Origin of the sequence: Brevundimonas sp. 374 (assembly GCF_900102995.1) — a bacterium.
In the GTDB taxonomy this organism is placed as follows: domain Bacteria; phylum Pseudomonadota; class Alphaproteobacteria; order Caulobacterales; family Caulobacteraceae; genus Brevundimonas; species Brevundimonas vesicularis_C.
The window spans coordinates 672,913-728,333 of record NZ_FNKT01000001.1 but is presented as its reverse complement, the minus strand read 5'-3'; the positions used below and the strand labels follow the sequence as shown (position 1 = coordinate 728,333).

Here is a 55,421-nt window from a genome sequence, read left to right as displayed (position 1 = left end):
ACGCTGAACCGGATGCTGGTCGAGGAGGGGCTGCCGCCCGTGCCGATGGAGTCCGCCTCGAGCCTGATCGGATCGGGCGCGCGGGCGCTGCTGGTGCACGGCTTCGAAGCCGCCGGCGCGCCGGTCGAGCGGGCCAAGTCCGACGAACTGTTCGAGCGGTTCCTGGTCGATTACGCCGCCCATATCGCCGACGGTTCGCAGCCTTTCGAGGGCGTGGTCGAGACGCTGGAGCGGCTCAGCGAGCGGGGCGCAATCCTGGTTGTGGCCACCAACAAGCGTTCGGACCTGTCGGAGCTGTTGTTGGGCAAGCTGGACCTGACCCGACATTTCGCCGCTATCGTCGGGCCGGATCGGGTCAGCGCGCGCAAGCCCTCGGGCGCCCATCTGAAGGAGGCCGTCGTGATCGCAGGCGGTGATCCCGAACGGGCCATCATGGTGGGAGACGCCGCGCCGGACGCGGACGCAGCCAAGGACGCCGGCATGCCCTGCATTCTGACGACCTTCGGCTTTACGCCGACGCCCGTTGAAGACCTGGGCGTGGACGTGCTGATCGACGCCTTCGAAGACGTCGAAGAGGCGATCGACGGCATCCTCTCCGACTTCTACGTGAGGCGGGCGCTAAAATTCTGATACCGGCCGAGAGGAAATCTGTCGGCTGAATGATCGCTGCTGCGGTTGCGGATCGGCATGGCGATGAACAGATTGGCGCACCCCTGTTGAAAGTGCCGTCATGCTCGCTCGCTTTTTCAAGATCCCGCTGTGGCAGCGGACCGCCGCCGGCTTCATCCTCGGCATCATCGCCGGGCTGATCCTGCGCGAGCGGGCGGAGACCTGGCTTCAGCCGATCGGCGACGTTTATCTTAACCTGATCCGCATGGTGGTGGCGCCGCTGGTGCTGTTCACCATCGCCAGTTCCATCGCCAAGCTGGGGGAAGGGGCGGGGGCCGTGCGGCTGGGGGTGCGAACCATCCTCTGGTTCGCCATCACGTCGCTGCTGGCGGTGCTGGTCGGTTTCGCCTTCGGTCACATCATCAATCCGGGCGTCGGCCTATCCAACTTGCCGCTGGGCGAGGTCAAGGAACGGGTGATCCCGACTCCGTTGGAAGTCTTGATCGGCGTCGTGCCGACCAATCCGTTCGCCGCCCTGGCCGAAGGCAAGGTGCTGCAGATCATCTTCTTCTCGGCCTTGGTCGGCATGGCGCTGGTGGCGCTGGGCGACCGGGCGCAGGGCGTTCGGCGTCTGGTGGATGAGGGCGCGGCCATCATCTTCCGCATCACGCGCTGGGTGATCCAGCTGACGCCCATCGGCGTGTTCGGCCTGATCGGATCGGTCGTCGGCGGCTACGGCTGGGAGGCGCTGCTGCCCTTGGTGAAGTTCATCCTGGCCATCTATGCCGCCTGCCTGTTCCACATCCTGATCGTCTATTCGGGCCTGCTGAAGGTTCACGGGCTGAAGGTGACCAGCTTTTTCCGCGGCGCCTTCGCGGCCCAGCAGACCGCATTTGCGACCTCATCCTCGCTGGGGACGTTGCCGATCACCCTTCGACAGACGGTGGAGCGTCTGGGCGTGCCCCAGGCCTATGCCGCCTTCGCCGTGCCGCTGGGCGCCAATGTGAAGATGGACGGGTGCGGGGCCATCTATCCGGCCATCGCCTCGATCTTCATCGCGCAGTATTTCAAGATTGATCTGACGCTGACCCAGTACGTCCTGATCGGCCTGACGGCGGTGCTTGGGTCGCTGGGAACGGCCGGCGTGCCGGGCACCAGCATCGTCATGCTGACCCTGACCCTGTCGACCGCCGGCCTGCCGCTGGAAGGGATTGGCTATATCGTCGCCATCGACCGGATCATCGACATGATGCGCACCGCGACCAATGTGACCGGCCAGATGCTGGTGCCGGTGCTGGTCGCCAAGGAAGAGGGCATCCTGAACCAGGACATCTACAACGGTCACGTCGCCTGGCTGCCGGGCGACCCGGAAGCCGATACGCCCGAAGGCGTCCGCGCTGCCGGAATCTGAAACAGGCGCTTGCGCGGGGCCGGCGACCGGGCTATGTCGCCGCCTCCGCAAGGCAAGGACGCGTAGCTCAGCGGGAGAGCACCTCGTTCACACCGAGGGGGTCACAGGTTCAATCCCTGTCGCGTCCACCATCTCCACTTCGATCTCATCCTGGCCTTTCGCGCCCCAGTCCTTGGGCCACGCGCCCGCGACGGAACGGTAGGCGAGGGCCAATGCGCCGATCAGGCCGGCGGACACGCCCGCAGTCGGTGCCGCGATGTAGGTCTTCGTATCCAGACCTTTCAGGCTGGCGTCATAGCCACCGAGCTGTCTCACCAGAGCCTGTCTGACCAGATCGTACATGTGCGGCTGCATCACGCCGCCGCCGATGATGATTCGCTCCGGCCGCAGCGTGTAGGTCAGGTTGGTGCACAGACCGGCGATATACTCCGCCGCCATCGGCCAGGCCGGATGATCGTGAGAAAACGTCTCGGCCGGCGCGCCCCAGCGCGCTTGCAGCGCCGGCCCGCTCGCCAGGCCTTCCAGGCAGTCGCCATGGAAGGGACAGACGCCCGAGAACGTCTCGTCGCCCTTGGCGCGGGGCAGCCGGATATGACCGGCTTCGGGATGGTTCGCTCCGCCATGCGGCGCCCCGTCGATCATCACCCCGACCCCCACGCCCGTGCCGACCGTGACGTAGCAGAAGCTCTCCAGTCCTTGCCCGCTGCCGAACAGGCGTTCGCCCACGGCCGCGCCGTTCACATCGGTGTCCAGCGTCATGGGAACATCGAGGAAACGGCCTAGACGGGCCAACAGGTTGACGCCGCTCCAGCCGCGCTTGGGCGTGCTGGTGATGGCGCCGAAATCCGGCGCTCCGGGCTTCAACGACAGAGGTCCGAAACTGACGATCGACAGAGCAGAAAGCTGGCCGTGCCTCGACTGAGTGTCGACGAAGAAGGCCGCGACCGCATCGAGCGTCTCGTCGGGCGACGTCGTCGGGATACGGATCTGGTCGATGATCACGCCGTCGGCGGCGGCGACGCCGCAGATGAACTTGGTGCCGCCGGCTTCGACACCGCCAAGGAGGATGGGTTGGGTCGACATGGGCGCCTGCCTTTCGGGTGCGGCGAAGGTTCGCGGGACTGAACATCGAATAGGGCCAAGCGTTCAGACCCTATGACCCTTCTAGCCCGCCTGTTCATCGCCTTCGACGCCGCCGCCAAGATTTTGACGCGCAAGGAGAGACTGTTGTGAGCCGCTTTTGCATGGTTGCGGGATTTGGCGATTGCGTCCGGCCCAATGCATCGCCACCTTCACCGCAAGATCAAGATATGAGACGAGGACGCCGATGGCTCGCAAACCCAACTACAGCTTTGAGCGTCAGGAACGCGAGCGCGCCGCAGCGCTGAAGGCGGCCGAGAAGGCGGCGGCGAAGGCTGAGCGCAAGGCTGAAGCTGCGGCGGAAAAGTCGCCTTCTTCGGAAGACTGACATTTCGCGGCAAAATCCTCCCGGCTTTTCGTTGTTTGAATAGGCGCGAAGCCCTATTCTTGCGCGATGACACGCTGGACCCCCGAAAGCTGGAGAACCAAGACCGCCCTGCACATGCCGGCGGACTATCCGGATCCCGTCGCCCTTGCGCGAGTGGAAGACGAGTTGCGCGCCTTGCCGCCGCTGGTCTTCGCCGGCGAAGCGCGGCGCCTGACGTCGAAGCTGGCGCAGGTTGAGCGGGGTGACGCCTTCCTGCTTCAGGGCGGCGACTGCGCTGAGAGCTTCAAGGAGTTCTCGACAGACAATATCCGCGACACCTTCCGCCTGATTCTGCAGATGGCGGTCGTCCTGACCTTCGCCGGACGCAAGCCGGTGGTGAAGGTGGGGCGGATCGCGGGCCAGTTCGCCAAGCCTCGCTCGTCGCCACTCGAAGAGATCGACGGCGTCGAACTGCCCAGCTATCGCGGCGACATCATCAACGGCATGGGCTTCACGCCAGAGGAGCGCGCGCCCGATCCGCAGCGTCTGATCCGCGCCTATAACCAGTCGGCCTCGACGCTGAACCTGCTGCGCGCCTTCGCCGGCGGCGGCTATGCCGACCTGTACAACATCCATCGCTGGACCCTGGGCTTCGCCGGAGACAACGCCGCCGGCGCCCAGTACCGCGAGCTGGCCGACAAGATCACCGAGGCCCTGGCCTTCATGGAGGCGGTCGGCGTTACGCCTGAGACTCATCCGGACCTCAGCCGGGTCGAGGTTTTCACCAGCCACGAGGCTCTGCTGCTGAACGTCGAAAGCGCCCTGACGCGTCTGGACGGCGGTTCGGGCGAATGGTTCGACACCTCGGCCCACATGCTGTGGATCGGCGAGCGCACGCGTCAGCTGGACGGCGCCCACGTCGAGTTCATGAAGGGGATTAAGAACCCCATCGGCGTGAAGTGCGGGCCGACCATGACCGCCGACGACCTGCTGCCGCTGATCGACGCCTTGAACCCGGACAATGTCTCGGGTCGTCTGACGCTGATCGGACGCTTCGGTCACGACAAGGTGGGCGAGCGCCTGCCCAAGCTGATGCGCGAAGTGAAGGCCTCGGGCCGCAAGGTCATCTGGTCCATCGACCCGATGCACGGCAACACGCTGAAGGCCGGCAACGGCTACAAGACCCGGCCGTTCGACCGCATCCTGGGCGAGGTGCGGACCTTCATCGATGTGGCCGAGGCGGAAGGCGTCCACCCCGGCGGCGTCCATCTGGAAATGACCGGCCAGAATGTCACCGAATGCATCGGCGGCGCCCAGGCGGTGACGGAGGACGATCTGTCCAACCGCTATCACACCCACTGCGACCCGCGCCTGAACGCCGATCAGGCGCTGGAGCTGGCCTTCTTGGTCGCGGAGCGGCTGAAGGCCGGGCGGGTGGCGCAGTCAGCGGCGGCCTAACCGTCGTCAGTGCCCCAAATGCGGGCCGATCCGGTCATGGCGACGCCACCGAGGCAGCGCCAGATCGATCCGAGACCGAGGGAGTGATCGATGCAAGTAGCGGCTCCAACTGAGGAGAAGCCTGGGCGGGTCGCCTATCAGGGCGCGCCCGGATCGTTCAGCCATGAGGCTTGTCTGGCCTTGCGTCCGTGGGACGAGGCTGTGGCGTTCGAAACTTTCGCCCAGGCCCTGGATGCGCTGCGCGCCGGCGACTGCGGTTGCGCCCTGATACCGGTCGAGAACTCGACCATCGGCGTGGTCGAACCGGCGGCGACGCTGGTCGGTGCGCTTGGCGTGGAGCCCGTCGCCCAGGTCTGGCGGCCGATCCGTCATGCGCTGATGGCGATCGACGGCGCGCGTCTGTCCGATATCCGCACGGTCGAAAGCCACCCCATCGCCCTGGCCCAGTGCAAGGACACGCTGGCCGGTTTGAATGTCGAGGTGGTCGAGCATTTCGATACCGCAGGCGCGGCGCGCGATGTCGCCGAAGCGGGTGATCCCACACGGGCGGCCATCGCCCCGGTCGGCGCAGCCGAGGTTTACGGTCTGTCGATTCTGCGCAACGACTTGCAGGATTCCGGCGATAATCAGACGCGTTTTGTCCTGTTGAGCTTCCCTGAGGGTTGACGGCGCACGGTCTTTGCGTCCTTAAGACACCCACGGGTCGCAACACGATCCGCATAAACCGGAACCGGACCATGTCCCGCCTGCGCGCTCTTTCTGTTTCTTTCGACCGTTCGCGCGCGGTTTCCGGCCTCTATTTCGGCTACGGCTTTTACGGCTTTCGATACGCCGGCTGAGGCGTCGGGCGCACTCCGTCCCTGACTGCTTCACCGGCGACCGCTCTGGATCAGAGCGGCTGTTCGCTCCTGCACATATCGAATCTCAGAATGCCGAAAGCCCTTTTCCATGCCCCATTCCAATCTTCAGCAAGTCTGGCCTGACATGGCCGACCTGACCCCCGAACAGCAGGCGCTGGCCGCCCTGCGCGCCGAGATCGACGGCATCGACGACCAGATCCTGGCGCTGTTCGAGCAACGCCTGGCCATCGCCGCCACCGTCGGCCGGGCCAAGGACGCGCCCACCGGCCCGCACACCAAGCTGCGTCCCGATCGCGAGCAGACCGTCCTCTCGCGCATGCTCAAGCAGGCCAAGCCCGAGAACGCCGAGGCGGTCGAACATCTGTGGCGCGAGATCGTCGGCTGGGGCCTGGCGCGCCAGGGCCGCCTTCAGGTGCAGGTCTGGGCCCCGATCGAACCGACCCGCGCCTATGACGGCGCGCGCCTGCGCTTCGGCGCCGCCGCCGACATCAAGATGGTGCGCGATCCGCAAAAGGCTCTGGCCTTCGCCGCCGAGGGCCACGGGATTGCCGTGCTGGCGATCAATACCGAGGACGCCTGGTGGATGGGCCTGCGGCGCGAGTGGTCGATGCTGAGCGTCTTCGACGGCTACGGCGGCGAGACCCCGACATCGCTGGCGGTCGGCAAGATCGATCCGCCGGCTCTGCCCAAGGGCCGACGCGTGGTGGTCACCGCGGGCGGCGATGCGGGCGACGGCGGCGGCGCGCGGCGCTGGGGCCTGAACACCCATCACGGCTGGACCATCGCCCTGACCGACGCCGACTTGGCGCCGGGCGACGCCGAGGGTTGTGTCGGCGCGATCGGATGATCTGACAGGGCCGCATCCGGCGAACGGATGCGGCCCTTTTCGTTTCAGACCGCCATATTGTCGATCAGTCGCGTCTTGCCCAGCCAGGCGGCGGCCAGGATGCGGGCGGGGGCGTCGACGATGTCGTTGCGGAACGGCGTCAGGTCCTCGGCGTGGCGAATGGCGACGTAATCGACCCGATCAAACCCGGCTTTCAAAAGGGCGGCATAGGCTTCACGCTCGACGCCGGGCAGGGGGCGGCCGCTCGAGGCATGGACGCCGGCCTCCGCCAGAATGCCGTTCAGCCGGCGGGCGGTCTCAAGCTCAGCCTCCGACAGATAGGCGTTGCGTGACGAAAGGGCCAGGCCCCAGCCGTCCCGCTCCGTCGGCGCCGCGACGATCTCGACCGGCAGGTCCAGATCGCGCACGAACCGACGTACGACCATCAGCTGTTGATAGTCCTTCTCGCCAAAGACCGCGACATCGGGCTGGACCTGGTTGAACAGCTTGGTGACGACCAGGGCGACCCCGCCGAACATCTGTGGCCGGAAATCGCCTTCCAGACCCAGCGCCGGGCCGGTGACGGCGACGGCTGTCGCAAAGCCTTCCGGATACATTTCATCGGCTGAGGGCGCGAACATCAGGTGGCAGCCGGCGCCGGACAGCAAGAGGGCGTCTTCCTCCTGCTGGCGGGGATATTTGCCCAGATCCTCATGCGCCGCGAATTGGGTCGGATTGACGAAGTTGGAGGCGACGACGCGGTCGGCGCGGCGTGCGGCCTCGCGCACCAGGGTCAGATGGCCTTCGTGCAGGGCGCCCATGGTCGGAACCATGCCGACGCTCAGGCCTTGACGTTTCCAGTCCCGGACGATCGCCCGCAGGTCGGCGACGGTGCGGACGACGGGGAGGAGGGCGGCGTCTATCATGATGAAGCGATTAACCTTTCCGCTTAAGCCTGTTGATGCACCAGACCGCAAATTCTGGGCTCTAGGGTCGTGCTTATGACGCCCGCAGAAGCGACCCGTCCAGTTCTGATCGCCCTGGCCTTCGCCAGCAGCCTCGCCGCCGCCGGCTGCGGCGCGGTGGACAGCGATCCCCATCGATTCAGCATGATGGCCGAGAACGTCGCGGCGATCGACATTCCGCTATCGGCCCGCGATCGCCAAACCCCGCATGCCGTGGCTGAAAAGGCCGGACTGCGGCCTGTGCGCTTCACGCCGGTCAAGGTGGCGGTCATGGATCCTCACGCCATGTGGGACGCCCGAGACGTCCAGGCAGGCCTTCGCCCCGTCGGTGAAGATGCAGGCCTGCGGAACGCGGTTGTCCGGGCTGCCTCGCCCGCCGTTGTCAAAGCCGTGGCGGATGAGGCGATCTCGCGGGTGCAGGCCCCCGTCTTGCGTCCCGCCAGTCTCACGGCGGCGCCGGAAACCGGGCGAACGATCCAACTGGGCGCCTATTCCAGTGCGGCCAGCGCGCGCCAGGCCTGGGATCGGATGAAGGCCACGTCAGACCTGTCGGGATTATCGCCGATCTACCAAGAGGTCGAGGTGGGCGGCCGTCGGCTGACGCGGCTGAAGGTCGGGCCGGTATCCACCGAAACCGCCGCTGCGGTCTGCCGCTCCGCCGCTGTCGGCGACGCCTGGTGCGCGCGTAACAGCTGACCGACCCCGGTTCGCCGTCCACAGGTCTGCGTTAAGGTTCCGTTGACGTTTGGCGCTTTGAGGCCGAGTCTCTGTGGACCTAGGACCGCGCAGTCTGAGTCGCGCGGTCGGCACAGAGGATTCCCTCGAATGACGCAGCCGCATGTGATCGTCCTCGGCAACGAAAAGGGCGGGGCGGGCAAGTCCACCCTGGCCATCCACATCGTGACCGGCCTGCTGCATGCCGGGCGCTCGGTGGCGATCATCGATCTGGACCTGCGCCAGCGTTCGATGCAGCGCTTCTTCCACAATCGTCTGGCCTGGCTGGCCGCGAACGGGCACGATCTGCCCCAGCCGTTCATTCCCGACATGGGCGACGGCAAGGGCCTGGCCAAGGCGGACGTCGCCGACCAGATCGCCACCTTCGAGCGCGCCTTCGACGAAGCGGCGGCGCGGGGCGTCGATTGCATCCTGATCGATACGCCCGGCGGCGACACGGCCGTTTCGAACGCCGCCCACGCCCGCGCCGATCAGATCGTGACGCCGATGAACGACAGCTTCGTCGATTTCGACCTGCTGGGCGACGTTGATCCGGTCACCCTGGAACTGCTGAAACCCTCGATCTATTCCGAGAGCGTCTGGGAGGCGCGCAAGCAGCGCGCCATCGCCCAGGGCCGTCACGCGACGATCGACTGGCTGGTGGTCACCAATCGTCTCGCCGTCGCGGAGGCCCGCAACCGCAAGCGTCTGGAAGAACGGATGACCAAGCTGGCCAAGCGCGTCGGCTTCCGCGTCGGTCCCGGCCTGCGTGACCGGGTCATCTATCGCGAACTGTTCCCGTTCGGCCTGACGGTGGCCGACCTGTCGAACGACATCCGGCCGGTCGCGGTGTCCCTGGCCCACGTCGCTGCGCGCCAAGAGATGCGCAATCTGATGATGGCCATGGGCCTGGAGCAGGTTCTCAGCCCTTTGGACGTGGCGGCCTGATCGCCTGATGGGTTTGATCTGGCTGGCCTTGGCGGCGATCGCCGTCTGGGCGCTGGTGCGGATGGGCCGGCAGACCGAGCGACGCGGACGCGCCCGCTGGCGCGTGACCGCGACCCTACTGGGCGCGGTGCTGCTGGCGGGCGGCGCGCTGGCGGCGTTTCGTGGATCGTGGCTGACGGCGGCGGCGCTGGCAGGGGCAGGACTCTATCTGGCCTGGTCCTCCCGCACGCGGCCGGTCATCCGATCCGAACCCATCAGCGAGGCTGACGCCCGCGCCGTGCTGGGCGTCGGGCCAGCCGCGACCGAGACGGAAATCCGCGCGGCCTGGAAACGCGCCATGGCCCGCGCACATCCCGATCAGGGCGGCACGGCGGGGCTGGCGATGCGCGTCAACGCCGCGCGTGATCGGCTGCTGGGAAAATCCGGGCGAAGCTAGGCGCGCTCTCGAAGCCACGTCCCTGCGGTCGTGGAAACTGTCGGACGCAAAAGCACGCATCGCCTCCGCTTGCCCTCGGGTAAGTCTGGGCTTACGGGTCCGCGCTCTTGATCAATGATTCAGGGAGCGGTCGATGACCCTCGCACTTCTGTTTCCGGGACAGGGCAGCCAGGCCGTCGGCATGGGCGCGCCGTTGGCGGACGCTTTCCAATCCGCTCGCGACGTCTTCGCCGAGGTGGACGAGGCGCTGGGCCAGAAGCTGTCGGTGCTGATGCGCGAAGGCCCCGAGGATCAACTGACCCTGACCGAGAACGCCCAGCCCGCCCTGATGGCGGTGTCCGTGGCGGCGATCCGGGCGTTGAAGGCCGAGTTCGGGTTTGACGTGGCGAGCGCGGCCTATGTGGCCGGTCACTCGCTGGGCGAATATTCGGCGCTGGCGGCGGCGGGTGCGATCTCGTTGTCGGATACGGCGCGGCTGCTGAAACTGCGCGGTCAGGCCATGCAGCGCGCGGTTCCGGTGGGGCAGGGTGCGATGGCCTCGCTGATCGGACCCAAGACGGATCTGGCGCTGGCGGAAGCAGCGGCGGCGGCCGGTTCGGAAATCGGCGTCTGCGTGGTCGCCAATGACAACAACAACGGCAATATCGTCATCTCGGGCGAGAAGGCCGCCGTGGATCGGGCCATCGAGAAGGCCAAGGAACTGGGCGCGCGAGCGATCCCGCTGAACGTCTCGGCACCGTTCCACTGCCCGCTGATGCAGCCGGCGGCGGACGAAATGGCTGCGGCCCTGGCCGAGGCGAAGATTGTCGCGCCGGTGATTCCGGTGGTCGCCAACGTCCTGGCGCGGCCCGAGAGCGATCCGGCAATCATTCGTCGGCTGCTGGTCGAACAGGTCACCGGCCGGGTGCGCTGGCGCGAGAGCATGGAATGGATGGCGACCGAAGGCGGCGTGACGCGCTTTGTCGAGATCGGCTCGGGCAAGGTGCTGACCGGCATGGCCAAGCGGATCGCGCCGGACGCCGAGGCCTTGCCGCTGAATACGCCCGAAGAGTTGGAAGCGTTCGCGAAATCGGTGTGAAGCCCTAGGTCGTCATCCTCGGGCTTGACCCGAGGATCGGACGGTCCGCACTTCGGCGTCTGAGCGCCATTATCGACATCGGCGCCGCACAGCGCCTGATCCTCGGGGCAAGCCCGAGGATGACGGAAAGAGTAGAGGGAACAGATGTTCAATCTTGCAGGCAAGACTGCGCTGGTGACCGGCGCGACGGGCGGGATCGGCGGGGCGGTGGCGCGGGCGTTGCATGCCCAGGGCGCGACCGTGGTGCTGTCGGGCACGCGCGAGGCGGTGCTGGCGGATCTGGCCAAGGAGCTGGGGGAGCGGGCGCATTTCGCCACGGCGAACCTGTCGGACCCGGAATCGGTCGACAATCTGGTCGCTGCGGCCGAAACGGCGGCGGGCTCAGCCCTGGACATCCTGGTGGCCAATGCGGGCATCACCAAGGACGGCCTGCTGATGCGGATGAAGGACGAGGATTTCCAGTCAGTTCTGACCGTCAACCTGGAAAGCTATTTCCGCCTGACCCGCGCGGCGGTGAAGGGGATGATGAAGCGCCGTTCGGGGCGAATCATCGGCGTCACCTCGGTCGTCGGCGTGACCGGCAATCCGGGCCAGACCAACTATTCGGCGTCCAAGGCCGGGATGATCGGCTTTTCCAAGTCGCTGGCGCAGGAGGTCGGCTCGCGCGGCATCACCGTCAACTGCATCGCGCCGGGCTTCATCGCCTCGCCAATGACCGACGTGCTGAACGACCAGCAGCGCGAAACCATTCTGAGCCGGATTCCGGCGGGCCGGCTGGGTTCGGGCGACGAGATCGCCGCCGCCGCCGTCTATCTGTCGTCCGACGAAGCCGCCTATGTGACGGGCCAGACCCTGCACGTGAACGGCGGAATGGCGATGATTTAAGGGCTGCGGCCCTTATCACGTCGCGCAACAGACTATTTCCAGCCCGAAAGCCTGTGCTAAAGGGTTGAATGCGTCGGCGGTTCGGGCTTTCGGGCTTGCGTCGCCTTCGCTGCCGTGAGACGGCGATTTCTGAGCTACCCCCGCCTCTACGGCGATTTCAAACAGGCAGAGAGACACTCATGTCCGACACCCTCGAGCGCGTTCGCAAGATCGTCATCGACCATCTGGACGCCGATCCGGACAAGGTCACCGAAAAGGCCAGCTTCATCGACGACTTGGGCGCCGACTCGCTCGACAACGTCGAGCTGGTGATGGCCTTCGAAGAAGAATTCGACATCGAGATCCCGGATGACGCCGCTGAGCACATCCAGACGGTCGGCGATGCGGTCAAGTTCATCGACGAAAAGTCGGCCGGCTGATCTCAGTCGCCGATATCGGCCGAACAGGCTGACGGTTCACAGGGCCGCCCGGCGCTCCTAGCGGAGACGCCCGGCGGCCTTTACTGTTTCTGACCCGCGCGAATCCGCAATGATTCCGAAGGGTCGGGCTGGAGATAAGGGAGCACGCACCATGCGCCGCGTCGTCGTTACGGGCATCGGTCTGCTGACCCCCCTGGGTTGGGGCGTCGAGAAGAGCTGGAAAGGCATCGTCGAGGGACGCTCGGGCATCGGCCCGATCACGTCGTTCGACACTACGGGCTATGGCTGCACCATCGCCGGCGAAGTGCCGAGCGTGGATGGACGCGGCGGCGGCGGCGAAGGCGACTTCGATCCCGAGAAGATCATGTCCGCCAAGGACAGGAAGCGCGTCGACGACTTTATCCTGTACGCCATCGCGGCGGCGGATGAGGCCCTGGCCGACGCCAACTGGAAGCCCGAAACAGACGAGGACAAGGAGCGCACCGGCGTGATGGTCGGCTCCGGCATCGGCGGCCTGGGCCCCATCGCCGATACGGCCATCGTGCTGAAGGAACAGGGCGTGCGTCGCGTCAGCCCCTTCTTCATTCCCAGCGCCCTGATCAACCTCGCCGGCGGCCAGATTTCGATCCGTCACGGTCTTAAGGGGCCGAACCATGCGGCGGTGACCGCCTGCGCTACGGGCGCCCACGCCATCGGCGATGCGGCGCGGATGATCGCGCTGGACGACGCGGACGTGATGGTGGCGGGCGGGGCCGAGAGCTCGGTCGTGCCGATCGGAATCGCGGGCTTCCTGGCGTGCAAGGCGCTGTGCACTGCGTACAACGACACGCCCGAGAAGGCGTCGCGTCCCTATGACCGTGGCCATGCGGGCTTCGTTATGGGCGAAGGCGCCGGCATTCTGGTGCTGGAAGAATACGACCACGCCAAGGCGCGCGGGGCCAAGATCTACGCCGAGGTCGTGGGCTATGGCATGAGCGGCGACGCCTATCACATCACCGCCCCGTCCGAGGACGGCGAAGGCGGGGTGCGGGCCATGAAGGCGGCGCTGAAACGGGCTGGTCTGCAGCCATCGGACCTAGACTACGTCAACGCCCACGGCACCTCAACCATGGCTGACTGGATCGAGCTGAAGGGGATAGAGGGGCTGGTCGGGGGTCATGCGCAGAACCTGACCGTCTCTTCGACCAAGTCGATGACCGGACACCTGCTGGGCGCGGCGGGCGCCATCGAGGCTGCCTTCTGCGTGCTGGCGATCCGCGATCAGATCGCGCCGCCGACGATCAATCTGGACGACCCCGAGATGGAAACGCCCATCGACCTGGTCCCCAACACCGCCAAGCCGATGAAGATCGATGTGGCCATGTCCAACAGCTTCGGCTTCGGGGGCACCAACGCCTCGGTGATCTTCAAGAAGGTCGACTGAGATGTTCGGGCGCGGGCGGGTCGAGAAATCCAGCGGGCGGTCGGGCTTTACGGTCTCGCTACTGACCGCGTCCGCGACCTTCGGCCTGTTCCTGCTGGTGGCGCTGATCGCCGTCTGGGCGGTCTATTATGCGCCGGGGCCGTCCGCGCGGCAGGGCCAGACGACGGTCGTCACCCTGCCCAGCGGATCGGGCGTCTCGGCCATCGCCGCGCGGATGAAGGCGGCGGGGGTGATCCGTTCGACGGACCTATTCCGTGCGGCCGCGACCCTGACGGGCGCGGATCGGCGGCTGAGAGCCGGCGAATACGAGGTGCCGTCCGGCACGTCGCTGGCCGGGGTGCTGAACCTGCTGGTCGAGGGGCGGGTGGTGCGCCATTTCGTGACCCTGCCAGAGGGCTGGTCGTCGTTGCAGGCGGTGGACATCCTGAACAAGGAGGCCGTTCTGACCGGGACGGTCACCGAAACGCCTGAGGAAGGCAGCCTGTGGCCTGATACCTATGAGGTTTCGCGCGGCGACACGCGCCAGTCGGTGATCGACCGGATGCAGCGCGCGGCGACCGAGAACCTGCGTCTGCTGTGGAGCCAGAGGTCGCCCGCGACCGTGGCGCGCACGCCGGAAGAGGCTGTGATTCTGGCCTCCATCGTGGAGAAGGAAACCGCGCTGGCGGCGGAACGACCGCGTGTCGCGGCGGTGTTCACGAACCGTCTGCGGGCGGGGATGCGGCTGGAGAGCGATCCGACCATCGTCTACGGCGTGACGAAGGGTCGGCCGCTGGGACGGGGCATCCGGCGCTCGGAGTTGCTGGCCCCGACGCCGTGGAACACTTACCAGATCAACGGGCTGCCGCCGACGCCGATCGCCAATCCGGGCAAGGAGGCGGTCAAGGCGGTGTTGAACCCGCCGGGAGACCCGGCCCTGTTCTTCGTGGCCGATGGGTCCGGCGGACACGCCTTCGCCCTGACTTATGACGAGCATCTGCAAAACGTCGCGCGGTGGCGTCAGATCGAGCGCCAGAAGGCGGGCTTGCCGCCGGAAGCGACGCCGCCCGCCACGCCGGGAACCAGTGCTGCGCCGATGACGAGCGAGCCGACCGCCACTTCGGTCGAGAACGGTCAGGCGACGATCACCCTTCCAGCCGGCGCGACGCAGGGGCTTCGATGAGCACGCTATCTGGCATGACCGGCTTTGGCCGTGCCGACGGGGCCGGCGAAGGCTGGACCTGGTCGGTCGAGGCGCGCTCGGTCAACGGACGCAATCTGGAGGTCCGCTTCCGGGGACCGAACGGTTTCGACGGGCTGGAGCGCGCAGCAAAGGCGGCCGGCCAGGCGCGGTTCGCGCGGGGCCAGGTCACCATCGGCGTTCAGGCCAAGCGAACCGAAGCGGGCGAGGCGGCGGTCACAATCAACGCCGCCGTGCTGGCGCGCTATTTGACGCTGGCGAACGAACTGGCTGAAGACGGCGCAACGCCGCCGTCGGCTGACGGCCTGCTGGCCCTGCGCGGTGTGATCGAGGCGCCCGAGGAGGCGGACGATCCCGAGGCGCGGGCGGCGGTCGAGGCGGCCATGACCCGCACGGTCGAAGAGGCGCTGGATGCGCTGAAGGCGTCACGCCAGAACGAGGGCGCGCAACTGACGCCGGTGCTGGACGAATTCATCGCTCGGATCGAGGGGCTGGTCGCCCAGGCGGAAGGCGAGGCGGCGGCGCAGGTCGAGGCTATCCGCGATCGCTTCACCCGTCGAATCTCCGAACTGGCGCCCGATGCGCCGGGGCTTGAGGACCGAATCTTCCTGGAAGCGGCCGCCCTTGCGACCAAGGCCGACGTGCGCGAGGAGCTGGATCGGCTGACCGCCCATGTCGCCTCGGCGCGTCAGCTTGTGGCCTCGGCGCCCGCCGGCAGGAAACTCGACTTCCTGATGCAAGAATTCATGCGTGAGGCCAACACGCTGTGCTCGAAATCCGCTACGACCGCGCTCACCGGAATCGGCCTGGAGCTCAAGGCCGTCATCGAACAGTTGCGTGAGCAGGTCCAGAATGTCGAATGAACGCAGCCCCCGCCGGGGCGTCCTCCTGATCGTCGCCAGTCCGTCGGGCGCCGGCAAGACCTCGCTGTGCCGCCGGTTGATGGCCGATCATGGCGGGCTGGAGCTGTCGGTCTCAATGACCACGCGCGGCATCCGGCCGGGCGAGGTGGATGGCCGCGACTACAACTTCGTCGGCCATGACGAGTTTCAGCGCCTGATCGACGAGGACGCCTTCCTGGAATGGGCGGACGTCCACGGCAATCGCTACGGCAGCCCGCGCGGGCCGGTGGACAAGGCGCTGGCCGAGGGGCGCGACGTGCTGTTCGACATCGACTGGCAGGGCGCGCGCGACGTGGCCGAGAAATGCCCCGAGGACGCCGTGCGCGTCTTCATCCTGCCGCCCAGCCTGGAAGAGCTGCGTCGCCGTCTCGTCACTCGCTCACAGGATGCCGACGATGTGATCGAGCGCCGCGTGGCCAACGCCAAGGGCGAGATCGAACACTGCGACGCCTTCGACTATGTGCTGGTGAACGAAGATTTCGACCGGTCCTACGCCGAACTGGCCCACATCTATCACGCCGAGCGTTCGCGTCGGTTCAGGAACCTGTGGGTCGGCGACTACAAGGCCGCCCTGCTGAACGAAGCCGTCTGAAAAAACAGCGCCACAGGCCGTGGGGACCTGCGGCGCTGTGGGGTACTCAACGCTACACTACTGACGCTGTTTTGCCGCCCAGAAGATTTCGGACGGTAAACGCGGTCATAGGGAATGTCCCTTAGCTGCCCAACGGCTCAGGTTTACGTCCTGTTCGCCCTCTTGACCTAACGTCAGGCGGTGAACGGGGGTATCATGGGCTTTCTTCATTCGATCGCGCCTCTTCTGGCCATCAGCGCCAAGGAGAGGGTCAGGCAGGTCCCGGTCAGGCTTTTGCTGGCCGCCTTGGTCGGTTGGGCCATGAACGAAGCTGGAATGCTGCGATGGGTCCCGCTGTGGCTGGCGGTCGCGGTTCTGGTTCAGGCGTTCGAACTGTGGGCCATGGCGCCGTTCAGACGCGCCGAAGCGTCGCAGAGCCCGCTGTCCGTGTTTGTCGCTCTGGCGTCCACCACCGTGATGGCGACGACCTATGCCGCGATGGCCCTGATGGTCTGGTCCACCAACCATCCAGCGCTGGTGACGCTCGCCGCCCTGACGATGGCGGGCGGGCTATTGACCAATGTCGCGTCCGGCATCGCCTCGCGTCGGATCTTCTTCATCGGCGGCAGCCCTTATCTGGCGGCGCTGGCCTTGATGCCGGCGATCAAGGTGATCCAGGGTGATACCCGCGGGGTCGTGGTCATGACCCTGTCCGCCATCCTGTTCGTCGGCATGGTGCTGAACATCTATTGGCGCGTGCACGGATCACGCGAAGCCGAGGTGAAATCCCGGGCGGAAGCGGAAACGCGGCTGGAGCAGGCGCAGGCGGCCATGGCCGATCGTGCGGCGATGGCGGCGATCGTCAGCCACGAACTGCGCACGCCCGTCAGCGCCATCCTGGCCGGCGCCCATGTCATTCGTGATGGCAAGTCGCCGGAGCACCGCCAGGAGACGGCCGACCTGATCATCGACGCCGGACGATTGATGACCGGCATGCTGAACGATCTGCTGGACCACTCCAAGATGGAGGCCGGGGCGATGGCGATGGAAAGCCGCGACTTCGAGCTCGGCGATTTGATGCGCGATACGGTGCGGTTCTGGGCGGCGCCGGCGGCGGACAAGGGACTGACGCTGGACATGTCGGGCGTGGACAGCGAGGCGGTGTGGCTGCGCGGAGACCCCTATCGCCTGCGCCAGATCATCAACAACCTTGTGTCCAACGCGATCAAGTTCACACCGTCGGGCGCGATCCGTCTTGAAGCGTCAGCGCCGCGTGGTGACGGGAAGCACTGTCTGACCCTGACCGTCATCGACCAGGGCGCCGGCATTGCGCCAGACGCGATGAACCGGCTGTTCACCCCCTTCGCACAGGGGTCGGCCGAGGTGGCGCGCACCTATGGCGGCACGGGCCTAGGCCTGACCGTCAGTCGGGAGCTGGCGCGGTTGATGGGCGGCGACCTGACGGTCGAGAGCAAGGCGGGGCAGGGGGCGGCCTTTACCCTATGTGTCGATCTGCCGGCGGGTCAGCCGACGCAGGCTTTGGACGGGCACGAGACGGCGGCGCCCGTTCTGGCCCGGCGGCTTCGCGTGCTGGCCGTGGACGATCACGAGATCAATCGCCGAACCATCGCGCTCGTGCTTCAGCCCTTGAACGTCGATCTGACCACGGCCTCGGACGGCCATCTGGCGCTGGCGCTGCTGTCCGAGAAGGCGTTCGATGTGGTGCTGATGGATGTGAATATGCCGGGCATCGACGGCAACGAGACGACACGGCGCTTGCGTGCGTCGGACGGGCCCAATGCGGACGCCCCTGTGATCGGGTTCAGCGCGGGCACGGAAGCCGAACAGGTGCAGGCCTGCTATGCGGCCGGTATGACGGACTGGTTGGCCAAGCCGCTGGAGCCGAAGAAGCTCTACGACGCCTTGCACCGGGCGACATCGACGGCGGCGCCGGCGAAGGCGGCTTAAGCCAGGGCCGCGAACCAGGGACGCAGGCGGCTCAAGGCGTCTTCGATCTCGGGGGTCGAGACGGCGAAGCTGAAACGGATGAAATGGTGGCCTTCGACAGGGTCGAAGTCGACGCCGGGCGCGGTGGCGACGCCGGTGTCGCGCAGCAATTGCTCGCAGAAGGCCACGCTGTCGTTCGTCAGATGGCCGATGTCAGCCCAGATGTAGAAGGCGCCGTCGGGGGGCGCGATCTTGCGCAGACCCAGCGCGGGCAGAGCGTCTAGCATCAGCTGGCGGTTGCGGGCGTAGGTCTGGATATGGCCTTCCAGCTCATCGATCGCGTCCATGGCGACCAGACCGGCATGCTGGCTGAGGCTGGGAGGCGTCAGGAACATGTTGCCGATATAGGCGCGGGCGGCGTCGATCCGCGTTTCCGGAACCAGCAGCCAGCCGAGGCGCCAGCCCGCCATGCTCCAATATTTGGAGAAGCTGTTGATGACCACGGCGTCAGGCGCAAACTGCAGCATCGAAGGCGTCGGGCCGACATAGCTGAGGCCGTGGTAGATCTCGTCCGAGATGATGGCGATGTTTCGCGCGCGGCAGACCTCGGCGATGGCGGCCAGCTCGGCGTCCGGGATGATGGTGCCGGTCGGATTGGCGGGGCTGGCGATGATGACGCCGGCAGGGGCGGGATCCAGCGCCTGAAGCTGGGCGGCGGTGAGCTGGAATCGGGTGTCGGGACCGCAGGCGATTTCGACCGGCTCAAGATGCAGGGCCCGCAGGGTGTTGCGATAGGCGACGTAACCGGGCCGGGCCAGGGCGATCCGATCGCCGGGCTTGAACAGGGTGCTGAGCGCCAGCACCAGGGCCGGGGAGGCGCCGCAGGTCAGCAGGATGCGGTTGGGATCGACGGCGACGCCGTACCGCTCGTCGTACAGGCGCGCGATGCGGGCGCGCAGATCGGGACTTTCCCAATAGCCCATCGCGTCGGCGTCCAGCACCTGATGCGCTTTCGCGATGGCGGCTGCGGGCGCGCCTGTGGAGGGCTGGCCGAACTCCATATGGATGATCGACCGGCCTTCGCTCTTGAGCTGGTGCGCCAGCCGGCTGACGGAGATGGCGCGGAAGGGTTCGACGGTCATTGAAGGGCGTCCGCCAGTCGCAGGAAGCCCGCGACGTCGATGGTTTCGGCGCGGGCGTCGGGCTCAATGCCAGCGGCCTCGCACAGGGCGGCGGCGCCCAGTTGTTTCAGGCTGGAGCGCAGCATCTTGCGGCGTTGGCCGAAGGCGGCGGCGGTGACGCATTCCAGCTTTTTCAGGCGTTCCGGCGACGGCCGCTCATCCAGCGGAACCAGATGGACGACGGCCGAAGCCACCTTGGGCGGAGGGGTAAAGGCGGCGGCGGGCAGATGCATGACGATGCGGGCGGTGCAGACGGCCTGGGCAATCACGGCCAGACGGCCGTAGGCGTCCTCGCCTGGCCCTGCGGCGACGCGTTCGGCGACTTCCTTCTGGAACATCAGGGTCAGGCTGTGGGGCAGCCACGGGCCGGTCAGCCATTTAATCAGCAGAGGAGTGCCGACATTGTAGGGCAGGTTGGACACCAGATGGGTCGGGCCTGAGACCAGATCGGCCTCCTTCACCTTCAGCGCATCGGCTTCGACGATGGTCAGACGGCCGGAGCCGTCGTCCAGTTCGGTCAGCAAGGGAATGAAGCGCGGATCCTTTTCCACCAAGATCACGGGGCCGGCGTCGGATTCCAGCAGGGCGCGGGTCAGGCCGCCGGGACCGGGGCCGACCTCGATCACGGCGCGGCCCTCGAACGGACCGGCCAGACGCACGATCTTGCGAGTGACGTTCAGGTCCAGCAGGAAATGCTGGCCGAAGCTCTTCTTGGCCGAAAGGCCGTGGGCGTCGAGGGTTTCGCGGAGGGAGGGAAGGTCGGTCACACGCCCTGTTAGCGCGCGGCGCGGGCCGCCGCCATCTCAGATGCCAGGCGAATGGCGGCGATCAGGCTGTCTGCACGCGCGACGCCCTTGCCGGCGATGTCGAAGCCGGTCCCGTGATCGGGCGAGGTGCGGATGATCGGCAGGCCGAGGGAGACATTGACCCCGCCCCAGAAGTCCAGCGTCTTGACCGGGATCAGGGCCTGGTCGTGGTACATGCAGATGGCCGCGTCATAGGTCGCGCGCGCCTCGTCATGGAACATCGTGTCGGCCGGTCTGGGGTCGGTGATGTCGATCCCCTCGGCGCGAAGCTGTTCGGCGACGGGGATCAGGATGTCGCGTTCCTGCAGGCCCAAGGCGCCGCCTTCGCCCGCGTGGGGATTCAGCGCCGCCATGGCCAGGCGCGGGTGGGCGATGGCGAAGTCGCGTTTCAGGCTTTCGTGGACAACGCGGGCGGTGCGGGCGACACGCTCAGCCGTGACTAGTTCCGGCACCTGATCCAGGGCGACGTGAATAGTGACGAGGCAGGCGCGCAGATTCTGGGCCGTCAGCATCATCACCGGGCCGCGCGTACCGGCGTATGGCGCATCGGCCGTCAGTTCGGCGATGAACTCGGTATGGCCGGGAAAGCGAAAGCCCGAGGCGTACATCGGCGCCTTGGCGATCGGGGCGGTGACGACGCCGGACGCCTCGCCGGACAAGGCGAAGCTGACCGCCTCCTCGATGCCGTCCGCGACGGCTGAGGCATTGGCCGGATCGGGCAACCCGACCAGGACCGGCGCGGGGAGGGGGCGATGGATGACGGGAAGGGCGGACCCAAACAGATCACGAGCATCGCCGGGAGCCCCGACTTCGGCCACAGCAACGCCTTGCAAGCGCAACAGCGCGGCGTCGCCGATGACGGCGAAGGCCGTCTGGTCGGCGCGCAACGCTTTCCAGGCGGCGGCCACGATCTCCGGCCCGACGCCGGCGGGTTCGCCCAGCGTCAGAACCAGAGGCGCGACCGCTGGGCTCATTTGAACTCGATCAGGGCGTCGCTGCGCAGGTCGCGCAGATAGCGGCGCTCCAGCACGGCTAGGTTCTGGGCGCGCAGACGGTTTTCGACCTGCTGACGGTTCGGCGCTTCCGGCCCGCCGACGCGACGACCGCAGACGGCGACCAGGTGCAGGCCCAGCGGGGTGCGGATCGGCGTCGAGACCGAGCCGATTTCGCCGGTGCGCGCGAACTGCTGGAACTGGGGCGCCAGGTTGGCGACATCGGATTCGCCGAGGTCAGCGCCAAGGACGCCCTGGGTCGCGCGGGCCTGGGAGATGATGTTGTCGCACGTCAGGCCGTTGCGCAGACCTTCCAGCTTGGCGGTCGCGGCCGCGACATCGGCCTCCGATGCGGTTTCAGGCAGTTCGACCATGACCTGTTTCAGCGAAACCAGGCTGGTCGAGGCGCCGTCACGCTTGTCGCGGAGGTAGAGGATGTAGACGCCGCCATCGACGACGATGGGGTTGGACAGCTGGCCCGGCTGGAGCTGTTCCAGCACTGACTGCACAGCCGGCTGGAGCGAGTCCTTTACGACCCAGCCCGCATCGCCTGGGACGCGGGCGCTGGCCGAGGGGGCGGCGGAGAATTGCTGAGCGACGGCCTGGAACGGCGCGCCCTGGATGATCTGCTGCACCAGCTGGCGGGCGCCGTTCAAGGCTGCCTGCGCGCCGCCGACGCGGGCGGCGTCGATGTAGATTTCCCCGAGCAGGAACTGGGGCTTGGAGGCCGCCTCGTTCAGCCGACGGACTTCCTGATCGACCTGAAGGGTGCTGGCGCGGGCGCGGCTGTTGAAGCGGCCCGGGATCAGCTGGCTCCAGCCGATCTGGGTGCGCAGATTGTCGCGGAAGGCGGCGGGCTGGATGCCGCCCTGTTGCAGGAACTGCAGATAGGCCTGCGGCGTCGTGCCTGCGGCGCGGGCCATTTCGGCGATCTCGCCGTCGACTTCCTCGTCCGTGACCTTCAGGCTCTCGAACTTGGCCATCTCCTGATCCTTGAGGCGATCCTCGATCAGGGCGTTCAGGGCGGCCTGCTGAATGGCGGGCAGGTTCTGCTCGGTCGGCTGGACCTGCGACGAGGCGATCAGCATCAGCATGCGCTGACGCAGGTCATAGCCGGTGATGATCTTGTCGTTGACCGTGGCGACGATGCCGTCGGCCATTTCGAACTGAGGCTCGGCGCGCGCCGTCGTCGGCGCCTCTTCAGCCGCAGGATTCGGCGCGCCGGCCGCGGGGCCCTGCGCGGGCGTGGGGGTCTGTGCCGGAGCGGGCGCCGTCTGGGCATAGGCCGAACCGGCGAGGAGGACTGCCGCGAGCGCAGCCCCCGTCGAATAACGCATCAAACCCATTGGTCGTCCTGATTCCTCACAGCGGTCCGCCAGCCAGGCCGGCAGGCGGTCGCGCCCCGTAAAGCGTCATGCTCAACGCATATCGCCCTGTCCATAACCTGAACCTCCGAAAGTGGCGAGGTTTAGGCGCACATAGATGCCTTCCGACGGGCCGCCGGGCCGGGCGCGGGTGTTGTCGCGCCGATAACCCAGTTCGAACCGCAGGCAGTCGTCGTCGAACAGCACGCCGACTTCGGATCGCGTGATCTCGTTCTGGTCCAGATCGGCGATGCCGGCGACGGTGAAGCCCCAGTTCTGGAAGACGAACTGCTGGCCGGCCAACTGGACGAACTCGTAGTTGCGGTTCAGCGGCCCGTCGACGGGGTTCGACTGATCCAGAATGTAGCTGACGGTCGCCAGGTTGCGGCGGCCCCAACGACCGTCCAGCGCCGCCTCGGCGCGGCGCACCTCACCCGAACCGTCGACCGTGGCGTGGAACCAGCTGCGGATGCGATCCGACGGCGAGAAGTCGCCCTGGACCACCCAATCCGAGGTCTCGGAGGCCAGACCTGTCGGGTCATAGAGACGCGCGGGATCGTCGGGAATCGACGTACGGAAGTCGTCTTGCTGGTCGAAACGATAGCTGCGTCCCACGAACAGGCTGGCCTTACGACCTTCGGCCCAGCGGATAGTGGCGCGACCGCCCGCCGTCACGCGCGCGCCGCCTTCCAGCAGATCGTAGCCGGAGAAGCGATCCATGCGGAACAAGGACGACTCGTCCAGTTCCAGGACCTGGGAGTCCTCGATCGGAATACGGCGGTCCAAGCTGACCTTGTTGGAGACCGAGAACTGACCCACCGGCTCCAGGATGATGTCGGCGTCGGCGATGCGTTTGATCAGGGGATAGGTGACGTCCAAGCCCGCGCTGAACCGGGACCGGCTGACCGTCTCGTCGCTGTCAACGCCCATCATCGGCGGCAGATCGGACATGGAATAGAGATCGACGCGCGTATCGACGAACGGCTCCACCCGTATGCCGACAGGAAGGATGATCGCCCGTCGCCATTCCACCTGGCCTGTGATGCGGCGGCTGTCCACGCCGGCCAGACCTGTCGTGACGGGCGGGACGATCTCCGGGTTCAGGATCGGCGCGCCGACGAAAGCGTCGCGGTAGAGAGAAACGGCCGAACCCTTCAAGCGCAGCCGGCCGCCGAAGACCAGTTCGCGCGGCTCCCAGCGGGCATCGATCAGCGGAGCGACGAAGGGCAGGGTGTCGTCGTCCTCGAACACCTTGAAGCCGTTGGCGTCGCGGAAGTCCGTCGCGGCGAAGGCCGGGTTCAGGCGCAGGCTCTGGATCGAGAAGGCCGCGACCGAAACATAGGACCGATCGGTCTGATGTTCCGCGTAGATCTGGCTGATCAGACGACGGCGGTCGCCGTAATACAGGCCGTTGTCCTGATACGGAGAGCGCACGTCATAGCGGTCGAACAGCGTCTTGTCCGAGGTGCGCTCGGCCGTGAAGCCGAACCGCCACGGGCCGTCGGGATCAAACTCGCCGTGCGACAGCAGATAGCTGCGATGCTCGCGGTCGCCGAACTTGACGTTGCTTTCGAAATCGCCGTCGCCGTCCCGATCGAAGTCGCCGAACTCGCGCTCGTAGGTATAGCCACCTCGCGCCACGATCATTCCGTTGGCGAACCGTCGCCGCCATTGCAGGTTCAGCAGCGGCGCGACCCTGGTGTTGATCTGCGGGCTGATCAGCCAGTCCTCGGACGGCGACACGACATGCAGATAGGGAAACTCGACGGAGACGCCGCGACCCTCGTCATAGTTGACGATGGGCACCAGGAAGCCCGAGGCCCGTTCCACCGAGGGATCGGGGTGGGCGAAGAAGGGCGTGTAGAAGACGGGCACCGGGCCGATATAGAAGACGGCGTTACGATAAAGGATCGCGCGAAGTTGCTCGTCCTGCGTCACCTTCTCCGCCTGGATCGAGATGGTCGGCGTCTTGGGACCGCCATCGTCGCAGATCGGGCAGGGGGTGAAGCGGGCGTAGTTCAGCTCGCTGACGTTCTCGCTGCGACGCACAGCCGTTGCGGCCATCAGACTGGCGCCGTTGGCCAGACGCGTGGCGAAATCCACGGCGACGCCGGTCTCCAGGTTTTCATCCAGCTCGAGACGGCTGGCATAGACCACGGTGCCATCGGGCGCGATGGCCTCGACGCGGCCTTCGGCCGTCGCCGAGCCGGCGTTCAGATCATAGGACAGGTTCTCGCCGCGCAGCACATGACCGCGCGTGCGGACATAGGCGCGGTTCTCGGGCGTGCCGCTGACGATGATGTTGTCGCCTTCGCGACGCGCATTGTCGGCATCGACATAGACCGCTTCGGGCGGCAGGCCGTCGGAAGGCGCGGCTGCGGCTGGCGGGGTCGTTTGCGCCCATGCGGGCGTCGCCAAGGGCGCGCAGGCGACCAGGGCCGCACCGGCGAGAAGCCTTGCTTTGAAAGCGTCGAAGCGCCGGTCACCCTGCATAGGCCATCCGTAGTCTGAGAAGCGAGCGCCCGATTAGCCGTCTTCGGTATAGAACAGCAAGGTCAAGGCTGCGAGCGCCGTAAGAACAGGCGGCAGCCAGGCGGCGACGAAGGGCGCCACGACCTCGGCCGATCCCATCGCCGACGAAAACTGGTTCAGGAAGAAGAAGGCGAAGCCCAGCACTACGGCCGCCACGCTCATGCGCGCCAGGTCGCCCAATCGCATCAGCCGCAGCGAAAAGGCGGCGGCCAGGATGGACATGGCTGCGAATACCAAGGGCGTGGCCAGAAGCTGCTGGAAGCGCAGGCGATAGGCGGTGGATGTGAAGCCCGCGTTCTCGATTCGGCTGATCTGGTTCGGCAGCGACCAGAAGGGCGTGGCCTGCGGTCGGGCGAAACGATCGAAGGCCTCGTCGTCCGCCAGGCTGGAGACAAGGGTCAGGCTGGAATAGGTGACGGCGCGCTGGCCGATCTGGGCGCCGACAGCGTCGGTCAGGCGCCAGCTGCCGGCGTTCAGCGAGGCCGACTTGGCGTCGATCCGTTCGGAGAATGTGCGGCCGCCGCCGGGCGCGGTCGTATAGATGAAGAAGCTAACGTTTAGCAGGCGAGCATTGGCGCGGTCCTGCTGGCCGGCGCGGATGATCATCTGACGCTGATCGTCGCCCTCGCGCAGCCAGATCGCCTCCTTGGGATCGCCGCCGGGCGCGGTGCCGGAAATCCGTGCGCGCTCGCGTTGCCACAGACCGTCGCCGGCAGAGGCCATCGGACCCAAGACCGTGACGGTCAGAACGCCCAGCACGAAGGCCATGCCGGCCGCCGGCAGGACGAAACGCCAGGCGGAGACGCCCGCCGCACGCATGGCGATCAGTTCGCTGCGGCGGTTCAGGCTGATGAAGGCCGACAGGGTGCCGAACAGGAAGACGAACGGCATCAACTGCACGATCACCGATGGCGACTTCAACAGCACCAGACCGAAAATGCGCACGGCCGACAGATCCTGGGCCGAGCCGACGCCGCGCGAGACCTCGACGAAGTCGATCAGCATGACCAAGGCCGAGATCACGGCCAGGGCCACGCCCAGCGACTTCAGCTGCTGGACCAGCACATAGCGTTCGATGCCGCCGAGGCGGGGGATGTGCGGCGAGCGACGGGCGGAGGCGGCGACGGCGGTCATGCGAACTTGGCCTTCAGATCGCGCAGCGCAGCGGTTGTTCGGCTGCGACGCGGCTTCAGCGCGCGGAACAGAACCCGCAGGGCGACGACGATGGCCACGATCGGCACGACGTACTGGAGCACGTTCATCCAGCTGTTCCATGCGCTGGCGGCGACAAGGCCGTAGCCGATGACGCGCAGGACCAGGAACAGGCCCGCCGCCTTGGCGATGCGCAAGGTATAGCCGGTGCGGCTGAAGGCGCCGCCCAGGATGGCGGAAAGCGCCAGGGCCATGGCGACCATGGCGTAGAGCGGCGAGGCCAGCCGCGAATGCGCCTCCGCCAGCAGTTCGCCGCGCGAGCCGGCGACCTCAAGCACCTTCGCCGTCGGGTTCAGCAGCTGGCGCAGATAGAGGTCGGTCGGCTTGTAGCGAATGGTGTCGGTCACCCCGACGAAGGGCGCGAGCGAGAAATCGTATCGCCCGAACGACAGCGTCTCCAGCACGCCGCCCGACGAGTAACGCTGGGCCGATCCGTCGATCATGGTCAGGATCGGAATGCCGCCGGCGTCGCGGCTGAAACGCGCCTCCGACGCGTTCCACGTCGTGACCTTGTCCTTGTCGTCCAGATAGACGAACAGGTTCTTCAGCAGTCCGTTCTGCTCGATCTGCTGCACATAGACGGTCAGGCCGTCAGGCCCCTGAACGAACTGGCCTTCTTCGACCAGAAGCGCGGCGAGGTCGGTGCGGATGTCGAACGCCTGGCGCCGCGCCTCCTGCTGCGCCCAGGGCAGAATGAAGACGTTGACCAGCAGCGTGACCAGGGCGACCAGCAGGGCGATACGGGCGGCCGGCGATATGACCTGCCACCGGGTCATGCCGCCCGCGAAGGCCGCCGTCAGCTCCTGCTCGCGTTGCAGACGGGTCAGGGCGATCAGGGCGCCGACGAAAAGGCCGATGGGCAGAATCACCGACAGCAGTTGCGGCAGGGCGAGCAGGGTCAGCTTGACCATGATCCACACGCTCTGACCCCGCTCCACAATGACCTGGAGTTGGTCGAGGCTCTGGCTCAGAATCCCGATTCCCGCCAGCGCTGCGCACGCGGCGATCACAGGAAACAGGATCTGGCGAAAAAGGTATCTTTGAATCAGGGTCATGGGCGGATGGACTTCGCCCGGTTGCAGGCGGCGACATTGAGGCGCATCTAGTAGCACATCAGGGCGCGTCCGCGACAAGCAGACGCGCCGTTGTCATTTTGCTGTTTGCAGACGCCGGGTGGGGCCTGGCTGGAGTTGATTGAATGAAGATCGAATTCGTCGCCGCCGTGGACGCCGCCGAAATCCTGGCCGTTCCGGTTTTTGAAGATCGCACCTTCACCGCCGCCGGGACCGCGCTGGACGGCAAGGCCAACGGCGCCCTGACCAAGGCGGCGGGCAAGGGGCGTTTCACGGGCAAGGCCGGCCAGAGCCTGAGCATCGCCGCGCCGTCGGGCATCGAGGCGGACGTCGTGCTGCTGGTGGGCGCGGGCGCAAAGGACAAGCTGGACGATCTGGCGGTCGAGGCCTTCGGCGGCAACGCCTATGCGGCGGTCAAGCTGTCGGGCGCCGAGGTGCTGACGATCGACGCATCGGACCTGTCGCCAGAGCAGGCCGCCCGCGTCGGGTTCGCCGCGCGTTTGGCCGCCTATCGCTTCGACAAATATCGCACGACGCAAAAGGCCGACAAGATTCCGTCGATCACCGCCATCCGCGTGGTCACGAGCGACCTGCGGGGCGCCGAAGCCGCGCTGGAGCCGCTCTCGGCGGTGGCCGACGGCGTGATCTTCGCGCGCGACTTGGTGTCCGAGCCCGCCAACGTCCTGTATCCGGCCGAGTTCGCCAAGCGGGTGAAGGCCTTGGAGAGCCTGGGCCTTGAAGTCGAAATCCTCGGCGAGGCCGAGATGGAGAAGCTGGGCATGCGCACCCTGTTGGGCGTGGGCCAGGGCAGCCGTCGCGAAAGCCAGCTGGCGATCATGAAGTGGAACGGCGGCGAAGCCGGCGCTCAGCCCCTGGCCTTCGTCGGCAAGGGCGTCTGCTTCGACACCGGCGGCATCTCGATCAAGCCGGCCGAAGGCATGGAAGACATGAAGTGGGACATGGGCGGCGCCGCCGCCGTGACCGGAACCATGATCGCCCTGGCCAGCCGCAAGGCCAAGGCCAACGTCATCGGCGTTCTGGGCCTGGTCGAGAACATGCCGGACGGCAACGCCCAGCGTCCGGGCGATGTGGTCGTGTCCATGTCGGGTCAGACGGTGGAGGTCATCAACACCGACGCCGAAGGTCGCCTCGTTCTGGCCGACGCCCTCTGGTACACCCAGGAGCGTTTCAAGCCGAAGTTCATGATCGACCTGGCCACCCTGACTGGCGCCATGATCGTGGCCTTGGGCCTGGATTACGCCGGCGTCTTCTCGAACTCCGACGATGTCGCCGATCCGATCCTGGCGGCGGCCAAGAAGGTCGGCGAGAACTTCTGGCGAATGCCGATCCCGGCCATCTACGAGCAGCACATCGATTCCAAGATCGCCGATGTGAAGAACACCGGCAACGGCCGCGCCGGCGGCTCGATCACCGCCGCCCTGTTCCTGCAACGCTTTACCAACGGCGTGCCGTGGGCGCACCTGGACATCGCGCCGACGGCCTGGGCCAACAAGAGCCCCAGCCCCACTGTGCCGGAAGGCGGCGTCGGCTTCGCCGTGCGCACGCTGGACCGGATGGTCGCGGATTCCTACGAAGGCTGATCGGTCGGGAGGTAGAGCCGGGTGAGCGAAAAGCCCGAAATCTGGTTCTATCACCTGGAGCGTTCATCGCTGGATCAGGTGCTGCCAACCCTGCTCGAAAAGACGATCGAGCGGGGCTGGCGGGCCATGATCAAATCGTCGCATTCGCATCGGCTGGACGAGGTCGACGAGACGTTGTGGACGTTTCGCGATGACAGCTTCCTGCCGCACGGCCGGGCCGACCAGCCCCACGCCGAGCGCCAGCCTGTGCTGTTGAGCGAGACGGGCGAGAACCTGAACGGCGCTCAGGCGCTGTTCATAGTCGACGACGCAGAACTGGGCGGCACGGAAGGGTTCGAACGATGCTTCATTATTTTCGACGGTCGCGACGAGCCGGCTTTGCAACATGCGCGGGGACGCTGGAAGGCGCTGAAGGGCCAGGGCGCGAACCTGGCCTATTGGCGTCAAACGGACGAAGGGCGCTGGGAAAAGGCGGCCTGATCGGACTGGTTCTGCTGGCCGGCTGTTCGACGCCGGTCTCCGAGGCGCCTGCGCCGCGCGCGGTCGAGCAGGCCCAGTTGAACCCGCCCGTCGGCAGCCGGATGCCGACCGCACAGACTGAGGACGTCTGCAAGGCCGGCGAGATGCAGTATCTGGTCGGCAAGTCCCGGACCGAAATCCCGGTGCCGGTGGATGTCGTCAATCGGCGCGTGACCTGCACCACCTGTCCGGTGACGCAGGACTTCTCCGCCTATCGGCTGAACATCTTCTATAACGAACAGACCGGCATCATCGAACAGGTCCGCTGCGGCTGAGCCCGACGCAAGGAGACGACCATGAAGATCATCGTGAGCACCCTGATGGCCGCCGGCGCCTTGGCCGTGTCGGCCTGTGCGCCGGTCCAGACCGCCGAGCCTGCGCCCGGATCGGACGCCGCCTTCAAGGCGTGCAAGGTTTCGGATTATCAGAGCTATGTCGGCCGCAACCGTTCGGCCATCCCGACCGCGCCGGCCGGCCAGACGTTCCGTGTGCTCTGCACCACCTGCGCCGCGACCATGGACTATCGCGAGAACCGGGTGAACTTCGTCTATGACGAGGCGACCGACATCGTGCGCGAAGTGAAGTGCGGCTGAAGGTTAGCGCCCCACCGTATCGCCCGGCCACAGCGGTCCGCTGAATTTCGCCGCCAGATAGTCCATGAAAGTCGTGACCCTGGCCGGACGCGGTCCGCCGCTGGGCGCCACCAGATGCAGGGCGATGGGCGGCAGCCGCCAGTCGGTCATCACCGTCTCGAGATGGCCATCGGCGACGTCCTTCCAGTAGATGAAGTCCGGCTGGGGAAAGAGCCCCAGCCCCGCACACAAGGACGCCGTCAGGGCGTCGGAGTTGTTGGCGCGCAACGGCCCGCGCGGATGCACCACCACTTCTTCACCCGCCTCATTGCTGAACCGCCAGGTGTCGGGACTGGGCATGTAGGCGTAGCCGAGGCAGGCGTGACGGGCCAGATCGTCGGGATGGGTCGGGCGACCGCGCTGCTCCAGATAGGATGGCGAGGCCACCAGGGCGCGGGCCACAGGCCGCAGCTTGCGCGCCGTCAGCGATGAGTCCGCCAAGGCCGCGATCCTAAGCGCGCAGTCGAAGCCGCCGCCGACCAGATCGATGACCTCGTCCGACAGATGCAGGTCGACCGATACGTCGGGGTGGGTGGCGAGGAACTCGGGCAGGGCCGGGGCCACATAGGCCATGCCGAACGACATGGGCGCCGCCAGTCGCACGAGGCCACGCGGCGTGATGGACATGTCCAGCGCCTCTGACACCGCGCCCTCGGCCTCGGCCAACATGTGGGCGGCGCGGGCGGCCAGGGTCCGGCCTGCATCGGTCAGGGCGAAGCGCCGCGAGGTGCGGTGGAGCAGGGTGGTCTTCAGCTGCTGCTCCAGCCGCGTCACAGCCTTGGACACGGTCGCCTTGGATAAGCCCAGCGCCTCGGCTGCGCTGGAAAAGGATTGGCTGTCGGCGACCTTGGCGAAGATGGCCAGGGCTTCCAGATCGGGCAGGCGGGACATGGGCGGCCTCGCGTCCTGAAACGATGAGTTTCGGTTGTTTCTATTTCTGATCGGTCGCCGATCCCTATCTTGGCGTCAAGCAAAGGCGTCGGACGGTTCCGACGCGAAAGGACGAGTGCGATGATCGAGCGCAGACCATTTGAATCCCTCGGCGGCGCCAACCACGGCTGGCTGAACGCGAAACACCATTTCTCCTTCGCCAACTACTATGATCCCAAGCGGATGAGCTGGGGCAATCTTCGGGTCTGGAACGACGACGAGATCGCCGCCGGAACGGGTTTTCCGCCGCATCCGCACGCCGACATGGAGATCATCACCTACGTCCGCGATGGGGCCATCACCCATGAGGACAGTCTGGGCAACAAGGGCCGCACCATTGCGGGCGATGTGCAGGTGATGAGCGCCGGAACCGGCATCCGGCACGCCGAATACAACGCCGAGCCGGACCTGACGCGGATCTTCCAGATCTGGATCGAGCCGACCCGTCGCGGCGACGCGCCGAGTTGGGGCACCAAGCCCTTCCCCAAGGGCGAGCGGTCAGGCCAGTTCGTGGTCCTGGCCTCGGGCTTCGAGGGCGACAAGGACGCCCTGCCGATCCGCACCGATGCGCGGATCGTGGCGGCGACGCTGAAGGCGGGCGACAGCGCCGACTATCCGCTGGGCGGCGCGCGGCGGGCCTATCTGGTCCCGGCAAAGGGCGAGGTCGAGGTCAATGGCGTCCGGCTGAACGCCCGCGACGGCGCGGCCATCGCTCAGGAGGATGTCGTGACGGTCAAGGCGCTGTCCGACGCCGAGATTGTGCTGGTGGACGCCGCCTGATTTTCGGATCAAGCTTCACGGTCGGACCCGATCCGACCGTGAACAACCGCATCAAAAAGGCGAGGAAAGAGAATGTTCAATCAAGTGAATGGCTGGTCTTCCCGCGCCCTGGCGGCGCTCAGGATCGTCGCCGGTCTGTTGTTCCTGGCGCATGGCGTCATCAAGGTCTTCGGCTTCCCAGCCGGGGCCGAACCCGGTCAGCAGGAGCTGCTGTCGTTGTTCGGCATCGGCGGGGTGATCGAGCTGATCACGGGCCTGTTGCTGATCCTGGGCCTGTTCACGCGTCCGGCCGCCTTCATCGCCTCGGGCCAGATGGCCGTGGCCTACTGGATGTTCCACTTCCCCAGCAGCCCCTATCCGGCGGTGAACGGCGGCGACGCGGCCATCCTGTACTGCTTCATTTTCCTGTACATCTTCACCGCCGGTCCTGGCGCGTGGAGCATCGACAATCGAACCGCAAAGCGGTTCTGATTTCTGCAGAATGGGAAAGGCCGCCGCGCTGTCCTGCGCGGCGGTTTTTTCATGCCTGAAGGCTTGCAGCCCAGTCGGCGGCGCGCACCAGGCTGTCGACGATCCCGGGTTCCGACGAGGCGTGGCCGGCGTCGCCGACGATGTCCAGATGCGCCTCGGGCCAGGCGCGATGCAGCGCCCAGGCGCCTGAAATCGGCGTCACCACGTCGAACCGGCCCTGCGCGATCCAACAGGGAATATGCCGCATCCGGTCCACATTCTTCAGCAGCCAGCCGTCCTCCTCGAAGAAGCCGGCGTTGGTGAAGAACCAGTTCTCGATCCGGGCGAAGGCGACGGCGAAGTCGGGCTCGGCGAACTTGTCAGGCCGGGCGTTGGGCCCCTCGACGCTGACGGTCTCGCCTTCCCAGCTGGACCAGGCGACGGCGCAGCGTTCGCGCTCGGCGACGTCGTCGCCGATCAGCCGCTTGTAATAGGCGGCCATCAGGTCGCCGCGCTCGGCCTCGGGGATGGGGGCGATGAAGCGCTCCCAGGCGTCGGGGAAGATCATCGAGGCGCCGTCCTGATAGAACCAGTGCAACTCCTTCTTCGTCAGCAGGAAGATGCCGCGTAGCAAGAGCGCGATGACCCGCTCAGGATGGGTGATGGCGTAGGCCATCGACAGGGTCGAACCCCAAGACCCGCCGAACACCACCCATTTGTCGACGCCGCACAGGGCGCGCAGGCGCTCGATGTCGTCGATCAAGGTCCAGGTCGTGTTGTCTTCCAGCGAGGCGTGGGGCCGCGACTGACCACAGCCGCGCTGGTCGAACATGATGATGCGATAGACGGCGGGATCGAAGAAGCGGCGCATGCCCGGATTGACCGCACCGCCTGGTCCGCCGTGAAGGACCAGAACCGGCAGGCCGTGCGGATTGCCGGACTCCTCGTAATAGATTTCATGCACGCCTTCGGTCGGCATCCAACCCGAGGCATAGGCCTCGATCTCAAGGTGGAGCACACGACGCGGCTCGGCGGGCGTGGGGAAGGCCATGGATGCTTGGTCTTTCTACGAGGAAATCAGGGGCGAGAACGCAAGGCCGCAAGGGCCAGGCAGAGCCAACCGGCGATCATCAGAAGGCCGCCGATCGGGGCCACGGCGCCGAACGCCGGCACGCCGAGAAAGGCGATCGCCGCCAGGGCGAGGCAGAAGATGAGGCCGCCGATCGATCCGAGCCAGCCCGCTAGCCGCGCCAGCCCGCCGCCCCCTGTCCATTGGGCGCAGGCGAAGGCGAAGACGGCGTGGACGATCTGATACTGGGCGCCGGTGGTCAGCAGGGTCTTGATCTGCGGCCCGGCGCCATGCGCGGCGAAGGCGCCGAGCGCCACGGCCAGGGCGCCGTTCAGGGCGGCGAAGACGATCAGGTTGCGACTCACTGTCATTTCGAAACCCTAGACCGCCAGTTCGTCGATGTCTGCGACCCAGGAGGGTTAACCGACGCGCGGCAGCGGCGTCAGGTGGCTGGCCATGGCCGAGGCGGCGGCCTTGACGCCCTTGCGCACCGCCGCTTCGTTGGCGGGGGCGGGAGCGCGCAACAGACCGATCGACGGCGTCAGCGGACCATCCGGCAGGTCCGAGAGCACGCGGTAGAGCAGGTAGGAGCCGGCGTCCTCTTCGATGTCGGACGAGGCGTCGGCCTGCAGCCCGGCGGCGGTCAGGGCGCGAACCATGTCGGCGACGGGCGCCGTGGTGCGGGCCACGCCCGGCCCGGTGCTGGACAGGCGATGCTTGTAGTCGAGGGTGCGGTTTTCAGCGCGCATCTGGACCCGGAAGCCTGCGCCCTTTTGCGTGCGTCCGACGAGGAGGACGGCCCGGCATTCCCCGCTGCCGAGACGGGCGGCCAGGGTCGAGGCGAGCTCGTCGGGATCGGCGGCGGCGATGGGCACAGCGCGGGCCCCGCTGGGGCTCCAGATTTCGCCCGACAGATCCTCGACCAGATCCCAACCGTCATCGTCGCCGTCATATGCGCAGATGATGATGCCAGGGCGGCGATCACCACTGGCACGACTGTCGATTTGGTTCATCGTGCCAGCCATAGCCCCATCCATGACAGTTCGGTGACGTGCAAGAGGCTGTAACTTCCCGACGCCGTCAAGTCCGCAAGAGTCTCAGCCCAGGTCGCCGACCGCCGCATCCAGCAACATGAAGGCGCGACCGCTGTCCGACGCCAGGCTGGACTGAACCGCTGCGCTGTCTCCAGCGCGGGCGGAAGCGTTCAGCATGACTGCGAAGTTGCGGACATAGCGTTCGGCGTCGGCGCGCAGTTCGGCGTCGCTGAGGACACGGCGAGACACGCTGCGGACAGCGGCCGGCGCGACGCGACGCACGATCTGACGCGCGGCGTCGGGGTCGCCATTGCTGAAGGCGCGGGCGGCCTCTTCGACGCGCGAGCGGGGCAGAAGGGCGTTGGGATCGACCCCCATGCGCCGAATGGCGGCGGCGACCCGGTCGGACAGGGCTTCGGCCTCGGCAGGCGAAGGGGAGGGCGTGTCCAACTCCAGCGGCGCCTCGTTGTCGTCGTCGCCGTCGATCAGATCGCTCCAATCCAGGCCCTTGTCCGTCGCCGGCGGGGGCGTCTCTGCGGGCTCGAGCCGCAGGCGACTGCGCAGACCAAACCGGCGCTCCTCGGCGGGCGGCGAGGCGGGAGGCGTTGGGCGATCGGTCCGGCGCTCGGGACGAGGTTCGGGCCGGGCTTCGATCTCTGCGGCCGGCTCGCGACGACGCGCCGGCGTCGTATCGCCCGACACCACGCCCATCAGACGCACGGCCTCGGTCAGCATGTCGTAGTTTCGGCGCACGCGATCCTGGAAGCCGACATCCAGCGCCTCCGTGTCCTCGGCCGCCCTGCGCGAGGCGGCGGAAAGGGAGGCCAGGCCTTCCTCGACAGTGGCGCGCACGGCGTCGGCGCGGGCGCGAGCTTCCTGAGGCAGGCGCGCGGCGCGCTCGTCGATGTCGGCGACGGCGGTGTCGATTTCTGACAAGGCGCTGTTGAGACGTGCCACCAGGGTTTCCAGGCGGCTGACCATCCGCTCGCCGGTCTCTTCGACCAGGCCGGACGTTTCGGTGACGATGCGGCGGGCGTCGGCGATACGGGCGTCGGCGGCGGTGTCGGCCTTCTGGGCCGCGTCGAACAAGGACTCGCCCAGGCGGTCGGTGCGCAGACGCGCCTGTTCGGCGGCGTCGGCGGCGGCGGCGCGAGAATCTTCGGCCGTGGCGCGCATCTGCTCCAGGGCGCGGCGCGTCTCTTCCATCAGGGCGTCGCGCGCCTCGGCCGCCAAGGCTTCGAAACGATCCAGGGCGAGCTTGGTGGCGGAATCGAAGCCGTCGGCCTCGCGTTGCGACATGTCGACGAGAGCGCGGAACTGGTCGGTGGCCGCCTCGACCAGATCGCGCATGGACTCGACCGACGTCTGGGTGGTGCGATCCAGATCGCCCGCGGCGCTGCGCGTGGCGGAGAGATGCTCGATCAGTTGAGCGCGCTGGCTTTCGACCTGGGCCGAAAAATCCTCCTGATCGGTGCGCAGGGCGTAGGCGGCGGTGACCAGGGCGGCGCGCTGCTGGCTGAGGCCTTCCTCGACGGACTGGATCTGCTCGGCGACGCCCGAACCGGCGTTCTCAAGTCGGATGGTCTGGCGCGCCAGATCGTCGGACGCCACGCGGGCGGCGTCCTGGGCTTCGCCTGCGGCGGCGGCGAGGTCGGCGGCGCGGGCGGCGAGGGCGGCCTCGGCTTCGCGAAGTTGCGCCTGAGCCAAATCAGAGGCGTCGGCGACCATGCGCGACTGCCGCTCGACCGCGTCGATGACGCCCGACGCCTGCGTATCCAGATGGATGCCCAGGGTCTGCATCTGGTCGCGCTCGCGGCCTAGGTTTTCCGTGAGACGACGCGCAGTGCGGCCGGCGTTCTCGGCCGCCTCGTTCAGCCGCGTTGTCTCTTGGGCCAGCGCCTCTCGGAGCAGAGCCATATCGTTGCGGGCACGTTCCGCCGCCAGGGTGGCGTGATCGATGTCGGAACGTAGCGACTGAAGCACCTCGCCGGTCTGCTGGGCAGCCAGGGCGGTCGGGGCCACCAGGGCCTCGGCCAGTTGCCGGGCGCGACGGGTCTCTGCGGCCAGACCGGCGCCCTGTCGGAGGGCGTGGGCCAGCATGATGGCCAGGCCCGCAGGGGCAAGGGCGATCAGGGCGTAGATGGCGATCCGCAGCGGATCCAGTTCCGCCCCGCCGGCGCCGAACTCGTAAGCGGTCCAGGATGCGACGCCGCCGATCCACAGAGCCGAGGCGACGCCCGCAATCACATAGGCGTGGCGTCCTGACGGCTCGGCCTGGGCCTTGGCTTGAACGGTTTTTACAGCTCGCGGTTTGGACAGTTCGAACGGCGCGGGCGGCTGACCGACGGCGACGGCCATATCGACAGGAGTCTCTGGCGTCGGCTTCGCATTGACGGGGGCGGCGCCCCGTTCGGCGGCAAGGGCGCGTTCCTCGGCCTGCCGCTGCTCTTCCAGCAGGCGACGGCGGCGGCGCTCGGACATTGGCGGCTCGAACGTCGGCTGCACGATTTCGAAATCAGGCTCGGGGATCGGGTCGAGCGACGGTGTCGCCTCATCGACCGGCATTTCGTCTGAGGTCGAAAGCTCGACCGGCGCGACGGCCTCGTCGTCGGTCAGCTTCAGCGGCGGCCGTTTGGGAGACTTCATAAGCTCAAAAACTCGATCTCTACGCGGGCGTCCGACAGCGCCGAGGAAACCCTAGAGCATGATCGATGCGGACGAAACCGACTCAAGCCCGCAACCTGTCGATGAACCGCGTCATGCAGCGCGCAAAGCGCCGCAGCGTTCAGCAGTCGCGCTTGGATTCGGAAAGCAGCGTGGCGTTGGAGCCGGTGTCCCGACACTCCACCACACGACGCACTTCGCGGTCGCCGTGGTTGGGGTTGTGGGTGTCGACGCCGAACTGCGTCAGGACGGCGGCGGCCAGCAGGGCGATGAAGCCAGCGATCAGTTCGACAAGCGCCTGCATTCTACCCTCCCTCGTAGCCTGTATGGCTACGCTCCTTATGCGCCAAATCGGCGAACGTCACAATCCCGCCCTGAAAGATTGACCGAAGGACACGCGCGTGGAACGGAGAATGCAGGCGCTTCGACACCATGTCACGCGAATCAGACAGATAGGTCGCATGACTTTAGCCGGCGACAGTTACGAAGGCAGTCTGCTGGAGCCGGGGCCCGCCCTGTGGACGTCCGCCGTCGCGCACCGCTTTTCTGTGCTGATGGAAAACGAGGCCTATTTCGACGCCCTATCGTCTGCGATTCACAAGGCGCAACGATCCATCGTGCTGCTGGGATGGCAGTTCGATCCACGCACTCATCTGGATCCGGAGACGCGGCCCGGCGACAAATCGGCGGAAATCGGTCGCCAGCTGCGGATGCTGGTCAAGAAGAAGCCGGACCTGGATGTGCGACTGCTCATCTGGAAATCGCCGCTACTGATCGCCGCGTCGCAAGGATTTTATCCGCACAAGGCGCAGCGCTGGTTCCGTAAGCGCATGGTTGAGTTCCGGCTCGATTCCCCCGGCCCTATCGGCGCCTGTCATCACCAGAAGGTGGTGGTCATCGACGACAAGGTGGCCTTCTGCGGCGGCGGCGACATCTCGACCGATCGCTGGGATTCCGACGAACATCTGGACGGCGACCCGCGCCGCGCCCTGCCTAGCGGCCTGATCTGCAAGGCGCGCCACGAGGTGATGAGCGTGATGGACGGCCCTGCGGCGCGTGCGCTGGGCGATCTGGCGCGCGAACGCTGGTTCAAGGCGACCTGGGAGCGCACCATCCCGGACGAGGTCGAGGACGATCCCTGGCCTGACGGCGTGCCGGTGCAGATGACCGACGTGCCCGTCGGCATCGCCCGCACAGAGCCGAAATGGTCGGGGCGGCAGGAGGTGCGCGAGAGCGAAGCCTTGCACCTGGAATCAATCCGGCGCGCCGAGCGGCTAATCTATATCGAGAACCAGTATTTCACCTCGCCGGTCATCGCCGCCGCACTGGCCGAGCGGCTGGCCGAGGTGGAGGGGCCACAGGTCATCGTCATCTCGACCGCCAAGAGTCCGAGCTGGTTCGACAGCATGACGATGGACACGGCCCGGGCCGAGGTGCTGCACCGGCTGGAGCAGGCGGACAAATACAACCGCTTTTTCGCCTTCGCCCCGCTGACCGCCGACGGCGACCGGATCATCGTCCACGCCAAGGTGACCATCATCGATGACCGGCTTCTGCGGATTGGGTCCACCAATCTGAACAACCGGTCGATGGGCCTGGATACAGAATGCGACATCGCCGCCGAGCCTGTCGATGCGGCCGGTCGGGCCTTCATCACGGCGCACCGTCACCGGACGATCGCCCATTGGCTAGGCGTCGCAACGGAGGACTATGCGGCGGTCGAGGGCGTCTTCGGCTCGGTGGGGCAGGCGATCTGCAACTTCGAAACCGATCGGCTGAAGCCGCTGGGCTCGGAGCCGCCGACGCGAATTCAACGGATGTTCGCTGAATGGCAGCTGGGCGACCCGACGTCGTCCAGCGACGCCTGGCGGCCTTGGAAGCGTCTGAACCGTTCGCAACGCACGCGACCAGCGTCCGAGGGCGGTCACGCGCCGGGTTGAACGACCTCGAAATCGACGATCAGCGGCAGGTGGTCCGAGGCGACGCGGGCCAGGGGCGAGAAGGCGGATCGCACCGCGCGGATGCGGATATGCGGGCTGACGAAACAGTGGTCGATGCGGATGGCAGGGAAGGCCGACGGGAAGGTCTTCACGCTGGGTTTCTGGCCCAACTGACGCTGGCAGTCCTGCAGGCTGCGGCACAGGGTCTGATAGGGGCGGGTGATCGAAGTGGCGTTGAAATCTCCGGCCAGCAGGATCGGTCCCTCGCATCCTCCAACCCAGCCGGATCCGGCCAAGGCTGCGGCCTGAAGACGCTGCTCGCGTGGCACAAGGCCCAGGTGGGTGTTCATGACGTTGACGGCCGTGCCGTCGATCTCGATTTCCGACCAGATCGCGCCGCGTGGTTCCAGCCCTGGAATGCCGCTCACCGTCGGCAAGGCGCCGGCGCGGATCAGCCGTTCGGGATGCGGGGTCAGGATGGCGTCGCCGTACTGTTCCGCCTCGACCCGCATCGCTGGATGGAAACGCGAGGTCATGGCCAGACCGTCGGCGATCGCCTCGGCCTGATCGACCCCGCCCGTGCGCGCGCGGCCCACGTCCAGTTCCTGCATGCAGACGATGTCCGGCTCGAACTCGGCGATGACGGCGACGATCCGGCCGACATCCAGACGGCGATCCGTGCCGACGCAGCGGTGAACATTGTAGGTAAGAAGGCGAGGCATGAGCTGGCGGCTGTTTGAACTTTGACCGTGGGCTAGGCCTTCTGGCGCGCGAATGCGACCCCGATGCGACGATCAGAGCAGAATCAGATGATCGGGCAACTCGTTGCGATTGTCGGCGCGTGGCGGAAAATGGCGGGCGAGAACCTCTCCGCACAGACCGACGGCGGCGGCAAAGCCATCGACGGGTCGGTCGGCGCGCAGTTCGCGGGTCAGGACCGCGACGGCCTGAGCCCAGGCGTCCTCATCCACCTTGGCGTAGATGCCTTCATCGGCGATCAGTTCGACCTGATGTTCGTCCATGGCCGCGAAGATCAGAACGCCCGTGCGCTCCTGCGTGACATGGACGCCCTGGGCCAGGAACTGCTGCAAGGCCGCCTCCCTGACGCGGCCGCGCCTGACGCCGGCGGGCGTCACGAGACGGCGCACGGCTGGTATACGGGTCAGCAGAAAGACGCCGACGAAGACGACGGCCTGCGACAGGGCGTAGAGGCCCAGGGCCTGCGCCGTCGTGACGTCCTGCGCGGCCTGGTGGGCCGCCTCCCAGCCATCGCTGGGCCAGCGAAGATCCAGCACGAACGGAACGAAGACGATCGGGGCCAAAAGCGCCATCGCCGCCGCCCAGGCCAGGCTGACGTCCAGATAGGTCGAGACACGACGTGCGACGACGCAGAAGATTTCACCCGACGTCTGACGCTCGGCCGCCGCTATGGCTTCGGCGATGCGGGTGCGGTCGTTGTGCGTGATCTGCATCACCATCCCCCCGAGGCCCCGCCGCCGCCGAAACTGCCGCCACCGCCGCCGAACCCGCCACCGCCGAAGCCGCCGCCACCGCCCCAACCGCCGCCGCCTCTGCCGGAGTTCCGCAGCGCCTCGGACGCCGCCCACAGCAGGACCGAGCTGACATTGCTGCGTCGTCCGCGCCCGGACCGCACGGAGATCAAGAAGATGAACAGGAAAAGCCCGGCGATGATGACCAGCGGAATGATGGATTCGCCTTTGGTGTCGGCTTGCTCGGCTGCGGCGGCCTGGGCGCGCGCCTGCGCCTCCGCCGGGTCGAGCGACAACTGAGCGATAAGGGCGTCCACGCCCTTGATCACGCCCGCCTGATAATCGCCGTCGCGGAAGGACGGCAGGATGTCGTTGCGAATGACCTGGGACGAGAAGGCGTCGGTCAGAATGGGCTCCAGCCCATAGCCGACCTCGACGCGGACCTTGCGTTCATTCGGCGCGACGATCAGCAGGGCGCCGTTGTCGTTTTCCTTCTGACCGATGCCCCAGGCGCGACCCAGCTGATAGCCGTAGTCCTCGATCTCCTGATCCTGCAGGCTGTTGACCGTCACGACGACCAGCTGGTCGGTGGAACTGGCTTCCAGCGCCGCGAGCTTTTCAGTCAGGGCCTGTTCCGTCGCCGGATCGAGCAGATTGGCCTGATCGACCACGCGGCCGGTCAGAGGCGGGAAGTCGATCTTGCTCTGCGCCGCCGCCGGCAGGACCAGCAGCAGGGCGATGACAAGGCTGAAAAGGAAGGCGGCGACGCCCGGCGAACGCCGCGCCGCCGCTTGGATGGTCGTCACTGGGCGGGCGGGGTCGCGCCCGGCGCCACGGCCGGTGCGCCGCCGCCGGGCGCCGAGGCGTTGGCGGGCGGGGCGTTAAGGTTGAAGTTGACTTGCGGCGCCGACTGGGCGGCGGCGGTGGCGGTGAACAGCTGCATCGGCTGCGAACCGCCGTGCAGGGTCTTGGCCCAGATCACCTGCGGGAACGTGCGCAGGGTGGTGTTGTAGTCGCGAACGGCCTCGTTGTAGTCGCGGCGCGCGATCTGAATGCGATTCTCGGTGCCTTCCAGCTGGGACTGCAGGGTCAGGAAGTTCTGGTTGGCCTGAAGTTGCGGATAGGCTTCAACCGTCACTAGCAGGCGCGACAGGGCGCCGGAAAGCTGGCCCTGGGCTTCCTGATACTGCTGGAAGGCCTGCGGATTATCGAGGTCGTCGGCCGAGACGTTGACCGAGGTGGCGCGAGCGCGGGCGTTGATGACGTCCGTCAGGGTGGTGCGTTCCTGGATCGCGGCGCCTTGAACGGTCGCGACCAGGTTTGGAATCAGGTCGGCGCGGCGCTGATACTGGCTCTGCACATCGGCCCAGGCCGCCTCCGCGCGTTCCTGCTTGGTCGGAATGGTGTTGTAGCCGCAGCCCGCCACGGCGGGGACGATCATCAGAGCGCCGGTCAGAGCGACGGCGCGAGCGTTGAAGCGGACCATGACATCTCCCGTTCGGCGATAGCGCCGTTGAGCGGGACTATTCACCGGCCCAATGAATGCATCAAGCGTCCAATGGCTCCGGTTGGATATTGTTGAGGCGGCAGGCGGCCGAATAGGTGTTGGCCAACAAACAGGCGATGGTCATGGGGCCGACGCCGCCCGGCACCGGGGTGATGCGACCTGCGACCTCGACCGCCTCCTTGAAAGCGACATCGCCGACGACGCGGGTCTTGCCCTCGGCGGCCTTCACGGGATCAGCCGAGGGGACGCGGTTGATGCCCACGTCGATGACGGTCGCGCCCGGTTTGATCCAGTCACCCTTGATCATCTCGGGCCGACCGACGGCGGCGACCAGAATGTCGGCGCGACGGCAGACCTCGGGCAGGTCGCGCGTGCGCGAGTGGGCGATGGCGACCGTGCAGCTTTCGGCCAGCAGCAGTTGCGCCATCGGCTTGCCGACGATGTTGGAACGGCCGACGATGACGGCGTTCAGGCCCGACAGATCGCCGAGTTGATCCTTCAGCAGCATCAGACAGCCCAGAGGTGTGCAGGGGACCAGACCCGGCAGACCGACGGCCAGACGACCCGCATTGACAACGTGAAAGCCGTCCACATCCTTGTCCGGCGAAATGGCGTCCAGAACCACCGTCGCGTCGATGTGGGCGGGCAGGGGCAGTTGGACCAGGATGCCGTGGATGCCCTCATCCGCATTCAGCTGAGCGATCAGGGCCAGCAGTTCATCTTGGCGGGTCGATTCGGCCAGGCGGTGGGTGTCGGAGCGCATGCCGGCGCGCAGCGTCGTCTCACCCTTGTTGCGGACGTAGATCTGGCTGGCCGGATCCTCGCCGACGATGACGACGGCCAAGCCGGGTTTGACGCCATGCGCGGCCTCCAGCCGGGCGACGGCCGCGCCGACGCGTTCCACCAGGGCGGCCGAGAAGGCCTTGCCGTCGATCAGGGTCGCAGGCGTGGATTGGGCCGACATGGCAGCTCCGTCTGGTGGGAAATCAGGATGGCGCGATTTACAGCCGTCACGGTTCGGCGTCTATGATCCGCAGCCTATGCTGGAGGAATTCATGAACCGTCCGTCGCTCGCCGCCGCTGTCAGCACCCTGGCCCTGTTGTGGGCGGTCGCGCCGGCCGTGGCCCAGGACGCGCAGTCTCTGCGCATCGGCGCCAATGTGACCGGCGCCTTGACGGACGGCGACGCCAAGGCTTCGGCGGACGAATATCGCTATGACGACTATAGGTTTGAGGCGCGGGCGGGACAGCGGCTGGAAGCCACGCTGAGATCGGACGCTTTCGACGCCTATCTGGAAGTCTACGCCGACGGCGCAGCGGGCGAGCCGTTGGCGTCAGACGACGACGGACTGGGTGACGGCACCAATGCGCGGCTGCGGTTCACGCCTGAACAGGCGGGGACCTATATTCTGAGGGCCCGGACGCTGAGCGGACTGGACGGCGGCGACTATCGTGTGTCGTTGCAGGAACGCCCGGCGCCGCCGCGTGCGCCGCGACCCGGCGGCATTCGTGTGGGGGCGACCCAGAACGGCGAACTGACGGCTCGCGATCCTGAGCAGGAAGACGGCGGCCGCTATGACGCCTACGCCTTCCGCGCCAACGCCGGCGATCGGTTTGTCGTGACGCTGAACTCCGAGGCCTTCGATCCCCTGGTTCGGGTGGGGCGAATGAACGGTCCCGATTTCGTCGAGATCAGTTCCAACGACGATGCACCTGGCGGCGGGCTGAATTCGCGGCTGACCTTCACGGCGCCGACGGCCGGCGAATATGTGATCCGCGCCACGTCGCTGGAAGACGGGCTGGGTCGCTATGAACTGGGCCTGGCCGAGGCGCCGCCCGCGCCGCCGTCAAAGCCCATCGCGATCGGTGACGAGATCAAGGGTGAGCTGGGCTCGGACAGCGCCACGAACGACGGCGGCCAGCGCGCGGAGACTTATCGCTTCACCGGGACGAACGGCCAGCGCGTCGCCATCGAGATGAAGTCGAGCGACTTCGACGCCTATCTGACGCTTCGCCGTGCTTCGGACGATACTGTCCTTGCGGAGGACGATGATGGCGCTGGCTCGGGCACCGACGCCCGCATCGCGCGCACCTTGGACGCCGACGGCGACTACATCATCGAGGCGCGGGGATTCAGCGACGAGGCCGAGGGCGACTACACGTTGAAGCTGACCGAAACCGCGCCGCCGCCGCCGCCGACCACGGCGACTTTGGGTCAAACCGTGGAGGGCGAGATCACCGACGAGGACCCCCAGGGCGACGATGGCAAACGCTATGACGCCTATGTCTTTGCCGGAACGGAAGGACAGCGCGTCCAGGCGATCCTGCGGTCCGGCGACTTCGACGCCTATCTGGAGATCGGCAAGGCCGACGGTGAGTTCGAGGCCCTGGCCAGCGATGACGACGGCCTGGCCGAGGGCACCGATTCTAGGCTGAACTTCACCCTGCCGTCGGACGGGAACTATGTGGTCCGCGCCATGCCGCTGGATGCGGAAAGCAAGGGCCTCTATTCGCTGGAACTGCTGGATCGCGGGCCAGAGCCCAAGCCCGGCAGCCTGCTGATCGGGTCGACCGTGCGCGGAACCCTGTCGAACAGCGCTGCGCTCAGCGACGAAGGCGCCTTTTTCGACGCCTATCGCTTCCAGGCCAAGAAGGACGAGAAGCTGCGTCTGACGATGGTGTCGAACGCCTTCGACTCCTTCATCGACCTGGGCAAGGAAGACGAGGACGGCGATTTCACCAGCCTGGCCACCGATGACGACAGCCTGTCCGACGCGCACGCCAAGCTGGATTGGACCGCGCCGGACGACGGCTGGTACGTCGTGCGCGCTCGCGCCTATGGGCCCAATCAAATGGGCGCCTATGCCCTGACGGTCGAGCGCCAACCGTCCGGCGCATCGACCTCGGCCCGCGATGATGCGCCCGCCGCAATGGCGCCCAAGTCGGGCACGTGATCGACCTGTGAGGTTGCCAAGCGCAGGAAGCGGCGTGTAGAGAGCCGCCTCCTGTTGGGGAGTAGCTTCCGGCGTTCGTCGTCGGGATCGCGTCAACATACTCGCGCTTCGGCGCGTGGCGCGATCAGCGGAACCACCGCCTAGCGAGACCAGCGTGTCCTGACGCCGCGACCGGCCGGTGCAGGACCGCTGTCACGCGTCCGGTCGAGTGCTGTTTCATGACCCCAGGCGCCATCGCCATTCTCTCGCTCAGCATGTCCACGGACGCCTTTGCAGCCGCCGTCGGACGCGGGGCGTCGCATCGACCCGCCGTCAAGGACGCCGTCAAGGCCGGCCTGGTCTTCGGCGTGATCGAGGCGATCACCCCCCTGATCGGCTGGGGACTTGGCATCATCGCCGCCGGCCTGGTCGAGAAGGTGGATCACTGGATCGCCTTCACCCTGCTGCTGATCGTCGGCGGCAAGATGATCTGGGAAGGCGTTCAACCGCGGGGCCCGGACGAGGATGAGGCGCCGCGCCGGTCCGGCCCCTGGGCGCTTGTGGCGACGGCGGTCGGCACCAGCATCGACGCCGCGGCCGTGGGCGTGGGTCTGGCCTTCATCGGGGCCAATATCTGGGTGATCGCCGCCTCGATCGGCTTCACCACCTTCGTGTTGACGACCATCGGCATGCTAATCGGCAAGGCCGTGGGCACGCGCTTCGGCAAGACGGCCGAGATCATCGGCGGCGTGGCCCTGATCGGTCTGGGCACGGCCATCCTGCTGGAACACTTGGGCGTTCTCGGCGGCTGAGCCCGATCAGGCCGAAGGCAGCAGGTCCTCCGCAAAGGTCCGGTAACGACCGGCGCGCACGGCGTCGGTCGCTCGGGCGATGTCCGGAGCGAAATAGTGGTCGCTGGCGTAGGGGGCGGCGGCTTCGCGGACGATGGCGAACACCTGTTCCAGCGCCGGCGAGCTGGTGAGCGGCCGATGGAACTCCAGTCCCTGCGCCGCCGCCAGGAGCTCGATGCCGACCACCGTCGCCGTGTTCTCGGCCATGTCCAGCAGGCGGCGGGCGCCGTGGGTGGCCATGCTGACATGGTCTTCCTGATTGGCGCTGGTCGGCACGGTGTCGACGCTGCACGGATGAGCGACCATGCGGTTCTCGGCGATCAGTGCCGCGGCTGTCACCTGGGCGATCATGAAGCCGGAGTTCAGCCCGCTTTCCTTGACCAGGAAGGCCGGCAGTTCGCTCATCTTGGGATCGACCAGGATTGATGTGCGGCGTTCGGAGATATTGCCGATCTCGCACAGAGCCATGGCGATCTGATCGGCAGCGAAAGCAACGGGTTCGGCGTGGAAGTTGCCGCCCGAAATGACGTCGCCATCCTCGATGAAGACCAGCGGATTGTCGGTCACGGCGTTCGCCTCGCGCGCAAGCGTGGCGGCGGCGCTGGTCAACACATCAAGGACCGCGCCCATGACCTGGGGCTGGCAGCGCAAGGAGTAGGGGTCCTGAACCTTGGAGCAGTCGTCGCGGTGACTGTCGCGGATGGCGGAGCCCGCCATCAGCTCGCGCAGGCGGGCGGCGACGGCGATCTGGCCTGGTTGGCCGCGCAGGGCGTGGATGCGATGATCGAAGGGGGCGTCGGACCCTTTCAGCGCATCGACCGACAAGGCCCCGGCGGCGATCCCGGCGGCGAACGCCGCCTCGGCCGCGAACAGACCGGCAAGGGCCAGCGCCGTCGAACACTGGGTGCCGTTCAGCAGGGCCAGGCCTTCCTTAGGGCCGAGCGTGAGCGGCGTCAGACCGACCTTGGCTAGAGCCGCTTCGGCCTCCAAGGTCTCGCCGTTCAGCCGCGCCTCGCCCACGCCGATCAGGACGCAAGACATATGGGCCAGCGGCGCCAGGTCGCCCGAGGCGCCGACCGATCCCTTAGACGGAATGCAGGGCAGGATGTCCGCGTTGACCAGAGCAATTAGGGCCTCCAGCGTCTCACGCCGAACGCCGGAGGCGCCACGCGACAGGCTGGCGATCTTCAGCACCATCAAAAGACGCGTCACCGAATCCGGCAGCAGCGGCCCGACCCCGCAGGCGTGGCTGAGAACCAGATTGCGCTGCAGCGTCTCCAGATCTTCCGGCGCGATGGAGGTGTTGGCCAGCAGGCCGAAGCCGGTGTTGACGCCATAGACGGTGCGTCCCTCGGCCACGATGGCGGCGATGGTCGCTGCGCTCTTGTCAACATCAGTCCAGGCGGCAGGTGTGACGGAGACGGTCACAGGGCCATCCAGCACGGCGCGCAGTTGGGAGAGGGTGAGGAGCGATTGGCCGATAGTCAGGGTCGTCATGGCTCAGGCCTTCAGGCCCGGCAGGTTCAGTTCGTGCTCACGAGCCGCCGCGCGGGCGATCTCGTAGCCGGCGTCTGCGTGACGCATGACGCCGGTGGCGGGGTCGTTCCACAGCACCCGTCCAAGCCGTTTGGCGGCCTCCGGCGTGCCGTCGGCGACGATGACGACGCCGGAATGCTGGGAATAGCCCATGCCGACGCCGCCGCCGTGGTGCAGCGACACCCAACTGGCGCCAGAGGCCGTGTTCAGCAGGGCGTTCAGCAGAGGCCAGTCGGAGACGGCGTCCGATCCGTCCACCATGGCCTCGGTCTCGCGGTTCGGGCTGGCGACCGAGCCGCTGTCCAGATGATCGCGGCCGATGACGATCGGCCCCGATAGTTCGCCCGACGCCACCATGTCGTTGAACATCAGGCCGGCGCGGTGGCGATCACCCAATCCGATCCAGCAGATGCGGGCAGGAAGTCCCTGAAAAGCAATGCGCTCGCCGGCCATGTCGAGCCAGCGACGCAGGCCCGCATTGTCGGGGAACAGTCGCTTCATCGCCGCGTCTGTCTTTCTGATATCTTCCGGATCGCCGGTCAGGGCCGCCCAGCGGAACGGACCGATCCCCCGGCAGAACAGCGGGCGGATGTAGGCGGGCACGAAGCCGGGGAACTCGAAGGCGTTCGTGACGCCCGCGTCGAAGGCGACCTGACGGATGTTGTTGCCATAGTCGGTGGTCGGCACGCCCATCGCCTGGAAGTCCAGCATGGCCTGCACGTGACCGACGATGGAGGCGCGCGCAGCGGCGGCGACGCTGTTTGGATCGCTGACGCGCTTGTCTTCCCACTCCGCGATGGTCCAGCCCGAGGGGAGATAGCCGTTGATCAGATCGTGCGCGCTGGTCTGGTCGGTGACCAAATCGGGCCGGATGCCGCGTCGGACCATTTCAGGCACTAGATCGGCTGCATTGCCCAACAGGCCGATCGACAAGGGTTTTTTGTCCCGGAACGATTGCTCCAGCAGCGCCAAGGCCTCGTCCAGGGTTTCGGCCATGACGTCGACGTAGCGCGTCCGCATACGGAACTCGATCCGGCTGCGTTGGCATTCGATCGTGATGCACGAAGCCCCCGCCATGGTCGCGGCCAGGGGCTGGGCCCCGCCCATGCCGCCCAGGCCTGCGGTCAGGATCCACTTGCCCGACCAGTCGCCGCCGTAGTGCTGGCGGCCGGCCTCCATGAACGTCTCGTAGGTGCCTTGGACGATGCCTTGCGTGCCGATGTAGATCCACGACCCGGCGGTCATCTGGCCATACATGGCCAGACCCTTGCGATCGAGTTCGTTGAAATGCTCCCAGGTCGCCCATTTGGGCACCAGGTTGGAGTTGGCGATCAGCACGCGCGGGGCGTCGGCATGCGTGCGGAAGACGCCGACCGGCTTGCCCGATTGCACCAGCAGGGTCTCGTCGGCTTCGAGCGTCTTCAGCGTCTCCACGATCCTGTCGAACGCCGCCCAATCCCGCGCCGCCTTGCCGATGCCGCCATAGACGACGAGGTCCTGCGGCCGCTCGGCCACCTCGGGATCGAGGTTGTTCATCAGCATGCGCATGGCCGCCTCGGCGTCCCAGGTCTTGGCGGTCTTTTCCGGGCCGCGCGGGCTGCGGACGATCCGGGCGTTGGGCGTGTTCATCGTTGGCTCTCGGCGAAGGCGATGCAGGCGGTCAGGACGCGGCGCAGATGGTCGCGCATCGGCTGGGCGCGGTCCGGCGCATAGGGGCTGGGCCAGTTTTCGGGCGACACCGGGCCGGCGGGATCGAGGATGTAGCCCCGGTCCGCCAGTTCCATCTGGATGGCGTGAACGCCTGCGTCGGGTTGGCCGTAATGACGCGTGGTCCAACCACCCTTGAAGCGGCCATTGACGACGACACTGTCGCCGCTGAACGCACAGGCTTTCTCGACAGCGTGCGTCAGCTCACCGGCGCAGGTGGCGCCGTCGTTGTCGCCGATGTTGAACTGCGGCAGTTCGCCCTCGAACAGGCGCGGCACGACAGATCGGATCGAATGGGCGTCGTAGAGGACGACCGGACCGGACCTGCGTAGTCGCTCCAACTGGTCTAGCAGCGCGGTGTGATAGGGATCGAACCAGATCGCGCGGCGCTCCTCAGTTTCGGCCGCGTCGGGCTGCTGGCCTGGGCGATATAGCGGCTCCCCGTCGAAGGTTTCGGTGGGACACAGGCCGGTCGTGGTCATGCCGGGGTAGAGCGAGACGCCCGACGGATCGCGATTCACATCGATGACGCTGCGAGACACGCCCGTTCGCACTAGGGTCGCGCCCATGTCGATCGCGAAGTCGTACAGCCGGTCCACCCACCAGTCCGCGTCCTTGCGGGCCAGCCAAGGCGAGGTCATGCGCGCCTCGATGGCGGTCGGAATGTCGATGCCCGTGTGCGGCAGGCCGATCACCAGCGGCGCCGAACCTTCGTGGATGGTCAGCCAGTCCTGCATCCGTTCGGCCTCCCTCGCCAAATCGATCCACCGTGGTATGTCTAGACATATTGATCGTAACGACAGGGACCTGTCCAGTGACCCTTCAGCCGCAGCCTGTGGATCGCACCCTCTGGTTCGAGGCGGCCCTGCTGCCGGACGGATGGACGCGCGATGTCCGCATCGGCATCGCGGGCGGGCGGATCGCCAGTCTGGCAACAGGCGTCGCGCGCAGCCCAACGGACGAAGGGGGCGGTGTCGCCCTGACGGGCGTCGCCAATGTCCACAGCCACGCCTTTCAGCGCGCCATGGCGGGCCTGACCGAGGCGAGGGGGCCTTCGGACGACGACTTCTGGACGTGGCGCGAGCTGATGTACCGTTTCCTGGATCGGGGCGGTCCGGAAGAGATCGAGGCCATCACCGCTCTGGCCTTCATGGAAATGCTGGAGGGCGGCTTCACCCGCGTCGCCGAGTTCCACTATCTGCACAATGACCCGTCGGGCGCGGCCTATTCGGACCGGGTCGAGATCGCTGCGAGGATCATAGCGGCGGCGCAGGCGACGGGGATCGCCCTGACCCTGCTGCCGGTCTTCTACGCCCATGCCGGGTTCGGCGGACAGCCGCCGGCGCATGGACAGCGGCGCTTCATCAACAATCTGGCCGGGTTTGCCGATCTGGTCGCGCGATGCCGGGCCCTGACCGCCGATCTGCCCGACGCCGTGGTTGGGGTCGCGCCGCACAGCCTGCGCGCGGTCAGTCCGGATGAACTGACGGCCATGCCTTCGCTGGCGGGCGATGGGCCGATCCACATCCATGTGGCGGAACAGACCAAGGAGGTCACGGACTGCCTGGCTTGGTCGGGCGCGCGGCCGGTCGAATGGCTGGTGACCAATGCGCCGGTCGATCCGCGTTGGTGCCTGATCCATTCGACCCATGTGACCGAGACCGAATGGCGCGGCGTGTTCGAGCGCGGCGCCGTCGTCGGCCTGTGCCCGATCACCGAGGCCAATCTGGGCGACGGCGTCTTTCCGGCGGCCGAGTTCACCCGCGCAGGGGGACGGTTCGGCGTGGGCACGGATTCCAATGTCCAGATCGGCGTAGCCGAAGAATTGCGCATGCTGGAATACAGCCAGCGGCTGGCGCTGCGCGGACGAGCGGTCATGGCGGACCCTCAACGCTCGACGGGCCGCGCCCTTTTCGACCGTGCGCTGTCCGGCGGCGCCCAGGCGACGGGCGCGGCGTCGGGTCTGAGCGTCGGAGTGTCGGCGGATATCGTCTCGCTGGATACCAGCGGCGTCGCCTTCGCCGGACGGTCGGGCGATGCGCTGCTCGACAGTTGGATCTTCGGTGCGCCGACGGGCTCTATTGCGTCGGTTTGGCGGGCGGGGCAGGAGGTCGTGAAGCACGGCCGCCACGTCGCGCGGGACAGCATCGAGGCGCGCTATCGCAAGGCGCTGGCCACGGTGTTGGGGTGAGCCTTCATCGCCGCATCTACGCCGATCTGGAGGGGCTTATTCTGTCCGGCGAGCTATCGCCCGGCGATCGCATTCCGTTCGAGCATGAGCTGACCGATCGCTACGGTTGTTCGCGCATGACGGTGTCCAAGGCCATTTCGGAACTGGCGGGGCGGGGGCTGGTGATGCGTCGGCGTCGCGCCGGCACCTTCGTCGCCCAGCCCAAGGCCCACGCCGCCGTCCTGGCTATTCCCGACCTGCGGGCAGAGGTGATCGAGCGCGGTCAGGCTTACGGCTATGTCCTCCTTGAGCGGATCGAACGCGAGCCAGATGGTGAGGACGAAATCGAACTGGCTTCGGGTGGTCGTCTGCTGGATCTGACGTGTCTGCACAGCGCCGACGGTGCGCCGCTGGCCTTGGAACATCGGCTGATCGCGGTCGGCGCGGCGCCTCAAGCCATAGACGTGGATTTTCATACAGTTCCGCCAGGAAGCTGGCTGCTGGACTCGGCGCCCTGGACTGAGGCTGAGAACCGCATTTCAGCGATCGCGGCCGACGCCCGCGCGGCCCGCCTGCTGGAACTCAAGCCCGGCGCCGCCTGTCTATGCGTCGAGCGGCGGACATGGCGGGACGGGCAGGGGGTGACGCGGGTGTGGCAGACCTTCCCCGGCGACCGCTACGATCTGGTGGCGCGCTTCTCGTCAGCCCATTCACCCGTTCTGGCCAAGGAGCCTCGCCGATGAAGGCCGACCGTCTGCTGATCGATTGCCATGTCGCCACCATGGTCGAGGGACCGGTCCCTTATGGCGCCATCCAGGACGCCGCCGTGGTCGTCGCCGATGGCCGCATCGCCTGGGTGGGACCGCGCGCTGACCTGCCGGCCGTAGAGGCGGCTGAAACCCAGCGTCTGGACGGGCGATGGATCACGCCTGGCCTGATCGACTGCCACACCCACCTGGTGTTCGGCGGGGACCGTTCGGCAGAGTTCGAACAGCGGCTGGGCGGCGCGACCTATGAGGAGATCGCGCGGGCCGGCGGCGGCATCGTCTCGTCCGTGAAGGCCACGCGCGCCGCGTCAGAGGATGACCTGTTCGCCTCCGCCATGACACGTCTGGCGGGTTTGAAGGCCACAGGGGTCACCACCGTTGAGATCAAATCCGGCTATGGTCTAGACCTCGAGACGGAGCTGAAGATGCTGCGTGTTGCGCGTCGGATCGGGCGCGAGGGCGGGGTGCGTGTCCGCACCAGCTATCTGGGCCTGCATGCCGTGCCGCCTGAATATCGCGACGACCGGGCCGCCTATGTCGATCTGGCCATCAACGAGATCCTGCCCGCCGCCTATGCCGAAGGCCTGGTCGATGCGGTCGACGCCTATTGCGAGCCCATCGCCTTCTCCACTGCAGAAGTGTCGCGTCTCTTCGACAGGGCGCGCGCCCTCGGCCTTCCGGTCAAGCTGCACGCCGACCAGTTGTCGAACGGCGGCGGTGCGGCCCTGGCGGCACGCTATCAGGCTCTGTCCGCCGATCACATCGAACATGCGAACGAGGAAGGCGTCGCCGCCATGGCCGCCGCAGGCGTGGTCGCCGTCCTGCTGCCCGGCGCCTATTTGATGCTGCGCGAGACCCAGGCGCCGCCGGTCGATCTGCTGCGCCGCCACGGCGTGCGGATGGCCGTCGCCACCGACTGCAACCCCGGCACCTCGCCAGTCGCTTCCATGACCGCCGCGCTGAACCTCGCCTGCGTTCAGTTCCGTCTGACGCCGGAACAGGCCCTGGCCGGCGCGACCCGAGAGGCTGCGCGGGCGCTGGGTATGTCGGGTGAGATCGGCACCATCGAAAATGGCAAAGCCGCTGATTTGGAGATTTGGGACATCTCGCGGCCTGCCGAGCTTTGCTATTGGGTCGGCAAACCTTTACTTTATAACCGTACTGAAGCAGGTCTCTAAACTTCGGCGACGCCCATGGCCTTCATCAGGGCGTCGCGGATGGCGGCTTCTGTGAAGGGTTTCTGGATCGTGGGCTGGCCGCGCCATTCGTCGGGCAGTCCGCCTTCGCCGTAGCCGGTCGAAAAGACGAACGGCACGCCGCGTTCCTTCAACGCCTCGGCGACGGGAAAGACCTGACGACCGGCGACGTTCACGTCCAGCAAGGCGGCGTCGAGATTTTCCGTGTCCCGGGCCAGTCTTTGACCGTCGTCCACATTGGAGGCGGGGCCGATCGGCACACATTCCATGTCTTCCAGAATGGTTTCCAGAAGCATGGCGACGAGCGACTCGTCCTCGACTACGAGGACACGGCGACCGGTCAGAGGTTGAGTCATTGTGCGGCCGTCCTGTCCAGTGGAACCGTCAGTTCCGCGATCAATCCATCGGGGGCGTAGACCAGATCGATCTCGCCCGCCAGATCATGTCGAATGTTTCGTTCTATCAAACGGCTACCGAAGCCTCTTCTGTCCGGAACCGTAACTTTGGGGCCGCCGATTTCGCGCCAGCTCAGCTTCAGTTTGCGGTCGCGCTGATCCGCCAGACCCCAGTCGATGAGGATGCGACCGTCCGGCGTGTGCAGCGCTCCGTATTTGGCGGCATTCGTCGCAAGCTCATGGAAGATCATGCCCAGAGACAGGACGACGGCGGGCTCCAGCGACACCGGCGGGCCATTCAGGCTTATGCGGGTCGGCCCGTAAGCTTCAGTCTCATGCTCCAGGATGGCGCGCAGGTCGGCGCCCTCCCAATGGCTTTGCGTCAGCAGATTGTGGGTGTGTGACAGCGCCATGATCCGGGACTGGAAGGTCTCGGCGAAGCTGGCCGGATCGGTGTTGGAACGGGCCGTCTGGATCGCGATGGATTGCACCGTGGCCAAGGTGTTCTTCACGCGGTGATTCAGTTCGTCGATCATCAACTTCTGGCGCTGGGCGGCCAGGACGTTCTCGGTGATGTCGTGGCCCTGCACGAAGATGCCCACCACCACGCCCGCGTCGTCGCGGATCGGTTGATAGATGAAGTTGAGATAGACGGTTTCGAGCAGCCCGTCGGGCTTGCGCTGCAGCTGCGCTGCGCTCTCGCGGCCTTCATAGGGTTCGCCTGTGGCGAAGACGCTGTCGAGAAACTCGTAGAAGCCTTGGCCTTCCAGTTCCGGCAGGGCCTGCCTGACGGGCTTGCCGGCAATATCCCTGTGACCAATGAGTTGGCTGTAGGCGTCATTATGCATTTGGAACCGGTGATCTGGCCCGGACAGGATGGCGACGAAGCCGGGCGCCTGCATGAACATTTCGACAAGCCGATTGCGCTCGGTTTCCAGGCGACGATTGTCCTCTTGCACCGACTGGGCGCGACGCAGAACGGAGCCGCCTACGATGGCGTCCAGCGCGGTGGTCGGCTCATCCGGGCGGATGACGGGCGCCAGATCCGTCACATCCGTGGTGTGCTGAAGCAGCATGACCACTTCGCCGTCGGCGTTCAGGATGGGCGTATGGGTGGCGCTCCAAAGGCGCTCTTCGAAAATCTCGCTGCCGTCCGGCTGGGCTCGGGGCATTGAAAAGCGCACGACCGCCAGGTGATCGCGTTGTCGGGTGTCGCGCGCCTTTTCCAGTGAGGCACGGACTTGGCGGACGTTCTCTGGGGCGTCCGAGCCAGGGCCCGAGTCAAAGGCGGCAAAAAGAGGTTGGCCCAACACTTCGCTGCGCTTGGCGCCCGTCACATCCATATAGGCCTGGTTGACCTCGGCGATGCGTAGGTCAGGCGTGATCAGCACGTAAGGATTGGGCGATGCCTCGAAGGCCGCGCCCAGATCGACGGTCAGGTCGCTTGATTTCACTGTTTCGTTCAACGCCTACCCCGCACAGCTTGGCGATAACGCGCCACATCGAAATCGGTTCTCTGGTCGCGTGTCGTGAACTGTGATCGCAAGTTTATTGGCGAGACGCCGGAATTTGCTAATCAGCGCGCATGACAATCGCCGGCGTTTTCGCCACCCTCTCGCTCATGATGGCGCCCGCAGCCGACCAGCCCACCGTCCGCATTTCGCAGGGCGTCCTGAACGGACGCGCGGATGCCGATGTGGCGGCGTTCAAGAACATTCCCTATGCCGCGCCGCCGACGGCCGAGCGGCGTTGGCGACCGCCCGGTCCCGCGCCGACCTGGCAGGGCCAGCGCGACGCCTCGACATATGGTCCGCTGTGCATCCAGGCGCCCCCGAACGGCGACCCCGGCGTCGGTCCCTTGCCGATGAGCGAGGATTGCCTGAACCTGAACGTCTGGCGGCCCATCAGTGCGGCTCAGCCCGCCCCGGTCATGGTCTGGATTCATGGGGGCGGCCTGGTGAACGGGTCGGGAACCGCGCCGCTGTATGATGGAACCAACCTGGCCAAGCGC

56 protein-coding genes, 1 tRNA gene and 1 riboswitch (2 of these 58 only partly in view) are annotated in these 55,421 nt (G+C 66.7%); of the genes, 32 read left to right on the top strand and 25 right to left on the bottom strand.

What is annotated here, in order from left to right; genetic code table 11:
* The 3 genes from BLR19_RS03585 to BLR19_RS03575 form a co-directional block, all read left to right on the top strand.
* Nucleotides 1–630, top strand: the 3' portion of a protein-coding gene (locus tag BLR19_RS03585) for an HAD-IA family hydrolase (protein ID WP_091749071.1). It extends 84 nt beyond the left edge of the window; only the last 630 of its 714 coding nucleotides appear in the window; the start codon falls outside the window, past its left edge; its stop codon occupies nucleotides 628–630.
* 100 nt (nucleotides 631–730) lie between these two features.
* Nucleotides 731–2,020, top strand: a complete 1,290-nt coding sequence (locus tag BLR19_RS03580; protein ID WP_045811292.1) for a dicarboxylate/amino acid:cation symporter — start codon at nucleotides 731–733, stop codon at nucleotides 2,018–2,020.
* 56 nt (nucleotides 2,021–2,076) lie between these two features.
* A tRNA-Val gene (locus BLR19_RS03575) sits at nucleotides 2,077–2,151 on the top strand.
* Here the strand turns inward: BLR19_RS03575 and BLR19_RS03570 are convergent.
* Entirely contained in the window at nucleotides 2,108–3,022 is a 915-nt protein-coding gene (locus BLR19_RS03570; protein WP_255366500.1) for an ROK family protein, read from the bottom strand. The two genes, BLR19_RS03575 and BLR19_RS03570, sit on opposite strands and share 44 nt — an antisense overlap.
* Here BLR19_RS03570 and BLR19_RS14945 point away from each other — a divergent pair.
* The 5 genes from BLR19_RS14945 (at nucleotide 2,930) to BLR19_RS03555 (ending at nucleotide 6,632) form a co-directional block, all read left to right on the top strand.
* Complete coding sequence (locus BLR19_RS14945; protein WP_255366417.1) at nucleotides 2,930–3,145, top strand: hypothetical protein; 216 nt, start codon at nucleotides 2,930–2,932, stop codon at nucleotides 3,143–3,145. The two genes, BLR19_RS03570 and BLR19_RS14945, sit on opposite strands and share 93 nt — an antisense overlap.
* Nucleotides 3,146–3,347: 202 nt before the next feature.
* Nucleotides 3,348–3,488 (top strand): hypothetical protein, encoded by a 141-nt coding sequence (locus tag BLR19_RS14760; RefSeq protein WP_165116349.1) that lies wholly within the window; start codon nucleotides 3,348–3,350, stop codon nucleotides 3,486–3,488.
* Between the two features lie 66 nt (nucleotides 3,489–3,554).
* Nucleotides 3,555–4,925 carry a class II 3-deoxy-7-phosphoheptulonate synthase gene (locus BLR19_RS03565; RefSeq protein WP_091747261.1) on the top strand — a complete coding sequence of 457 codons (1,371 nt, stop codon included), beginning with the start codon at nucleotides 3,555–3,557 and terminating at the stop codon, nucleotides 4,923–4,925.
* A gap of 90 nt (nucleotides 4,926–5,015) precedes the next feature.
* Nucleotides 5,016–5,591, top strand: a complete 576-nt coding sequence (locus BLR19_RS03560) for a prephenate dehydratase domain-containing protein (protein ID WP_066551688.1) — start codon at nucleotides 5,016–5,018, stop codon at nucleotides 5,589–5,591.
* A 318-nt stretch (nucleotides 5,592–5,909) separates the two neighbouring features.
* Nucleotides 5,910–6,632, top strand: a complete 723-nt coding sequence (locus tag BLR19_RS03555; RefSeq protein ID WP_231868790.1) for a chorismate mutase — start codon at nucleotides 5,910–5,912, stop codon at nucleotides 6,630–6,632.
* A gap of 44 nt (nucleotides 6,633–6,676) precedes the next feature.
* Here the strand turns inward: BLR19_RS03555 and panC are convergent, their stop codons facing one another.
* A complete protein-coding gene (panC, locus tag BLR19_RS03550; RefSeq protein WP_091747258.1) occupies nucleotides 6,677–7,537 on the bottom strand; it encodes a pantoate--beta-alanine ligase in 861 nt (286 codons plus the stop codon).
* 75 nt (nucleotides 7,538–7,612) lie between these two features.
* Here panC and BLR19_RS03545 point away from each other — a divergent pair, with 75 nt between their 5' ends.
* From BLR19_RS03545 to BLR19_RS03495, 11 genes are all read left to right on the top strand, one after another.
* Nucleotides 7,613–8,272 carry an SPOR domain-containing protein gene (locus BLR19_RS03545; RefSeq protein ID WP_091747255.1) on the top strand — a complete coding sequence of 220 codons (660 nt, stop codon included), beginning with the start codon at nucleotides 7,613–7,615 and terminating at the stop codon, nucleotides 8,270–8,272.
* 129 nt (nucleotides 8,273–8,401) lie between these two features.
* Entirely contained in the window at nucleotides 8,402–9,238 is an 837-nt protein-coding gene (locus BLR19_RS03540) for a division plane positioning ATPase MipZ (RefSeq protein WP_091747252.1), read from the top strand.
* A gap of 7 nt (nucleotides 9,239–9,245) precedes the next feature.
* On the top strand, nucleotides 9,246–9,674 hold the full coding sequence (locus tag BLR19_RS03535) for a J domain-containing protein (RefSeq protein WP_091747249.1): 429 nt from the start codon (nucleotides 9,246–9,248) through the stop codon (nucleotides 9,672–9,674).
* Between the two features lie 133 nt (nucleotides 9,675–9,807).
* On the top strand, nucleotides 9,808–10,752 hold the full coding sequence (fabD, locus tag BLR19_RS03530) for an ACP S-malonyltransferase (protein WP_091747246.1): 945 nt from the start codon (nucleotides 9,808–9,810) through the stop codon (nucleotides 10,750–10,752).
* 144 nt (nucleotides 10,753–10,896) lie between these two features.
* Nucleotides 10,897–11,637 (top strand): 3-oxoacyl-[acyl-carrier-protein] reductase, encoded by a 741-nt coding sequence (gene fabG / locus BLR19_RS03525; protein ID WP_091747244.1) that lies wholly within the window; start codon nucleotides 10,897–10,899, stop codon nucleotides 11,635–11,637.
* A 179-nt stretch (nucleotides 11,638–11,816) separates the two neighbouring features.
* A complete protein-coding gene (locus BLR19_RS03520) occupies nucleotides 11,817–12,056 on the top strand; it encodes an acyl carrier protein (protein ID WP_008264317.1) in 240 nt (79 codons plus the stop codon).
* Nucleotides 12,057–12,207: 151 nt separating this feature from the next.
* The gene (gene fabF / locus BLR19_RS03515; RefSeq protein WP_091747241.1) at nucleotides 12,208–13,479 is read left to right on the top strand and encodes a beta-ketoacyl-ACP synthase II; all 1,272 of its coding nucleotides are present in this window, start codon (nucleotides 12,208–12,210) and stop codon (nucleotides 13,477–13,479) included.
* 1 nt (nucleotide 13,480) lies between these two features.
* A complete protein-coding gene (gene mltG / locus BLR19_RS03510) occupies nucleotides 13,481–14,641 on the top strand; it encodes an endolytic transglycosylase MltG (protein WP_091747238.1) in 1,161 nt (386 codons plus the stop codon).
* Nucleotides 14,638–15,522: a YicC/YloC family endoribonuclease gene (locus BLR19_RS03505; RefSeq protein WP_055808655.1), complete on the top strand. Its 885-nt coding sequence runs from the start codon at nucleotides 14,638–14,640 to the stop codon at nucleotides 15,520–15,522. Before mltG ends, BLR19_RS03505 begins: the two co-directional genes overlap by 4 nt.
* Nucleotides 15,512–16,153 carry a guanylate kinase gene (gene gmk / locus BLR19_RS03500; protein WP_055808657.1) on the top strand — a complete coding sequence of 214 codons (642 nt, stop codon included), beginning with the start codon at nucleotides 15,512–15,514 and terminating at the stop codon, nucleotides 16,151–16,153. Before BLR19_RS03505 ends, gmk begins: the two co-directional genes overlap by 11 nt.
* A gap of 315 nt (nucleotides 16,154–16,468) precedes the next feature.
* Nucleotides 16,469–18,100 carry an ATP-binding protein gene (locus tag BLR19_RS03495; RefSeq protein WP_255366415.1) on the top strand — a complete coding sequence of 544 codons (1,632 nt, stop codon included), beginning with the start codon at nucleotides 16,469–16,471 and terminating at the stop codon, nucleotides 18,098–18,100.
* Here BLR19_RS03495 and BLR19_RS03490 read toward each other — a convergent pair.
* The 7 genes from BLR19_RS03490 to BLR19_RS03460 form a co-directional block, all read right to left on the bottom strand.
* On the bottom strand, nucleotides 18,097–19,221 hold the full coding sequence (locus tag BLR19_RS03490; protein WP_091747232.1) for a pyridoxal phosphate-dependent aminotransferase: 1,125 nt from the start codon (nucleotides 19,219–19,221) through the stop codon (nucleotides 18,097–18,099). The genes BLR19_RS03495 and BLR19_RS03490 overlap by 4 nt on opposite strands.
* Nucleotides 19,218–20,027 (bottom strand): 16S rRNA (adenine(1518)-N(6)/adenine(1519)-N(6))-dimethyltransferase RsmA, encoded by an 810-nt coding sequence (gene rsmA / locus BLR19_RS03485; protein ID WP_091747229.1) that lies wholly within the window; start codon nucleotides 20,025–20,027, stop codon nucleotides 19,218–19,220. Before rsmA ends, BLR19_RS03490 begins: the two co-directional genes overlap by 4 nt.
* 8 nt (nucleotides 20,028–20,035) lie before the next feature.
* A complete protein-coding gene (gene pdxA, locus BLR19_RS03480) occupies nucleotides 20,036–21,040 on the bottom strand; it encodes a 4-hydroxythreonine-4-phosphate dehydrogenase PdxA (RefSeq protein WP_091747226.1) in 1,005 nt (334 codons plus the stop codon).
* Complete coding sequence (locus BLR19_RS03475; protein WP_255366413.1) at nucleotides 21,037–22,404, bottom strand: peptidylprolyl isomerase; 1,368 nt, start codon at nucleotides 22,402–22,404, stop codon at nucleotides 21,037–21,039. Before BLR19_RS03475 ends, pdxA begins: the two co-directional genes overlap by 4 nt.
* Before the next feature lie 72 nt (nucleotides 22,405–22,476).
* On the bottom strand, nucleotides 22,477–24,915 hold the full coding sequence (locus tag BLR19_RS03470) for an LPS-assembly protein LptD (protein WP_091747223.1): 2,439 nt from the start codon (nucleotides 24,913–24,915) through the stop codon (nucleotides 22,477–22,479).
* A gap of 33 nt (nucleotides 24,916–24,948) precedes the next feature.
* Nucleotides 24,949–26,088: an LPS export ABC transporter permease LptG gene (lptG, locus tag BLR19_RS03465; protein ID WP_066551676.1), complete on the bottom strand. Its 1,140-nt coding sequence runs from the start codon at nucleotides 26,086–26,088 to the stop codon at nucleotides 24,949–24,951.
* Nucleotides 26,085–27,221 carry an LptF/LptG family permease gene (locus tag BLR19_RS03460; protein WP_091747220.1) on the bottom strand — a complete coding sequence of 379 codons (1,137 nt, stop codon included), beginning with the start codon at nucleotides 27,219–27,221 and terminating at the stop codon, nucleotides 26,085–26,087. Before BLR19_RS03460 ends, lptG begins: the two co-directional genes overlap by 4 nt.
* Nucleotides 27,222–27,364: 143 nt before the next feature.
* Between BLR19_RS03460 and BLR19_RS03455 the strand changes: the two genes are divergently transcribed.
* The 4 genes from BLR19_RS03455 to BLR19_RS03440 are packed head-to-tail and all read left to right on the top strand — an operon-like array spanning nucleotide 27,365 to nucleotide 29,952.
* Nucleotides 27,365–28,840 (top strand): leucyl aminopeptidase, encoded by a 1,476-nt coding sequence (locus tag BLR19_RS03455; RefSeq protein ID WP_091747217.1) that lies wholly within the window; start codon nucleotides 27,365–27,367, stop codon nucleotides 28,838–28,840.
* Nucleotides 28,841–28,861: 21 nt separating this feature from the next.
* Nucleotides 28,862–29,320: a DNA polymerase III subunit chi gene (locus tag BLR19_RS03450; protein WP_045811270.1), complete on the top strand. Its 459-nt coding sequence runs from the start codon at nucleotides 28,862–28,864 to the stop codon at nucleotides 29,318–29,320.
* On the top strand, nucleotides 29,278–29,634 hold the full coding sequence (locus tag BLR19_RS14755; protein ID WP_174085785.1) for a hypothetical protein: 357 nt from the start codon (nucleotides 29,278–29,280) through the stop codon (nucleotides 29,632–29,634). The genes BLR19_RS03450 and BLR19_RS14755 overlap by 43 nt, the downstream gene beginning before the upstream one ends.
* Before the next feature lie 21 nt (nucleotides 29,635–29,655).
* Nucleotides 29,656–29,952: a hemolysin gene (locus BLR19_RS03440; protein WP_091747214.1), complete on the top strand. Its 297-nt coding sequence runs from the start codon at nucleotides 29,656–29,658 to the stop codon at nucleotides 29,950–29,952.
* Between the two features lie 3 nt (nucleotides 29,953–29,955).
* On the opposite strand, the gene BLR19_RS03435 is transcribed toward BLR19_RS03440, so the two are convergent.
* On the bottom strand, nucleotides 29,956–30,882 hold the full coding sequence (locus BLR19_RS03435) for a LysR family transcriptional regulator (protein WP_091747211.1): 927 nt from the start codon (nucleotides 30,880–30,882) through the stop codon (nucleotides 29,956–29,958).
* 120 nt (nucleotides 30,883–31,002) lie between these two features.
* Between BLR19_RS03435 and BLR19_RS03430 the strand changes: the two genes are divergently transcribed.
* Complete coding sequence (locus BLR19_RS03430; RefSeq protein WP_091747208.1) at nucleotides 31,003–31,701, top strand: pirin family protein; 699 nt, start codon at nucleotides 31,003–31,005, stop codon at nucleotides 31,699–31,701.
* Nucleotides 31,702–31,773: 72 nt separating this feature from the next.
* Entirely contained in the window at nucleotides 31,774–32,172 is a 399-nt protein-coding gene (locus BLR19_RS03425) for a DoxX family protein (protein ID WP_055755196.1), read from the top strand.
* A gap of 49 nt (nucleotides 32,173–32,221) precedes the next feature.
* Here the strand turns inward: BLR19_RS03425 and pip are convergent, their stop codons facing one another.
* The 5 genes from pip to BLR19_RS03400 all read right to left on the bottom strand — a co-directional run bounded on the left by pip (nucleotide 32,222) and on the right by BLR19_RS03400 (nucleotide 37,222).
* Entirely contained in the window at nucleotides 32,222–33,202 is a 981-nt protein-coding gene (pip, locus tag BLR19_RS03420) for a prolyl aminopeptidase (protein WP_091747205.1), read from the bottom strand.
* A gap of 26 nt (nucleotides 33,203–33,228) precedes the next feature.
* The gene (locus BLR19_RS03415; protein ID WP_091747203.1) at nucleotides 33,229–33,591 is read right to left on the bottom strand and encodes a DUF423 domain-containing protein; all 363 of its coding nucleotides are present in this window, start codon (nucleotides 33,589–33,591) and stop codon (nucleotides 33,229–33,231) included.
* Between the two features lie 48 nt (nucleotides 33,592–33,639).
* Nucleotides 33,640–34,233, bottom strand: a complete 594-nt coding sequence (locus tag BLR19_RS03410; RefSeq protein ID WP_197458473.1) for a C15 family peptidase — start codon at nucleotides 34,231–34,233, stop codon at nucleotides 33,640–33,642.
* Between the two features lie 84 nt (nucleotides 34,234–34,317).
* On the bottom strand, nucleotides 34,318–36,900 hold the full coding sequence (locus BLR19_RS03405) for a tipN (protein WP_091747200.1): 2,583 nt from the start codon (nucleotides 36,898–36,900) through the stop codon (nucleotides 34,318–34,320).
* A 139-nt stretch (nucleotides 36,901–37,039) separates the two neighbouring features.
* A complete protein-coding gene (locus BLR19_RS03400; RefSeq protein WP_039247996.1) occupies nucleotides 37,040–37,222 on the bottom strand; it encodes a hypothetical protein in 183 nt (60 codons plus the stop codon).
* A 157-nt stretch (nucleotides 37,223–37,379) separates the two neighbouring features.
* On the opposite strand from BLR19_RS03400, the gene BLR19_RS03395 reads away from it, so the two are divergent.
* Complete coding sequence (locus BLR19_RS03395) at nucleotides 37,380–38,858, top strand: phospholipase D-like domain-containing protein (protein ID WP_091747197.1); 1,479 nt, start codon at nucleotides 37,380–37,382, stop codon at nucleotides 38,856–38,858.
* Here the strand turns inward: BLR19_RS03395 and BLR19_RS03390 are convergent.
* The 5 genes from BLR19_RS03390 to folD form a co-directional block, all read right to left on the bottom strand.
* A complete protein-coding gene (locus tag BLR19_RS03390) occupies nucleotides 38,843–39,580 on the bottom strand; it encodes an endonuclease/exonuclease/phosphatase family protein (RefSeq protein WP_091747194.1) in 738 nt (245 codons plus the stop codon). The two genes, BLR19_RS03395 and BLR19_RS03390, sit on opposite strands and share 16 nt — an antisense overlap.
* Nucleotides 39,581–39,652: 72 nt before the next feature.
* Nucleotides 39,653–40,330, bottom strand: coding sequence for a TPM domain-containing protein (locus tag BLR19_RS03385; protein ID WP_255366411.1), 678 nt, complete (start codon nucleotides 40,328–40,330; stop codon nucleotides 39,653–39,655).
* Nucleotides 40,330–41,154 carry a TPM domain-containing protein gene (locus BLR19_RS03380; RefSeq protein WP_091747188.1) on the bottom strand — a complete coding sequence of 275 codons (825 nt, stop codon included), beginning with the start codon at nucleotides 41,152–41,154 and terminating at the stop codon, nucleotides 40,330–40,332. The genes BLR19_RS03385 and BLR19_RS03380 overlap by 1 nt, the downstream gene beginning before the upstream one ends.
* The gene (locus BLR19_RS03375) at nucleotides 41,151–41,834 is read right to left on the bottom strand and encodes a LemA family protein (RefSeq protein ID WP_039248006.1); all 684 of its coding nucleotides are present in this window, start codon (nucleotides 41,832–41,834) and stop codon (nucleotides 41,151–41,153) included. The genes BLR19_RS03380 and BLR19_RS03375 overlap by 4 nt, the downstream gene beginning before the upstream one ends.
* A gap of 61 nt (nucleotides 41,835–41,895) precedes the next feature.
* On the bottom strand, nucleotides 41,896–42,819 hold the full coding sequence (gene folD, locus BLR19_RS03370) for a bifunctional methylenetetrahydrofolate dehydrogenase/methenyltetrahydrofolate cyclohydrolase FolD (RefSeq protein WP_091747185.1): 924 nt from the start codon (nucleotides 42,817–42,819) through the stop codon (nucleotides 41,896–41,898).
* A 91-nt stretch (nucleotides 42,820–42,910) separates the two neighbouring features.
* On the opposite strand from folD, the gene BLR19_RS03365 reads away from it, so the two are divergent.
* Both BLR19_RS03365 and BLR19_RS03360 read left to right on the top strand, forming a co-directional pair.
* Nucleotides 42,911–44,809, top strand: coding sequence for a PPC domain-containing protein (locus BLR19_RS03365; protein WP_143007324.1), 1,899 nt, complete (start codon nucleotides 42,911–42,913; stop codon nucleotides 44,807–44,809).
* A 47-nt stretch (nucleotides 44,810–44,856) separates the two neighbouring features.
* A riboswitch (yybP-ykoY riboswitch) is annotated at nucleotides 44,857–45,000 on the top strand.
* 27 nt (nucleotides 45,001–45,027) lie between these two features.
* Complete coding sequence (locus tag BLR19_RS03360) at nucleotides 45,028–45,600, top strand: manganese efflux pump MntP (RefSeq protein WP_091747181.1); 573 nt, start codon at nucleotides 45,028–45,030, stop codon at nucleotides 45,598–45,600.
* A gap of 6 nt (nucleotides 45,601–45,606) precedes the next feature.
* Here BLR19_RS03360 and hutH read toward each other — a convergent pair whose 3' ends face one another.
* The 3 genes from hutH to hutG are packed head-to-tail and all read right to left on the bottom strand — an operon-like array spanning nucleotide 45,607 to nucleotide 49,619.
* Nucleotides 45,607–47,136 (bottom strand): histidine ammonia-lyase, encoded by a 1,530-nt coding sequence (gene hutH / locus BLR19_RS03355; protein WP_091747178.1) that lies wholly within the window; start codon nucleotides 47,134–47,136, stop codon nucleotides 45,607–45,609.
* 3 nt (nucleotides 47,137–47,139) lie between these two features.
* Nucleotides 47,140–48,804: a urocanate hydratase gene (hutU, locus tag BLR19_RS03350; RefSeq protein WP_091747175.1), complete on the bottom strand. Its 1,665-nt coding sequence runs from the start codon at nucleotides 48,802–48,804 to the stop codon at nucleotides 47,140–47,142.
* The gene (gene hutG / locus BLR19_RS03345; RefSeq protein ID WP_091747172.1) at nucleotides 48,801–49,619 is read right to left on the bottom strand and encodes an N-formylglutamate deformylase; all 819 of its coding nucleotides are present in this window, start codon (nucleotides 49,617–49,619) and stop codon (nucleotides 48,801–48,803) included. The genes hutU and hutG overlap by 4 nt, the downstream gene beginning before the upstream one ends.
* 77 nt (nucleotides 49,620–49,696) lie before the next feature.
* On the opposite strand from hutG, the gene BLR19_RS03340 reads away from it, so the two are divergent.
* The 3 genes from BLR19_RS03340 to hutI are packed head-to-tail and all read left to right on the top strand — an operon-like array spanning nucleotide 49,697 to nucleotide 52,997.
* Nucleotides 49,697–51,073 carry a formimidoylglutamate deiminase gene (locus BLR19_RS03340; RefSeq protein ID WP_091747169.1) on the top strand — a complete coding sequence of 459 codons (1,377 nt, stop codon included), beginning with the start codon at nucleotides 49,697–49,699 and terminating at the stop codon, nucleotides 51,071–51,073.
* On the top strand, nucleotides 51,070–51,795 hold the full coding sequence (gene hutC, locus BLR19_RS03335) for a histidine utilization repressor (protein ID WP_091747166.1): 726 nt from the start codon (nucleotides 51,070–51,072) through the stop codon (nucleotides 51,793–51,795). Before BLR19_RS03340 ends, hutC begins: the two co-directional genes overlap by 4 nt.
* A complete protein-coding gene (gene hutI / locus BLR19_RS03330) occupies nucleotides 51,792–52,997 on the top strand; it encodes an imidazolonepropionase (RefSeq protein ID WP_091747163.1) in 1,206 nt (401 codons plus the stop codon). The genes hutC and hutI overlap by 4 nt, the downstream gene beginning before the upstream one ends.
* Here hutI and BLR19_RS03325 read toward each other — a convergent pair.
* Both BLR19_RS03325 and BLR19_RS03320 read right to left on the bottom strand, forming a co-directional pair.
* A complete protein-coding gene (locus BLR19_RS03325) occupies nucleotides 52,994–53,371 on the bottom strand; it encodes a response regulator (protein WP_091747160.1) in 378 nt (125 codons plus the stop codon). The two genes, hutI and BLR19_RS03325, sit on opposite strands and share 4 nt — an antisense overlap.
* Nucleotides 53,368–54,864, bottom strand: a complete 1,497-nt coding sequence (locus BLR19_RS03320; RefSeq protein ID WP_255366409.1) for an HWE histidine kinase domain-containing protein — start codon at nucleotides 54,862–54,864, stop codon at nucleotides 53,368–53,370. Before BLR19_RS03320 ends, BLR19_RS03325 begins: the two co-directional genes overlap by 4 nt.
* Before the next feature lie 131 nt (nucleotides 54,865–54,995).
* On the opposite strand from BLR19_RS03320, the gene BLR19_RS03315 reads away from it, so the two are divergent.
* On the top strand, nucleotides 54,996–55,421 hold the 5' portion of the coding sequence (locus BLR19_RS03315; RefSeq protein WP_091747154.1) for a carboxylesterase/lipase family protein. It continues 1,095 nt past the right edge of the window; the window shows 426 of its 1,521 coding nt (coding positions 1–426); it begins with the start codon at nucleotides 54,996–54,998; its stop codon lies beyond the right edge, outside the window.

Coding starts and splice junctions, on each gene's coding strand:
- BLR19_RS03580 (WP_045811292.1), top strand. CDS start 731: ATGCTCGCTCGCTTTTTCAAGATCCCGCTGTGGCAGCGGACCGCCGCC.
- BLR19_RS14760 (WP_165116349.1), top strand. CDS start 3,348: ATGGCTCGCAAACCCAACTACAGCTTTGAGCGTCAGGAACGCGAGCGC.
- BLR19_RS03565 (WP_091747261.1), top strand. CDS start 3,555: ATGACACGCTGGACCCCCGAAAGCTGGAGAACCAAGACCGCCCTGCAC.
- BLR19_RS03560 (WP_066551688.1), top strand. CDS start 5,016: ATGCAAGTAGCGGCTCCAACTGAGGAGAAGCCTGGGCGGGTCGCCTAT.
- BLR19_RS03555 (WP_231868790.1), top strand. CDS start 5,910: ATGGCCGACCTGACCCCCGAACAGCAGGCGCTGGCCGCCCTGCGCGCC.
- panC (WP_091747258.1), bottom strand. CDS start 7,537: ATGATAGACGCCGCCCTCCTCCCCGTCGTCCGCACCGTCGCCGACCTG.
- BLR19_RS03545 (WP_091747255.1), top strand. CDS start 7,613: ATGACGCCCGCAGAAGCGACCCGTCCAGTTCTGATCGCCCTGGCCTTC.
- BLR19_RS03540 (WP_091747252.1), top strand. CDS start 8,402: ATGACGCAGCCGCATGTGATCGTCCTCGGCAACGAAAAGGGCGGGGCG.
- BLR19_RS03535 (WP_091747249.1), top strand. CDS start 9,246: ATGGGTTTGATCTGGCTGGCCTTGGCGGCGATCGCCGTCTGGGCGCTG.
- fabD (WP_091747246.1), top strand. CDS start 9,808: ATGACCCTCGCACTTCTGTTTCCGGGACAGGGCAGCCAGGCCGTCGGC.
- fabG (WP_091747244.1), top strand. CDS start 10,897: ATGTTCAATCTTGCAGGCAAGACTGCGCTGGTGACCGGCGCGACGGGC.
- BLR19_RS03520 (WP_008264317.1), top strand. CDS start 11,817: ATGTCCGACACCCTCGAGCGCGTTCGCAAGATCGTCATCGACCATCTG.
- fabF (WP_091747241.1), top strand. CDS start 12,208: ATGCGCCGCGTCGTCGTTACGGGCATCGGTCTGCTGACCCCCCTGGGT.
- mltG (WP_091747238.1), top strand. CDS start 13,481: ATGTTCGGGCGCGGGCGGGTCGAGAAATCCAGCGGGCGGTCGGGCTTT.
- BLR19_RS03505 (WP_055808655.1), top strand. CDS start 14,638: ATGAGCACGCTATCTGGCATGACCGGCTTTGGCCGTGCCGACGGGGCC.
- gmk (WP_055808657.1), top strand. CDS start 15,512: ATGTCGAATGAACGCAGCCCCCGCCGGGGCGTCCTCCTGATCGTCGCC.
- BLR19_RS03495 (WP_255366415.1), top strand. CDS start 16,469: ATGCTGCGATGGGTCCCGCTGTGGCTGGCGGTCGCGGTTCTGGTTCAG.
- BLR19_RS03490 (WP_091747232.1), bottom strand. CDS start 19,221: ATGACCGTCGAACCCTTCCGCGCCATCTCCGTCAGCCGGCTGGCGCAC.
- pdxA (WP_091747226.1), bottom strand. CDS start 21,040: ATGAGCCCAGCGGTCGCGCCTCTGGTTCTGACGCTGGGCGAACCCGCC.
- BLR19_RS03475 (WP_255366413.1), bottom strand. CDS start 22,404: ATGGGTTTGATGCGTTATTCGACGGGGGCTGCGCTCGCGGCAGTCCTC.
- BLR19_RS03470 (WP_091747223.1), bottom strand. CDS start 24,915: ATGCAGGGTGACCGGCGCTTCGACGCTTTCAAAGCAAGGCTTCTCGCC.
- lptG (WP_066551676.1), bottom strand. CDS start 26,088: ATGACCGCCGTCGCCGCCTCCGCCCGTCGCTCGCCGCACATCCCCCGC.
- BLR19_RS03460 (WP_091747220.1), bottom strand. CDS start 27,221: ATGACCCTGATTCAAAGATACCTTTTTCGCCAGATCCTGTTTCCTGTG.
- BLR19_RS03455 (WP_091747217.1), top strand. CDS start 27,365: ATGAAGATCGAATTCGTCGCCGCCGTGGACGCCGCCGAAATCCTGGCC.
- BLR19_RS03440 (WP_091747214.1), top strand. CDS start 29,656: ATGAAGATCATCGTGAGCACCCTGATGGCCGCCGGCGCCTTGGCCGTG.
- BLR19_RS03435 (WP_091747211.1), bottom strand. CDS start 30,882: ATGTCCCGCCTGCCCGATCTGGAAGCCCTGGCCATCTTCGCCAAGGTC.
- BLR19_RS03430 (WP_091747208.1), top strand. CDS start 31,003: ATGATCGAGCGCAGACCATTTGAATCCCTCGGCGGCGCCAACCACGGC.
- BLR19_RS03425 (WP_055755196.1), top strand. CDS start 31,774: ATGTTCAATCAAGTGAATGGCTGGTCTTCCCGCGCCCTGGCGGCGCTC.
- pip (WP_091747205.1), bottom strand. CDS start 33,202: ATGGCCTTCCCCACGCCCGCCGAGCCGCGTCGTGTGCTCCACCTTGAG.
- BLR19_RS03415 (WP_091747203.1), bottom strand. CDS start 33,591: ATGACAGTGAGTCGCAACCTGATCGTCTTCGCCGCCCTGAACGGCGCC.
- BLR19_RS03410 (WP_197458473.1), bottom strand. CDS start 34,233: ATGAACCAAATCGACAGTCGTGCCAGTGGTGATCGCCGCCCTGGCATC.
- BLR19_RS03405 (WP_091747200.1), bottom strand. CDS start 36,900: ATGAAGTCTCCCAAACGGCCGCCGCTGAAGCTGACCGACGACGAGGCC.
- BLR19_RS03400 (WP_039247996.1), bottom strand. CDS start 37,222: ATGCAGGCGCTTGTCGAACTGATCGCTGGCTTCATCGCCCTGCTGGCC.
- BLR19_RS03395 (WP_091747197.1), top strand. CDS start 37,380: ATGACTTTAGCCGGCGACAGTTACGAAGGCAGTCTGCTGGAGCCGGGG.
- BLR19_RS03390 (WP_091747194.1), bottom strand. CDS start 39,580: ATGCCTCGCCTTCTTACCTACAATGTTCACCGCTGCGTCGGCACGGAT.
- BLR19_RS03385 (WP_255366411.1), bottom strand. CDS start 40,330: ATGCAGATCACGCACAACGACCGCACCCGCATCGCCGAAGCCATAGCG.
- BLR19_RS03375 (WP_039248006.1), bottom strand. CDS start 41,834: ATGGTCCGCTTCAACGCTCGCGCCGTCGCTCTGACCGGCGCTCTGATG.
- folD (WP_091747185.1), bottom strand. CDS start 42,819: ATGTCGGCCCAATCCACGCCTGCGACCCTGATCGACGGCAAGGCCTTC.
- BLR19_RS03365 (WP_143007324.1), top strand. CDS start 42,911: ATGAACCGTCCGTCGCTCGCCGCCGCTGTCAGCACCCTGGCCCTGTTG.
- BLR19_RS03360 (WP_091747181.1), top strand. CDS start 45,028: ATGACCCCAGGCGCCATCGCCATTCTCTCGCTCAGCATGTCCACGGAC.
- hutH (WP_091747178.1), bottom strand. CDS start 47,136: ATGACGACCCTGACTATCGGCCAATCGCTCCTCACCCTCTCCCAACTG.
- hutU (WP_091747175.1), bottom strand. CDS start 48,804: ATGAACACGCCCAACGCCCGGATCGTCCGCAGCCCGCGCGGCCCGGAA.
- hutG (WP_091747172.1), bottom strand. CDS start 49,619: ATGCAGGACTGGCTGACCATCCACGAAGGTTCGGCGCCGCTGGTGATC.
- hutI (WP_091747163.1), top strand. CDS start 51,792: ATGAAGGCCGACCGTCTGCTGATCGATTGCCATGTCGCCACCATGGTC.
- BLR19_RS03325 (WP_091747160.1), bottom strand. CDS start 53,371: ATGACTCAACCTCTGACCGGTCGCCGTGTCCTCGTAGTCGAGGACGAG.